Annotated in this window: 63 protein-coding genes and 1 pseudogene (1 of these 64 running past the window's edge); 25 read left to right on the top strand and 39 right to left on the bottom strand. The window is 70.5% G+C overall.

From position 1 onward, the window contains the following. A protein-coding gene (locus tag AD72_RS16040) for a DUF8017 domain-containing protein (RefSeq protein ID WP_031467323.1) crosses the window boundary here: on the top strand, window positions 1-633 show its 3' portion. 204 nt of this gene lie to the left of the window's left edge; 633 of the gene's 837 nt are visible here — the last part of the coding sequence; its start codon lies beyond the left edge, outside the window; it ends in the stop codon at window positions 631-633. 48 nt (window positions 634-681) lie between these two features. Further along, a complete protein-coding gene (locus tag AD72_RS16035; protein ID WP_037346064.1) occupies window positions 682-1071 on the top strand; it encodes a VOC family protein in 390 nt (129 codons plus the stop codon). Here the strand turns inward: AD72_RS16035 and AD72_RS16030 are convergent, their stop codons facing one another. The 4 genes from AD72_RS16030 to AD72_RS16015 are packed head-to-tail and all read right to left on the bottom strand — an operon-like array spanning window position 1072 to window position 4787. Then, the gene (locus tag AD72_RS16030; protein ID WP_031467321.1) at window positions 1072-1647 is read right to left on the bottom strand and encodes a YdcF family protein; all 576 of its coding nucleotides are present in this window, start codon (window positions 1645-1647) and stop codon (window positions 1072-1074) included. A gap of 13 nt (window positions 1648-1660) precedes the next feature. Next, window positions 1661-2365, bottom strand: coding sequence for an APH(3') family aminoglycoside O-phosphotransferase (locus AD72_RS16025; protein WP_031467320.1), 705 nt, complete (start codon window positions 2363-2365; stop codon window positions 1661-1663). Beyond that, on the bottom strand, window positions 2365-3045 hold the full coding sequence (locus AD72_RS16020) for an AraC family transcriptional regulator (protein ID WP_031467319.1): 681 nt from the start codon (window positions 3043-3045) through the stop codon (window positions 2365-2367). The genes AD72_RS16025 and AD72_RS16020 overlap by 1 nt, the downstream gene beginning before the upstream one ends. Beyond that, a complete protein-coding gene (locus AD72_RS16015; RefSeq protein WP_031467318.1) occupies window positions 3042-4787 on the bottom strand; it encodes a proline--tRNA ligase in 1746 nt (581 codons plus the stop codon). Before AD72_RS16015 ends, AD72_RS16020 begins: the two co-directional genes overlap by 4 nt. 77 nt (window positions 4788-4864) lie before the next feature. Between AD72_RS16015 and AD72_RS16010 the strand changes: the two genes are divergently transcribed. The 3 genes from AD72_RS16010 (at window position 4865) to AD72_RS16000 (ending at window position 6399) form a co-directional block, all read left to right on the top strand. Then, a complete protein-coding gene (locus AD72_RS16010) occupies window positions 4865-5209 on the top strand; it encodes a VOC family protein (RefSeq protein WP_031467317.1) in 345 nt (114 codons plus the stop codon). 105 nt (window positions 5210-5314) lie between these two features. Further along, window positions 5315-5773, top strand: a complete 459-nt coding sequence (locus tag AD72_RS16005; RefSeq protein ID WP_055731202.1) for a hypothetical protein — start codon at window positions 5315-5317, stop codon at window positions 5771-5773. Between the two features lie 50 nt (window positions 5774-5823). Next, window positions 5824-6399, top strand: coding sequence for a TIGR03086 family metal-binding protein (locus tag AD72_RS16000; protein WP_051898670.1), 576 nt, complete (start codon window positions 5824-5826; stop codon window positions 6397-6399). Here AD72_RS16000 and AD72_RS15995 read toward each other — a convergent pair whose 3' ends face one another. The 5 genes from AD72_RS15995 to AD72_RS15975 form a co-directional block, all read right to left on the bottom strand. Next, complete coding sequence (locus tag AD72_RS15995) at window positions 6400-7626, bottom strand: RNA polymerase sigma factor (protein WP_031467314.1); 1227 nt, start codon at window positions 7624-7626, stop codon at window positions 6400-6402. It lies immediately after the preceding gene. Continuing rightward, a complete protein-coding gene (locus tag AD72_RS15990) occupies window positions 7623-8018 on the bottom strand; it encodes a YciI family protein (RefSeq protein ID WP_031467313.1) in 396 nt (131 codons plus the stop codon). Before AD72_RS15990 ends, AD72_RS15995 begins: the two co-directional genes overlap by 4 nt. After that, a complete protein-coding gene (locus tag AD72_RS15985; protein ID WP_051898669.1) occupies window positions 8015-8512 on the bottom strand; it encodes an SRPBCC family protein in 498 nt (165 codons plus the stop codon). Before AD72_RS15985 ends, AD72_RS15990 begins: the two co-directional genes overlap by 4 nt. After that, complete coding sequence (locus AD72_RS15980; RefSeq protein ID WP_031467311.1) at window positions 8509-8880, bottom strand: VOC family protein; 372 nt, start codon at window positions 8878-8880, stop codon at window positions 8509-8511. The genes AD72_RS15985 and AD72_RS15980 overlap by 4 nt, the downstream gene beginning before the upstream one ends. Before the next feature lie 78 nt (window positions 8881-8958). Beyond that, on the bottom strand, window positions 8959-9900 hold the full coding sequence (locus AD72_RS15975) for a phosphotransferase family protein (protein ID WP_031467310.1): 942 nt from the start codon (window positions 9898-9900) through the stop codon (window positions 8959-8961). 268 nt (window positions 9901-10168) lie between these two features. Here AD72_RS15975 and AD72_RS15970 point away from each other — a divergent pair, with 268 nt between their 5' ends. After that, entirely contained in the window at window positions 10169-11110 is a 942-nt protein-coding gene (locus tag AD72_RS15970; protein WP_031467309.1) for a serine protein kinase RIO, read from the top strand. Between the two features lie 198 nt (window positions 11111-11308). Here AD72_RS15970 and AD72_RS15965 read toward each other — a convergent pair whose 3' ends face one another. After that, the gene (locus tag AD72_RS15965) at window positions 11309-11815 is read right to left on the bottom strand and encodes a MarR family winged helix-turn-helix transcriptional regulator (RefSeq protein ID WP_037346060.1); all 507 of its coding nucleotides are present in this window, start codon (window positions 11813-11815) and stop codon (window positions 11309-11311) included. Between the two features lie 84 nt (window positions 11816-11899). On the opposite strand from AD72_RS15965, the gene AD72_RS15960 reads away from it, so the two are divergent. Continuing rightward, complete coding sequence (locus AD72_RS15960; RefSeq protein WP_031467307.1) at window positions 11900-13045, top strand: Mrp/NBP35 family ATP-binding protein; 1146 nt, start codon at window positions 11900-11902, stop codon at window positions 13043-13045. 45 nt (window positions 13046-13090) lie between these two features. On the opposite strand, the gene tatB is transcribed toward AD72_RS15960, so the two are convergent. The 4 genes from tatB to sigE form a co-directional block, all read right to left on the bottom strand. Further along, complete coding sequence (gene tatB / locus AD72_RS15955; protein ID WP_031467306.1) at window positions 13091-13534, bottom strand: Sec-independent protein translocase protein TatB; 444 nt, start codon at window positions 13532-13534, stop codon at window positions 13091-13093. A 60-nt stretch (window positions 13535-13594) separates the two neighbouring features. After that, window positions 13595-15076: a S1C family serine protease gene (locus AD72_RS15950; RefSeq protein WP_031467305.1), complete on the bottom strand. Its 1482-nt coding sequence runs from the start codon at window positions 15074-15076 to the stop codon at window positions 13595-13597. Window positions 15077-15245: 169 nt separating this feature from the next. After that, window positions 15246-15893, bottom strand: a complete 648-nt coding sequence (locus AD72_RS15945) for an anti-sigma factor family protein (protein ID WP_037346055.1) — start codon at window positions 15891-15893, stop codon at window positions 15246-15248. 37 nt (window positions 15894-15930) lie between these two features. Then, the gene (gene sigE / locus AD72_RS15940) at window positions 15931-16590 is read right to left on the bottom strand and encodes an RNA polymerase sigma factor SigE (protein WP_082468974.1); all 660 of its coding nucleotides are present in this window, start codon (window positions 16588-16590) and stop codon (window positions 15931-15933) included. Between the two features lie 153 nt (window positions 16591-16743). On the opposite strand from sigE, the gene AD72_RS15935 reads away from it, so the two are divergent. Continuing rightward, on the top strand, window positions 16744-17400 hold the full coding sequence (locus AD72_RS15935) for an O-methyltransferase (RefSeq protein WP_031467302.1): 657 nt from the start codon (window positions 16744-16746) through the stop codon (window positions 17398-17400). 49 nt (window positions 17401-17449) lie between these two features. Here AD72_RS15935 and AD72_RS15930 read toward each other — a convergent pair whose 3' ends face one another. Further along, a complete protein-coding gene (locus AD72_RS15930; RefSeq protein ID WP_231644859.1) occupies window positions 17450-18670 on the bottom strand; it encodes an MFS transporter in 1221 nt (406 codons plus the stop codon). 85 nt (window positions 18671-18755) lie between these two features. Here AD72_RS15930 and AD72_RS15925 point away from each other — a divergent pair, with 85 nt between their 5' ends. Then, a complete protein-coding gene (locus tag AD72_RS15925) occupies window positions 18756-19664 on the top strand; it encodes a LysR family transcriptional regulator (protein ID WP_051898668.1) in 909 nt (302 codons plus the stop codon). A gap of 5 nt (window positions 19665-19669) precedes the next feature. Then, window positions 19670-20110, top strand: a complete 441-nt coding sequence (locus AD72_RS15920; protein ID WP_031467299.1) for a nitroreductase family deazaflavin-dependent oxidoreductase — start codon at window positions 19670-19672, stop codon at window positions 20108-20110. Here the strand turns inward: AD72_RS15920 and AD72_RS15915 are convergent. Both AD72_RS15915 and AD72_RS35650 read right to left on the bottom strand, forming a co-directional pair. Further along, the gene (locus AD72_RS15915) at window positions 20107-21573 is read right to left on the bottom strand and encodes a leucyl aminopeptidase family protein (RefSeq protein WP_051898667.1); all 1467 of its coding nucleotides are present in this window, start codon (window positions 21571-21573) and stop codon (window positions 20107-20109) included. The genes AD72_RS15920 and AD72_RS15915 overlap by 4 nt on opposite strands. A gap of 141 nt (window positions 21574-21714) precedes the next feature. Next, window positions 21715-21885 (bottom strand): DUF3117 domain-containing protein, encoded by a 171-nt coding sequence (locus tag AD72_RS35650; RefSeq protein ID WP_020498441.1) that lies wholly within the window; start codon window positions 21883-21885, stop codon window positions 21715-21717. 121 nt (window positions 21886-22006) lie between these two features. On the opposite strand from AD72_RS35650, the gene AD72_RS15910 reads away from it, so the two are divergent. Then, window positions 22007-22792, top strand: a complete 786-nt coding sequence (locus AD72_RS15910; protein WP_031467297.1) for an enoyl-CoA hydratase-related protein — start codon at window positions 22007-22009, stop codon at window positions 22790-22792. Between the two features lie 23 nt (window positions 22793-22815). On the opposite strand, the gene AD72_RS15905 is transcribed toward AD72_RS15910, so the two are convergent. The 3 genes from AD72_RS15905 to AD72_RS15895 are packed head-to-tail and all read right to left on the bottom strand — an operon-like array spanning window position 22816 to window position 24722. Continuing rightward, window positions 22816-23385, bottom strand: coding sequence for a DNA-3-methyladenine glycosylase I (locus tag AD72_RS15905; RefSeq protein WP_031467296.1), 570 nt, complete (start codon window positions 23383-23385; stop codon window positions 22816-22818). Beyond that, a complete protein-coding gene (locus AD72_RS15900; RefSeq protein WP_031467295.1) occupies window positions 23378-23689 on the bottom strand; it encodes a DivIVA domain-containing protein in 312 nt (103 codons plus the stop codon). Before AD72_RS15900 ends, AD72_RS15905 begins: the two co-directional genes overlap by 8 nt. A 49-nt stretch (window positions 23690-23738) precedes the next feature. Beyond that, window positions 23739-24722, bottom strand: a complete 984-nt coding sequence (locus AD72_RS15895) for a glucosyl-3-phosphoglycerate synthase (RefSeq protein WP_063890761.1) — start codon at window positions 24720-24722, stop codon at window positions 23739-23741. On the opposite strand from AD72_RS15895, the gene AD72_RS15890 reads away from it, so the two are divergent. Continuing rightward, entirely contained in the window at window positions 24699-25361 is a 663-nt protein-coding gene (locus tag AD72_RS15890; protein WP_031467293.1) for a lysophospholipid acyltransferase family protein, read from the top strand. The two genes, AD72_RS15895 and AD72_RS15890, sit on opposite strands and share 24 nt — an antisense overlap. A gap of 6 nt (window positions 25362-25367) precedes the next feature. Here AD72_RS15890 and AD72_RS15885 read toward each other — a convergent pair whose 3' ends face one another. The 3 genes from AD72_RS15885 to dapE all read right to left on the bottom strand — a co-directional run bounded on the left by AD72_RS15885 (window position 25368) and on the right by dapE (window position 27875). Beyond that, window positions 25368-25946: an LOG family protein gene (locus AD72_RS15885; protein ID WP_231644858.1), complete on the bottom strand. Its 579-nt coding sequence runs from the start codon at window positions 25944-25946 to the stop codon at window positions 25368-25370. Beyond that, entirely contained in the window at window positions 25928-26710 is a 783-nt protein-coding gene (locus tag AD72_RS15880) for an LOG family protein (RefSeq protein WP_031467291.1), read from the bottom strand. Before AD72_RS15880 ends, AD72_RS15885 begins: the two co-directional genes overlap by 19 nt. A 91-nt stretch (window positions 26711-26801) precedes the next feature. Next, window positions 26802-27875: a succinyl-diaminopimelate desuccinylase gene (dapE, locus tag AD72_RS15875; protein WP_031467290.1), complete on the bottom strand. Its 1074-nt coding sequence runs from the start codon at window positions 27873-27875 to the stop codon at window positions 26802-26804. 84 nt (window positions 27876-27959) lie between these two features. Here dapE and AD72_RS15870 point away from each other — a divergent pair, with 84 nt between their 5' ends. The 3 genes from AD72_RS15870 (at window position 27960) to AD72_RS15860 (ending at window position 30497) form a co-directional block, all read left to right on the top strand. Next, window positions 27960-28400: a hypothetical protein gene (locus AD72_RS15870; RefSeq protein WP_051898666.1), complete on the top strand. Its 441-nt coding sequence runs from the start codon at window positions 27960-27962 to the stop codon at window positions 28398-28400. A gap of 188 nt (window positions 28401-28588) precedes the next feature. Next, window positions 28589-29560, top strand: coding sequence for a 2,3,4,5-tetrahydropyridine-2,6-dicarboxylate N-succinyltransferase (gene dapD, locus AD72_RS15865; RefSeq protein ID WP_031467288.1), 972 nt, complete (start codon window positions 28589-28591; stop codon window positions 29558-29560). A 10-nt stretch (window positions 29561-29570) separates the two neighbouring features. Then, window positions 29571-30497, top strand: coding sequence for a CHAD domain-containing protein (locus tag AD72_RS15860; protein WP_037346052.1), 927 nt, complete (start codon window positions 29571-29573; stop codon window positions 30495-30497). Window positions 30498-30501: 4 nt separating this feature from the next. Here AD72_RS15860 and AD72_RS15855 read toward each other — a convergent pair whose 3' ends face one another. Together AD72_RS15855 and AD72_RS15850 are read right to left on the bottom strand one after the other, a co-directional pair. Continuing rightward, the gene (locus AD72_RS15855) at window positions 30502-31839 is read right to left on the bottom strand and encodes an FAD-binding oxidoreductase (protein ID WP_031467286.1); all 1338 of its coding nucleotides are present in this window, start codon (window positions 31837-31839) and stop codon (window positions 30502-30504) included. Window positions 31840-31884: 45 nt separating this feature from the next. Further along, a complete protein-coding gene (locus AD72_RS15850; RefSeq protein WP_037346049.1) occupies window positions 31885-33318 on the bottom strand; it encodes an FAD-dependent monooxygenase in 1434 nt (477 codons plus the stop codon). Window positions 33319-33388: 70 nt separating this feature from the next. Between AD72_RS15850 and AD72_RS15845 the strand changes: the two genes are divergently transcribed. Continuing rightward, window positions 33389-34006 carry a TetR/AcrR family transcriptional regulator gene (locus tag AD72_RS15845; protein ID WP_031467284.1) on the top strand — a complete coding sequence of 206 codons (618 nt, stop codon included), beginning with the start codon at window positions 33389-33391 and terminating at the stop codon, window positions 34004-34006. Between the two features lie 11 nt (window positions 34007-34017). After that, window positions 34018-34362, top strand: a complete 345-nt coding sequence (locus AD72_RS15840) for a YidH family protein (RefSeq protein ID WP_031467283.1) — start codon at window positions 34018-34020, stop codon at window positions 34360-34362. Here the strand turns inward: AD72_RS15840 and AD72_RS15835 are convergent. The 3 genes from AD72_RS15835 to fdxA form a co-directional block, all read right to left on the bottom strand. Beyond that, the gene (locus tag AD72_RS15835; protein WP_197284990.1) at window positions 34359-34889 is read right to left on the bottom strand and encodes a nucleotidyltransferase domain-containing protein; all 531 of its coding nucleotides are present in this window, start codon (window positions 34887-34889) and stop codon (window positions 34359-34361) included. The two genes, AD72_RS15840 and AD72_RS15835, sit on opposite strands and share 4 nt — an antisense overlap. A 62-nt stretch (window positions 34890-34951) precedes the next feature. Beyond that, complete coding sequence (dapC, locus tag AD72_RS15830) at window positions 34952-36031, bottom strand: succinyldiaminopimelate transaminase (protein WP_031467281.1); 1080 nt, start codon at window positions 36029-36031, stop codon at window positions 34952-34954. Then, window positions 36028-36354 carry a ferredoxin gene (gene fdxA / locus AD72_RS15825; protein ID WP_020498459.1) on the bottom strand — a complete coding sequence of 109 codons (327 nt, stop codon included), beginning with the start codon at window positions 36352-36354 and terminating at the stop codon, window positions 36028-36030. The genes dapC and fdxA overlap by 4 nt, the downstream gene beginning before the upstream one ends. Window positions 36355-36515: 161 nt before the next feature. On the opposite strand from fdxA, the gene AD72_RS15820 reads away from it, so the two are divergent. Then, entirely contained in the window at window positions 36516-37241 is a 726-nt protein-coding gene (locus AD72_RS15820) for a GNAT family N-acetyltransferase (protein ID WP_031467280.1), read from the top strand. Here the strand turns inward: AD72_RS15820 and AD72_RS36625 are convergent. Genes AD72_RS36625 through AD72_RS15800 form a run of 5 tightly spaced genes read right to left on the bottom strand, consistent with a single transcriptional unit; the run spans window position 37238 to window position 41022 of the window. Beyond that, entirely contained in the window at window positions 37238-37396 is a 159-nt protein-coding gene (locus tag AD72_RS36625) for a hypothetical protein (protein ID WP_156365225.1), read from the bottom strand. The genes AD72_RS15820 and AD72_RS36625 overlap by 4 nt on opposite strands. A gap of 18 nt (window positions 37397-37414) precedes the next feature. Beyond that, a complete protein-coding gene (locus tag AD72_RS15815; protein WP_031467279.1) occupies window positions 37415-38110 on the bottom strand; it encodes a hypothetical protein in 696 nt (231 codons plus the stop codon). Then, the gene (locus tag AD72_RS15810) at window positions 38103-38477 is read right to left on the bottom strand and encodes a hypothetical protein (RefSeq protein ID WP_031467278.1); all 375 of its coding nucleotides are present in this window, start codon (window positions 38475-38477) and stop codon (window positions 38103-38105) included. Before AD72_RS15810 ends, AD72_RS15815 begins: the two co-directional genes overlap by 8 nt. Beyond that, the gene (gene mshB, locus AD72_RS15805; RefSeq protein WP_031467277.1) at window positions 38474-39325 is read right to left on the bottom strand and encodes an N-acetyl-1-D-myo-inositol-2-amino-2-deoxy-alpha-D-glucopyranoside deacetylase; all 852 of its coding nucleotides are present in this window, start codon (window positions 39323-39325) and stop codon (window positions 38474-38476) included. Before mshB ends, AD72_RS15810 begins: the two co-directional genes overlap by 4 nt. A 50-nt stretch (window positions 39326-39375) precedes the next feature. Continuing rightward, entirely contained in the window at window positions 39376-41022 is a 1647-nt protein-coding gene (locus AD72_RS15800) for an ABC transporter family substrate-binding protein (protein ID WP_051898665.1), read from the bottom strand. Window positions 41023-41120: 98 nt separating this feature from the next. Between AD72_RS15800 and AD72_RS15795 the strand changes: the two genes are divergently transcribed. Then, complete coding sequence (locus AD72_RS15795) at window positions 41121-42125, top strand: 1-aminocyclopropane-1-carboxylate deaminase (RefSeq protein ID WP_031467275.1); 1005 nt, start codon at window positions 41121-41123, stop codon at window positions 42123-42125. On the opposite strand, the gene AD72_RS15790 is transcribed toward AD72_RS15795, so the two are convergent. Continuing rightward, entirely contained in the window at window positions 42083-42565 is a 483-nt protein-coding gene (locus AD72_RS15790; protein ID WP_031467274.1) for a DoxX family protein, read from the bottom strand. The two genes, AD72_RS15795 and AD72_RS15790, sit on opposite strands and share 43 nt — an antisense overlap. Before the next feature lie 113 nt (window positions 42566-42678). Continuing rightward, window positions 42679-44592 (bottom strand): translational GTPase TypA, encoded by a 1914-nt coding sequence (gene typA / locus AD72_RS15785; protein ID WP_231644856.1) that lies wholly within the window; start codon window positions 44590-44592, stop codon window positions 42679-42681. Window positions 44593-44784: 192 nt separating this feature from the next. Between typA and AD72_RS37190 the strand changes: the two genes are divergently transcribed. Further along, on the top strand, window positions 44785-44946 hold the full coding sequence (locus AD72_RS37190) for a hypothetical protein (protein WP_197284989.1): 162 nt from the start codon (window positions 44785-44787) through the stop codon (window positions 44944-44946). A 9-nt stretch (window positions 44947-44955) separates the two neighbouring features. On the opposite strand, the gene AD72_RS15775 is transcribed toward AD72_RS37190, so the two are convergent. Continuing rightward, window positions 44956-45726 carry a GGDEF domain-containing protein gene (locus AD72_RS15775; protein WP_231644855.1) on the bottom strand — a complete coding sequence of 257 codons (771 nt, stop codon included), beginning with the start codon at window positions 45724-45726 and terminating at the stop codon, window positions 44956-44958. A 259-nt stretch (window positions 45727-45985) separates the two neighbouring features. Here AD72_RS15775 and AD72_RS38050 point away from each other — a divergent pair, with 259 nt between their 5' ends. Genes AD72_RS38050 through AD72_RS15760 form a run of 3 tightly spaced genes read left to right on the top strand, consistent with a single transcriptional unit; the run spans window position 45986 to window position 49375 of the window. Continuing rightward, complete coding sequence (locus AD72_RS38050; RefSeq protein ID WP_051898664.1) at window positions 45986-48256, top strand: sigma-70 family RNA polymerase sigma factor; 2271 nt, start codon at window positions 45986-45988, stop codon at window positions 48254-48256. Window positions 48257-48304: 48 nt separating this feature from the next. Next, entirely contained in the window at window positions 48305-48868 is a 564-nt protein-coding gene (locus AD72_RS15765) for a GtrA family protein (RefSeq protein ID WP_231644854.1), read from the top strand. A gap of 12 nt (window positions 48869-48880) precedes the next feature. Beyond that, window positions 48881-49375, top strand: coding sequence for a GtrA family protein (locus AD72_RS15760; RefSeq protein WP_031467268.1), 495 nt, complete (start codon window positions 48881-48883; stop codon window positions 49373-49375). Between the two features lie 4 nt (window positions 49376-49379). Here the strand turns inward: AD72_RS15760 and AD72_RS15755 are convergent, their stop codons facing one another. Both AD72_RS15755 and AD72_RS15750 read right to left on the bottom strand, forming a co-directional pair. After that, entirely contained in the window at window positions 49380-50645 is a 1266-nt protein-coding gene (locus AD72_RS15755; protein ID WP_031467267.1) for an ATP-binding protein, read from the bottom strand. Next, on the bottom strand, window positions 50645-51319 hold the full coding sequence (locus AD72_RS15750; RefSeq protein WP_031467266.1) for a response regulator transcription factor: 675 nt from the start codon (window positions 51317-51319) through the stop codon (window positions 50645-50647). The genes AD72_RS15755 and AD72_RS15750 overlap by 1 nt, the downstream gene beginning before the upstream one ends. Window positions 51320-51378: 59 nt before the next feature. On the opposite strand from AD72_RS15750, the gene hisN reads away from it, so the two are divergent. Continuing rightward, complete coding sequence (gene hisN / locus AD72_RS15745) at window positions 51379-52158, top strand: histidinol-phosphatase (RefSeq protein WP_031467265.1); 780 nt, start codon at window positions 51379-51381, stop codon at window positions 52156-52158. 67 nt (window positions 52159-52225) lie between these two features. Then, a complete protein-coding gene (locus AD72_RS15740) occupies window positions 52226-53230 on the top strand; it encodes a DUF8017 domain-containing protein (RefSeq protein ID WP_156365222.1) in 1005 nt (334 codons plus the stop codon). An 82-nt stretch (window positions 53231-53312) separates the two neighbouring features. Here the strand turns inward: AD72_RS15740 and AD72_RS35645 are convergent. After that, window positions 53313-53561, bottom strand: a pseudogene (locus AD72_RS35645) (hypothetical protein); the annotation flags it as partial. Window positions 53562-53891 lie beyond the last annotated feature (330 nt).

The raw sequence follows: 53891 nt of genomic DNA, 5'->3' as shown, positions 1-53891 counted from the left end.
CCCGCATCGGCGAGCCTGCCCGCCCCGCCGAGCGTCAAGACCGACGGCCTGACCGCCAAGGACGTCAGCGTTCCCGCGGTCACCGGGGACAAGGGCTGGCAGGGCGTCAAGGATCTGCGAGAGAAGACCGCCTACGACGTCCCGCCCGGCTGGAAGGTCGAGAAACCCGGCCTGCTCACCGGCTATCAGAGCAAGGACGGCAAACACATCCTCTCCGGGCACGCCGTCTCCACCTACAAGAGCGGGTACTGCCTCGACGATGCGCACGTGTCCCGCGGATTCGTGGCGTGGAAGACGGTGAGCCGTTCGGTGGACAAGGACATGGCGGTGCGCAACCTCGCCACGAACCTGGTCACCCTGGCCGCCTCGGACAAGAACACACTGCCGCACATGCCGACCCCGCAGGTCACCGCGACCACCGTGTACGGGGGCAAACCGGCGCGGATGGCGAAGGTCAGCGCGGTCCCGATCAGCCAGCAGTGCGGGGCGCCGAAACGCACCGCGATCGCGGTCGGGTTCACCGCGAACATCGGCAATGTCGTGGTCCTGATCTGCTACGACGAGGGTGTGCCGGACGCACCCGCGCAGGGCGATATCGACAGGATCATCGCCTCCCTGCGCGATGCCGCATGACCGATTTCGTCAAGACGCCCACCGCGCGCAGCGGCTACCGTCCCCGGCATGACCACACCACGACTGGACATGATCGGCATCGTCACCGCCGACCTCGAAGCTTCGCTCGCCTTCTACCGCACGCTCGGTATCGAAACACCCCGGGAACACGAGGGCCCGCACGTGGAGGCCACGCTGCCCGGTGGGCTGCGGATCGCTTGGGACACCGAGGAAAGCGTGTGCTCCTTCGTTCCCGGCTGGCAGGCACCGAGCGGTCATCCGCGTACCGCGCTCGCCTTCCTGTGCGCCACACCGTCCGAAGTGGACAGTACGTATACGGCACTGACGGCCGCCGGATATCACGGCGAGACGGCACCGTGGGACGCGCCATGGGGACAGCGGTATGCGACGGTGCACGACCCCGACGGGAACCCGGTCGACCTGTTCGCCTGGGCGTGACTACCGCCGCAGCTTGCGCAGCGTCCACAGTCCGTAGACGGCGAGCACCGGCTTGAGCGGCAGCCACTCTCCGGGGCGGTAGTCCTTCGCGGGCACCAGCCGGGTGGCGAGATCGGGTCGCTGCCGCCGCAGGTACACGCGGGCCTTGAACGCGTGGGCCGGTTGCGAAACGATCTTGATGCGGTCGGTGTCCTCGAGCAGCGGGACGACGTTCGTGATGTTCTCCCACGTCGACCTGCTGCGGTCTTCGAGGAGCACCCGGCCCTCGAACGCGAGCACCGACATCGCGTAGTCGGCCATCAGCCGGGCTTCGGCGGGACCGTGACCGGTCGCGCCCCCGCTGAAGATCACCCGGGTGTCCCGCCGATCCGCGGTGACCGAGCGCAGCCCGGCCCGCACTCGCCAGCGGTTGATGACGTTCACCTTGCCCGAGGGGTTCCGGTATCCGAGCACGACCACGGCCTCGGAAACGCCACCACCGGTCCCGACGAGGGAGCGCGACCACCGCCGGTTCAACCATTCGCCCCACGCCAGCGCGGCCGCGGCCCCGGCGACGGCCAATCCTGTTCGGTACATGCGGTGAGCCTCGTCAGAAGAACTCGTCGAGCAGCCGGTAGAACTCCAGCCGCACGGGATCCGGCGCCACGCCGTAGCGGTTCAGGAACCGGCCGCTCGCCGCGGAACCATAGGCAGGATTGAGCAGTTCGTCGGCGAGGCTGCGGGTGGTCAGCGCCAGGTCCGCGTACCGGTCGGCGAGCCCGAGCCGGCCAACGTCCAGGATCCCGGTCACCTCGGCGGTCTCCGGGTCGAGCACCACATTGGGCAGGCACAGATCGCCGTGGGTGAGCACGAGGTCCTCGCTGTCGGGCAGCGTGGCCTCGAGTTCGGCGAGCAGTTCGGCTGTGCTCCAGCCCGACCGGTGCGCGTCCAGATCCTCGAGGTCGATCCGGCCTTCGGTGGCTGCCGCGCGGGCGCGTGGCACGGTCACCTCGAGGCTAGCGTCGAACGGGCATTCGGTGATCGTGTGCAGTGCGCGGGCCAGATCGGCGAGGGCATCCACCACCGCCGCACGCAGGTGCTCGGGCCACCACTGGTCGGCGGTCCGCCCCGCGACCGCGCGCATCTCGAACCACCCCGGCCCGCTGTCGAGCACCTCGGGAGCGGGGAAACCCAAGCCGCGCAACCAGATCAGCCGTTCGACCTCGGCCGCGCAGCCGGGACCGGACTTGCGGTACACCCCGGTTCCGCGCCGCACCCGCGCCCCGGACCTGCCAGTGGTGATCTCCTCCCACATCAGCGCACCAGCCTGCTCGGCGGCAGTCCGGTGAGTGCCCGCGCGTCCCGGGAGAAATGTGCCTGATCGGCGTACCCGGAGCGCACCGCGACCTCAGCCAGCGGTGCGCCCTCGGCGACGAGGGCGAGTCCCCTGCGCAGCCGCAGGATCCGCGCCAGGGTCTTCGCGCCGTAGCCGAAAACCGCGGCGCAGCGCCGGTTCAGTTGGCGGGGCCCGTATCCGGTCTCCGCGGCGATCCGGGCGACCGGCGCGCCACCGGCGGCGAGCTCGAGCACCGCGCCCGCGAACGGGTCGGATCCGGAAAACCGTTGCCGGGCAATGGTTTCCAGCCCACGAGCACCGTGGAGCTGGACGAGCTCGCGCGCCTGGCGCACCGCTTTGTCCGGCCACAGCGCGCCGAGGTCGACCCTCGTGTCCCGCAGTTCGTCCGCCCGGGCGCCGAGCACCCCTGGCGCCTGACCCGGTGCGAACCGCAGCGCGAGGCAACGGTCAGCGGAGCGAACCGGGACCCGGTGCGCGTGCGTGTCCGGACCGGCCACGATCAGCTTTCCGTTGGCATAGATCAGATCCATGCACCCGTCCGGGAGCACGGTCTGCATCCCGTCGACCGGGTTCGAGCCGCACCAGAGCAGCGCGCCGGGCAGGGCGCTCGGCCGCTCGCGGTACGGCTGCGCGGTCATCGCGCGGCGGTGAGCAGTCGTTCGACCGCCTCGCCGACCGGCACATCGGAGCGCTCTTCGGTGAAGCGGTCCCGTACCTCGACCACACCGTCCCGCAGTCCGCGCCCGACCACCAGAATCGTCGGCACCCCGACGAGTTCGGCGTCCGAGAACTTGACCCCGGGACTCACCTGACGGTCGTCGAGCAGCACCTCGATCCCGGCCGTGTCGAGTTCGGCCGCGATGCGCTCGCCCTCGGTCCGGATCTGCTCGTCCTTACCGGCGAGCACGATGTGCACCCCGAACGGGCTGACCTCGCGCGGCCAGATGATGCCCTTGTCGTCGTGCGACTGCTCGGCGATCGCCGCGACCAGCCGGGAGACCCCGATCCCGTAGGACCCCATGGTGATCCGGATCGGTTTCGAGTCCGCGCCGAGCGCGTCGAGTTCGAAGACGTCCGCGTACTTGCGGCCGAGCTGGAAGCAGTGCCCGATCTCGATACCGCGAGCGGCCACCAGTTTGCCCTGCCCGTCCGGCGAGGGATCGCCCGCGCGCACCTCGGCGGCCTCGATCGTGCCGTCCGGGGTGAAATCACGGCCGCACACCAGGTCCACCACGTGGTGATCGGCCTCGTCCGCGCCGGTGACCCAGGCCGTGCCGGACACGATCCGCGGATCGACCAGGTAACGAATCTTGTTGTCCTGCAAGGCTTTCGGGCCGATGTATCCCTTGACGAGGAAGGGGTTCGCCGCGAAGTCCTCCTCGGTGAGCATGGCGACCTCGGCCGGTTCGAGTGCGGCCTCCAGGCGCTTCTCGTCGACCTCGCGATCCCCGGGAACCCCGATCGCGAGCAGTTCCCATTCCGTGCTCCCCGGCTGGCGCAGCTTCAGCAGCACGTTCTTCAGGGTGTCCGCTGCGGTGAAGGTACGGCCCAGGTCCATCCCGTTGAGGTGATCCACGAGGGTCTGGATGGTGGGCGTGTTCGGCGTCAGATGCTTGACCGCGGGCGGCTGATCCTCGATCGGCCGCTCGGCCGGCGGCGGGGTGATCACGGCCTCCACATTGGCGGCATAGTCCGAGGAATCCGATCGGACGAAGGTGTCCTCACCGAATTCGCTCTCCGCGAGGAATTCCTCGGACGCCGAACCACCCATCGCCCCGGAAAGCGCGGCCACGATCACGTAGTTCAGCCGAAGACGGTCGAAGATGCGCACATAGGCTTCGCGATGCCGCTGATAGGACTGCTTCAGTCCCTCGTCGTCGAGATCGAAGGAGTACGAATCCTTCATGACGAATTCGCGGCCACGCAGGATTCCCGCGCGCGGCCGCGCCTCGTCCCGGTATTTCGTCTGGATCTGGTACAGGAAAAGCGGGTAGTCCTTGTACGAGGAGAACTCGCCCTTGACGGTGAGCGCGAACAATTCCTCGTGCGTCGGGCCGAGCAGATAGTCCGCGCCCTTGCGGTCCTTGAGGCGGAACAGCAGCGGGCCATACTCGGTCCACCGGCCGGAGGCCTCGTACGGCTCGCGCGGCAGCAGGGCGGGAAACTCGATCTCCTGGCCGCCGATCGCGTTCATCTCCTCGCGCACCACGCGTTCGATATTGCGCAGCACGCGCAGCCCGAGCGGCAACCAGGTGAACACGCCCGGCGCGGCGCGGCGGACATAGCCGGCGCGCACGAGCAGCTTGTGGCTCGGCAGTTCCGCGTCGGCCGGATCCTCGCGGAGGGTACGAAGGAACAGCGCGGACATCCTGGTAATCACCGGTGCAGAGTAACGCGCGCCGCCGGGCGCGGCTCAACCGGATAAAACTGTCCGACCCCGGCGCTAACCTGCCGCGCATGACACTCAGCATCGGCATGGTGACCATCGACTGCGCGGATCCGGCGAGACTGGCCGGATTCTGGACCGAGGCGCTCGGCGTGCGGGTGCTCGCCGACTACGGCGAGTTCGTCCTGCTCGGCGGGGAACACGTACGACTCGGCCTGCAACGGGTTCCCGAAGTGAAGGCCGGGAAGAACCGGGTGCATCTCGACCTCGGCGGCGAACCCCGGGCCGCGGCCGCCGAACGCCTCACCGGCCTCGGCGCGACCGTGCTCGGCGAGCATTCCGTACCCGGACTCAGCTGGACGGTGTTCGCCGACCCGGAGGGCAACGAGTTCTGCGTCGGCGAGCATCCCGAATAGCGGGGCGGCGGGGAATCGGGGGTGAGCGCGCGGTAACGGCTCCTCGGCCGGTACCGATACCCGGCTCGGGCGGTGACCGCCGTCCAGGACGAACCGGGGAGAACGATGTCCACAGCACCGCAAGCACTCCGCCGTGCGCTGCTCGTCAGCGCGATCGCGGCGACCCTGGCCACCGCGGCGTGCGGTTCGGGGAAGACCGAGGCCCAGTGCGCCGCCCAGCAGAAGGCGGTCACGACCGCGGAACAGGCAAAGAAGCGCACCGATGCGGAGCTGACGGCGGTCGCGGCGAAGGCGGACAAGGCCAAGCAGGCCGCGGACAAGGCGAACGCCGCCGCCGACAGCGCCGACGGGACCGCGAAGAACACCGGTCCCGGGGACAGCGCCGCCGGTTCCGCGGAATCCGCGCACACCCAGGCGGACGCGGCGAACGCACTGGCCGAGGCCGCCCAGCTCAGTGCCGATGCCGCGCAGGCCGGTGCGGAGCGGAAGCAGGCGCAGGAGAGGGCCACGAAGGCGGCCGGTGCGCTGGACAGGGCGCGAAAGGCGAACACCGGCTGCTCGTGACGGCTGTGCCCTGGGATCGTCCCACCCGAATTCGCGAAGGGGCGATCCGCATGCCGGAGCACACGATCACCGATACCTACCGGCACGCGCTCGCCGAGTTCGAGGCGACCCTCGGCGAACTGACCGAGCCGGTGTGGGAACTGGCGCCCCCATGCACCGAGTGGACGGTCCGCGATCTGGTCGGCCACGTGCTCGGCGGGGTGCAGTTCCTGCATTCGGTGATCGGGAACGGTCAGCCGCCGGACGAACGGTTCGCGCACGAGCCGCCGGGCCCGCTCTGCGGCGCCGATCCACTCGCCACCTGGGTGGCTGCCCGCACGGCGGCCGAGACGGACCTGGCGGAAGCGGAGCTCGATCGGGAGCATGCCGGGTTCGGCGGGCTCGCGTTGCGCGAGTTCCTGCGGATCCACACCCTTGATGTGACGACCCATCTGTGGGACCTGCGCACCGCGGCCGGACTCGACCGGGCGCTGCCCGGGGATCTGCTCGAGGCGACCGCGGCATGGGTCGCCGAGAACGCCGAGCAGGTGGCCACCGGTGGCCTGTTCGCCGCGGCGCTGACCCCGCCGGAGGGCGCGGACGCGCAGACCAGGCTGCTCGCCCAGCTCGGCCGCCGCGCCTGGTGATCACCCGAGCCGGTCGGCTCGCCCGGTGAGGTAACGCTGTTCGGGAACGCTCGTGGTCAGGCTGGCCGCTTTCCGGTAGCAGTCCCGGGCCCGCGCGAGATCCCCGGCGAGTTCGAGCAGATGCGCGCGGACGGCGTGCAGCCGGTGGTGCCCCGCGGTACGGGCATCGGAATCGAGCGGCTCGAGCAGGGCGAGCCCGGCATCCGGGCCCTGGTCCATGGCGACCGCCACTGCCTGGTTGAGCGTGACCATCGGATTGGGTTCGAGCGCGGCGAGCAGTTCGTAGAGCCGGACGATCTGGCTCCAGTCGGTGCGCTGCCAGTCCGGCGCCTCGGCGTGCACGGCGGCGATCGCGGCCTGGAGCTGATAAGGGCCGACCGGCGCGCTGGACAGGGCCTCGGTGAGCAGCGCGCTGCCCTCCTCGATCGCGACGCGGTCCCATCGGGAACGGTCCTGTTCGGCGAGCGGGACGAGACCACCATCCGCATCGACCCTCGCGGACCGGCGCGCGTCGAGCAGCAGCATCAGCGCGAGCAGGCCGGTGGCCTCACCGTCTCCGGTGAGCAGTTCCCGCACGAGGCGGGCGAGCCGGATGGCCTCCTCGGTCAGCTCGCCGCGGCGCAACCGGTCACCCGAACTCGCCGTGTAGCCCTCGTTGAAAACGAGATAGAGCACGTGCAGCACACTGCGCAGCCGTTGCGCCCGTTCGGCCCCGCACGGTCGAACGAACCGCGCACCCGCGGCCTTGATGCGTTTCTTGGCGCGGCTGATGCGTTGCCCCATGGTGGTTTCCGGGACCAGGAAGGCCCTGGCGATCTCGGTGGTGCTCAGCCCGCCGACCGCGCGCAGGGTGAGCGCGATCTGCGCGGGCGGATCGAGGCTCTGGTGACAGCACAGCAACAGGAGGGTCAGCGTGTCCTCGGGCTGCGCTGCGTCCGCTGGCTGCGCGGTGACCGGCGTTTCCAGGGCCGTGTAGCGCTGTTCGCGCGCCCGGCTCGCCGCCTCGCTGCGCACTTCGTCGACCAGTCTGCGCGCGGCGACCCGGATCAGCCAGGCTTCGGGCTGCTCGGGCAAGCCGGTGTCCGGCCAGCTGCGCGCCGCGGCGAGCAGCGCCTCCTGCACCGCGTCCTCGGCCGCCTCGAAATCGCCGTAGCGGCGCAGCAGCGCACCGAGGACCCGCGGCGCCAGGGAGCGCAGCAGGTCCCCGGTTTCCCGGCGGCCGGTCACATTTCCTGACCGGAGAATTCCATGATCGGGTGCACCTCGACCCCGCCGAAGCGGGCGTCGGGAAAACGTTCCGCGATCTCCACGGCCCGTTCCATGCTCGCGCAGTCGAGCACGAAATATCCGGCGAGCGCCTCTTTCGACTCCACATAGGGCCCGTCGGTGGTGGCGGGAAGTCCGTCCCGGACCCGCGCGGTCCTGGTGTGCACCGGATCCGCGAGCGGAACCCCGGCCACGAATTCCCCCGACTCGCTCATTTCCCGTTCCAGTTCCGCGTTCTGCTCGAGCAGTTCGGCGCGTTCGGCCTCGGGCATCGCCAGGAATCCGGGCGTGTGCTCGAAGGTGGGATGCGCCCAGTTGCGCGGGTTGCTGTAGATGAGCAACAGGTATTTCATGCGGACACCTCCTGATAGCCGACACCGTGCAGCATCGCGGCGAGCGAGTCTTGCATGTTGGCACGCAGTTCGGCGAGCCTGCGCGCCAGGAAACCGGAATCGTCCGCGGCCATCTCACGCGCCACGGTGTGCCCGGATCCGTGCCGGAATTCGTGCGAGAGCAGGGTTCGCCTGCCTTCCGGGGTGAGCACGTACCGCCACAGCGATCCCGCGTCCCCGTTCTCGTCCAGCACCGCCCAGGCGAACACGTGCGGTTTCCCCACCTCGGTCACCTCGCACAACGCATCGGTGCTGAACCCGTTCCCGAACTCGTTGTGCCCGGTGAACCGGTCACCGGCTTCCGGCGCACCTGCCCCGGGATCGAGCCATTCGGTGCGCACGCACTCCGGGCTCCAGCGGCCGTAGGAGGGCACATCGCTCACCAGTGCCCACAACTGGTCCACCGGCAGATCCACCCGCAGGCGCACCTCGGTGTGCGCTCCGGTCACGGTCATCGCGCACCCGCCAGGCCGATCACGTTGTCCTCCGGATCGGTGAACTGGCCGACGGCGAACCCGTCCCGGCGGATCGGCCCGAACCGGCGCGCACCGCCAAGTTCCTCGGCCCTGCGCAGGGCTTCCCCGACATCCGGAACCGCGACGTAGACCAGGACCCTGCTGCCGTAGCCGGGCCCGCCACCGATCCCGCCGTTGATCCCGCCGGTGCTCTCCCCGTCCACGAAGCCGTATTGCTCCGGGGCGGACACGTGTTCACTCGCGGCGTCACCGAGGCCGAACCGCCAGCCGAACAGTTCCCCGTAGTAGCCGCGCAGCCGCGCCGGATCGGTGCCGATGATCTCGAAGTGCGCGATGGGCTGTCCCATGTCCTTCTCCTCTCTCCGATGGGTCCGCTGAGGTCGGAGCGGACGAGAGGATTTCGACAGGCCGTACTGTGATCTGAGTCACCAACGCGTGCGGTGGCGTACCCAGCGCAGCGCGGCCGCGGCGATCTTGCGCTGCTGTTCGCGCAGACCCGCGGAACCGGGCGGTTCGGGGCAGCGGGAGGCGAACTGCCAGTATCCGCACAGCGCGGCCGCGTAGCCGGTGACCGCCCAGGCGGGCACGGCGCGCAGTTCGGGACGGGAGAGCACGAGCTTTTCCGCGGTGGCGATGGCGTGCCCGGCGACGAGCAGATAGGGCACCAACGGAGTGATGTCCAGCCAGGCCGCACCCCGCAACGGCCGCTGCCAGCCGGTGATCAGCACCTGGCCGGTCCCGGTGCGCACCAGGGTGTCCGGGCGCAAATCGTTGTGCAGCAAGGTATCCCCGTCCGACCAGGGATGCCACGCGGTCTCCACGGCGGCCAGCGAGTCCACATTGGACTCGAGCCAGGGATCGAGTCCGGACGGCAGCGATCCGGGCGTGCGCCAGACACTGAGCAGGCCGTCGAGTTCGGTGAGCGCTTCGGGAGCCCCGGCCACCGGGCACGGGGTCAGGGTCCGCACGGCCCTGCCGATCGCGGTGAACATCGCGCTGCAGTCCGGGGAACCGGGCCGCAGGTTCACTCGCGCCCCGTCCAGGTCGCTGAACACCACGGCGAGCCATTCCCCGTCCACGACACCGAACACCTCGGGCACCGGGGCGGTCCTGGGCAGCAGCGCGGTGGTCTCGGCCTCGGCGCGCAGCCCGCTGGCGCGCGGATGCAGGGCGGGAAGCGCGCGGACGAACGCCCACCGACCGTCGTCGAGCAGCAGCCGCACCGCGACCGAGCCGGGGATCTCGGCGTCCTGGCGCAGCGCCTGCACCACGCCCGCACCGAGTTGGAAAGCCAGCGCCGACCGGGTGTCCACCGGGATGTCCTGCCAGCCGAGCGCCTGCTCTCGCAGCCCGTGGACGACGGTCATGATGCGGCGCTCACCTTCTCCCGGAATCGACTGCCCTCAAGATATCCCCCTGTGTCCGGCTCCGGCCAAGCGCCCGAGTAATTCCGTTGCGCGAACCGGGAACCCGCGCCAGGATCGGGTTCATCGAGACAACCGGCGAAGGAGGTGCGCCATGACGGTCGTTGTGTTCAGCCTGCCCACAGACCGGACCGCACCCGCCGGGGACGCCGCGTAACGCGCTCCCCCGCGATGGGGCGGTAAGCATTCGAACCCATCAGGAGCACAGGAAGTGCGTTACTCCACCGATCCAGCGGATTACGAAGACTACGAGGATTTCACCGAGCGCGAACCCCGTCGGGCGCGCAGGCGCCGATTCGACGACGAGCCGCGGCCGATCCGCTCCGGACGGCTCACCGAGGAAGCCAAGGCGCTGCTCGAGAACAGCAAGGACGACGGCCCAGCCGAAGAGGACGAGCGGTACTCCAGCTACCCGGACGCGGTGCCCGGCCCGGGACCGCTTCCCGGCTGGGTGCTCACCGAGGCCGCGGCGACCGATACCGAGCTCGGTGTGCTCAAGACCGGGAAGGAGGCGGATGTACATCTCATCCGGCGCGCCCTGCCCGGGAACGAGCGCACCAGCCTGCTCGCGGCCAAGCGCTACCGCCCGCCCGAGCACCGGCAGTTCCACCGGGACGCCGGGTACCTGGAAGGTCGCAGGATGCGCAAGTCCCGCGAGCTGCGGGCGGTGCAGAACCGCACCGCCTTCGGCCGCAACCTGATCGCCGAGCAGTGGACGATCGCCGAGTTCGCCGCACTGTCCCGGCTCTGGCAGCTCGGCGCCCCCGTTCCCTACCCGGTGCAGCGCCACGGCACCGAGCTGCTGCTCGAATACCTGGGCGACGAGTCGGGCGCCGCGCCCCGGCTCGCCGAACTGCGCCCGGATCCGGGCGAACTCGACCGGCTCTGGGCCCAGCTGATCGAGGCGCTCACCCTGCTCGCCGAGGCCGGCCTGACCCACGGCGACCTGTCCCCGTACAACGTGCTCGTGCACGAGGGGCGCCCGATGCTCATCGATCTGCCGCAAGTGGTCGAGCTGGTGGTGAACCCGAACGGGCCGGCGATCCTGGAACGGGACGTCACCAACCTCGCGCGGTGGTTCACCGCACGGGGCAGGCACGTGGACATCGAGCAGACCACCGCCCGGCTGCGCGCCGCGGCCGGTATGGACTGAAGGTGACCTCGGGTGTGTCTGATGATCCACTGCCGTCGCGAGCGGGAGGCAGATCAGCGGTGTCTCTGCGGGACACCCGCGCCCGAGATCAGCAAGGCGGAGGATTGAGCCATAGCGGCAGCTATGGTGATTGCGCGCCTTCGCCGCGAGGCGCCGATATGGCCCCGCGCAGCAGGCTACGGGATTGTCAGACGCGCCCTAGTCCACGATCACGCATGGCTCGCCGAGTGCGTCCACCGAGCCCGCCCCGGAGGGCGCCTCGGCGAGCTTGCGGCAGCTGTCCCCGAAGGCACCCAGTTCGGCCCCGGCGAGCACGTCCACGAAATGCTCCTTGACTCCGCTCAGGTGAGTACTGGTCGCTCCGCGTAGCCGCTCGTATCCCTGCTCGGTGAGCACCGCCACAACGCCGCGCCCGTCCCCGTGCACCCGGCTGCGGGTGACCAGCCCGTCCCGCTCCAGCCGGTCGACCACCCTGGTCACCCCGGAACGGGACAGCAGAACGGCCTCGGCCAGCTCGGTCATCCGCAACCGGTAGCCGGGCGCCTCGACCAGCTGCAACAGCACGTCATAGGCGGCCAGCGAGATCCGCTGCCCGGCGATCAGCTCCGCCTCGAGCGCCCTGCTGATCTTGGCGTGCGCCCGCAGGAACGCCCGCCACGCGGCCAGCTCGTCCGGCTCGACCCGGTTGTTGCCACCCTCTCCCACGGACAGGGATGGTACGCCCGCCCATCCCGGGAGGCAGCGCCGTAGCATGGTGGGGAGACCGAGGAAGACAAGGTGGGATTCGCAGTGACGACCAGCCATATCGGGGCGGCGCCGTCCGAGGAACGGGTGCGCGAGGCGCTCGCGGGGGTAGAGGACCCGGAGATCCACAAACCGATCACCGAACTCGGCATGGTCAAGTCGATCGACATCGCCGAGGACGGCAAGGTCGCGGTGGGGATCTTCCTCACCGTCTCCGGCTGCCCGCTGCGCGAGAAGATCGAGCGCGATGTGACCGCGGCCGTCTCCGCGCTCGACGGGGTGCGTGAGGTCACCGTCGAGCTCGACGTGATGAACGACGAGCAGCGCGCCGAGCTGCGCAAATCGCTGCGCGGGGACGCCAAGGAACCGGTGATCCCGTTCGCTCAGCCCGGCTCGCTGACCAGGGTGTACTGCGTGGCCTCCGGCAAGGGCGGGGTCGGCAAGTCCTCGGTGACCGTGAATCTCGCCGCGGCTCTTGCCAAGCGCGGGCTCTCGGTCGGCGTGGTGGACGCGGACATCTACGGGCACTCGGTGCCGCGCATGCTGGGCTCGGATGCCAAGCCGACCAAGGTCGAGCAGATGATCATGCCCCCGCAGGCGCACGGGGTGAAGCTGATCTCCATCGGCATGTTCACCCCGGGCAACACCCCCGTGGTCTGGCGCGGGCCGATGCTGCACCGCGCGCTGCAGCAGTTCCTCGCCGACGTGTGGTGGGGCGATCTGGACGTGCTGCTGCTCGATCTGCCGCCGGGAACCGGTGACGTGGCCATCTCGGTCGCACAGCTGATTCCGAACGCGGAGATCCTGGTGGTGACCACGCCGCAGCAGGCCGCTGCCGAGGTCGCCGAGCGAGCCGGGGCGATCGCGCTGCAGACCCATCAGCGGGTGGCCGGGGTCGTGGAGAACATGTCCTGGATGCAGCTGCCCGACGGTTCCCGGGTGGACGTGTTCGGCACCGGCGGCGGGCAGTCGGTCGCGGATTCGCTCTCCCGCTCGATCGGGGCGAACGTGCCGCTGCTCGGTCAGGTCCCGCTGGAGCCGAAGGTGCGCGAGTACGGCGATTCCGGGGAACCCATCGTGCTCGCCGACCAGGAGGCCCCCGCGGCCGCGGTGCTCACCGAGATCGCGGGCAAGCTGGCGGTGCGGGCCAGGGGGCTCGCCGGTCAGATGCTCAACGTCTCCCCCGCCTGATCCCGGTCCGGGGCCGCCGTCTCCGCGGTGGCGGTCCCGCGATCCTCAGGTCGCGTCCGGATCGAACGGCGGACGCTCACCCTGGCCGAGCGGCTGCTGCACGCGTGGCTGCGCGACCGGTGCCTGGGGCAGCGGAGCACGGCTCTCGCTGCGCACGTCGAAGTCCTGCCGCACGTCGAGGTCGGAGCGCACATCGTACTGCCTGGCATCCTCGACCGGGTCGTAATCGTCCAGCAGATGTTTGGTGATCGCCTTGCGCGGCCCCATGGCCCGTAGCGAACGCACCTGCTCCAGTGGTTCGCGCAACTCCTCGAACTCCGGGCCGAGCTCGCCACGCAGCTGATTGCGCGCACCGGTCGCGTACTCGCGGACCCGCCGGATCGAGGAACCGACCCACCTGATCGCGCCGGGCAGCCGTTCCGGGCCGAGAATGAACAGACCGGCGACGATGATGATGAGGACTTCGCTCCAACCGAGATTCTCGAACATGTCCTACCCTCTTGCCGCCCGCGCCGCCATGCTCAGGGTACCGCTACCGGCACCCACACCCTAGTCCGACTGCAGTGTGACGGTGATCGTCTGGCTCGCCCCGCCGCGCACGATCTGCATGGGGATCGGCTTGCCGATCGGTGAGGTGAGCACATCCACCTGGAGCTGCTCGGCGTTGTCCACCCGGTTGCCCGCGAACCTGGTGACCACGTCGCCCTCCTTGAGCCCGGCCTTCGCGGCGGCCCCGCCCGGGGCGACGTTGGCCAGCTGCGCGCCCTGCGAGGAGGTTGCCGAGACCGAGCGGAAGTTCGCGCCGATGTCAGCGTGCTTGACCGAGCCGTTCCGGATGAGCCCCTGGGCGATCTGGCGGGCCTGGTCCACCGGGATGGCGAAGCCGATACCGATGCTGCCGCCCTGCGGTCCGGAGGACTTGATGGCGGAGTTGATCCCGATCAGCGCACCGGAGGAGTTGAGCAGCGGCCCGCCGGAGTTGCCGTGGTTGATCGCCGCATCGGTCTGGATCGCGTCGTAGGTGACCGGCGGGTCCCCGTTCTCCCCCGCGGCCACGACCGGGCGGTCCAGCCCGGACACGATGCCGGTGGTCACCGAGGACTTGTACTCCAGCGGCGAGCCGATCGCGATGACCGGGTCCCCGACCTGCACATCCGAGGAGCGGCCGAGCTGGATCGCGGTCGGGTTGGTGACGTTCACCTTCACCACCGCGAGGTCGGTCTTCGCGTCCCGGCCGACGATCTGGGCCTTGGTCCGGGTGCCGTCGTTGAACACCGCGGTGATGGTGGCCGATTTGTTCGATGCCGCCTGGGCGACCACGTGGTTGTTGGTGAGGATGTAGCCGTCCGGGGAGATCACCACTCCGGAGCCGAACTGCCCGCCGTTGCCCACGACCACCTCGAGCGAGACCACCGCGGGGGTGGCGCGCTTGACCACCTCGGCGACCGAACCCTTCGGCCGCTCCACGTTCGAGTCGACCTGGGCCAGTGTCGCGCTGCCGTCGGTGAGCGCGGTCCCGGAGCGCCCGATCAGCCAGCCGGTGACCCCGCCGACGGCGCCGATCAGCAGTGCGGCCACCGCGAGTACGACCAGGGCGCCGCGGGCTACTGAGCGGCCGAACAGCAGCCCGGTCAGGGACAGCTTGGCGTCCTTGGGTTCGTTCGCGGCATCGGATTCCCGCTCGGTGACCGCGGGCGCGCCCAGGACCGCCCCGGTGCCCGGGTCCCGCCAGGGATCGGTCTCGGCGTCCGGATCCCAGAACGGGTCCGGTTGCCCCTTTTCCGGTTCACCACCGGACGGTGGCCGCTGCAGTCCCGTTTCCCCATCGCGCCCGCCGAAGGCCTCGGTGAGCGATTCCGGTGGCCGTCCGACCGGTTGCGGCCGGGCAGGCAGCGCGTCCCTGGGCGCGAAAGCACTCGACACTCCGTCGGGGCGGCCGAACACCGCCGCGGATTCGGGATCGACCTGCGGACGGTGCAGTGGGCGCGGCCCGACGCGCGGGGCGCCCTGTCCGTTGGCTTGCTCGCTCATCGCCCTGACTCCTTAGCGGAGCTCGGCGCTTCGCTCAGGCGCTGTACCGATGATTCGCTCGCAGGCTCGCTCATGGATCCCCGTGGTCACGTTTCTACTGTCGCGATGGTGTCCTGACGAGGATGCCTCATCCGGGGTGAAGTGTTCGTGCAGGGGGTTCGGGCGGGGATTACCGCTGCACCGGATGCGCGTGCGACCGCGGCGCGCGCTCGGTGGGGGTCGGCTTCGGCTTGGTGTGCCGGGCGCCGAACGCGGCCCGTGGTGCGTTGTTGTTCAGCTGCGCGGCGGGCTCCTTGGCCGGTGCGGGCGTCTGCGCGCTCCCCCCGGGGATCCCGAAGGCGAGCGCACCGAGCATCAGCCCGGAGACCAGCGCTCCGGCGCCCTGAGCCGCTCTTTTGCGGCCGCGTCGCCCGCCGAGCGGGGCGCGTGCCGCTCCGATCCCTGCCGTGGTGCCCAGTGGTGGCGCCGAACCGAGCGGCGCACCGGCGCCGAAGGCGCGGTCCGGCCGCTGCACGGCGACGAGCTGGCCGTCCTCGGTGACCGCGAGCCCGTCCGGCACGCTGGTGACCTCGGTGTCCTCGGGTATCGCGCGCAGTGCGGCGAGCAGGTTCGCGGGCACTCCCGGGGTGTCCAGGGAGCGCATCCGGTCCCGCGCGGCGCGCTGGGCGTCCGCTTCCTGCGCGCAGTACGGGCACTTCGCCAGATGTGCCCGAGCTCGTTCGGTGGCCGTCGTGGAGAGTTCCTCGTCGACGAATGCCACGATCGCGTCCGGCATCAGGTGGGTCTCGCCGAAGCCGAATCCCCGAGCGATCGTCATTGCGTCACCTCCACGTGCCCTCTCCTCTCACGCCGCCTCATGCCGAGGCGCCCGCGAGCCTCCGTCCCTCGACCGATGCCCGCAGTGCCTGACGCCCCCGATGGATCCGAGAGCGCACGGTACCAAGTTTCACTCCGAGGGTTGCCCCGATCTCCTCGTAGGACAGGCCCTCGACATCGCAGAGCACGACGGCCGCGCGGAACTCGGGCGGCAGCTCGTCGAGCGCGGCCTGCAGGTCCGGGTCCAGGTGCGCGGCGGAGAACGCCTGCTCCGGGGTCGGTTCGTCACCGGCGAGCCGGTCGGTGTCCTCGGGCAGCCCTTCCATGCGCAGCCGCGAGCGGCGCCGGGCCATGTCGAGGAACAGGTTCGTGGTGATCCGGTGCAGCCAGCCCTCGAAGGTCCCTGGCTTGTACGAGGACAGCGAGCGGAACACCCGGATGAACGTCTCCTGGGTGAGGTCCTCCGCGTCGTGCTGGTTCCCGGACAGGCGGTAGGCGAGCCGGTACACCCGGTCACTGTGCTGGCGCACGATCTCTTCCCAGGACGGTGGCGTCCAGGTGACCTCTTCGCCGTCGATGGAGACGGCCTTGACCTCGACGGGCTGCGTCTCGGCCTGCGCCGATGGAGAAACTGTCATCGAGTGTTCGCGCACCTCCGTGTGCTGTGCTCGGTTGTTCAACGGGGCACCCACCTTCATTGTTCCCGCTCCCGCCTTATTGCCCAAGGGGGTTCTTGAGTCCAGCATCGACCACCGCCTTAGGGTTCGCATCAGAGAGCGCTGAGAGCACCCTGAGAACTCGGCCCCGGGTGTCGTGCACGCCCGATGGGGTGACGCATTAATCTGCCCTGCGTGACGGCTGACCCGGTGAAGGCGCACGACTCCGGTATCGAGACGTATGTGCACGACTACTTTGCGGAAGACGACACGCTCGCGAGTGCGCGCGAGCGTGGGGTCGACGCTGGTGCGGACCCGGTCTCGCCCGCGACCGGAGCAGCGCTGCGGTTCCTGACGGCCACGGCGCGAGCACGCGCGGTGGTCGAGGTCGGTACCGGATCCGGGGTCTCCGGGCTGTACCTGCTCGCGGGTATGGCCGAGGGTGGCGTGCTCACCACCATCGACGTGGAACCGGAACATCAGCGCACCGCGCGCCGGGCGTTCACCGAGGCCGGGTACCCCGCGGGGCGGGCGCGGCTGATCATGGGGCGCGGGCTGGACGTGCTGCCGCGGCTCACCGACGCCGGGTACGACCTGGTGTTCGTGGACGCCGCGCGGATCGAGTACCCGCGCTACTACGAGCAGGCTGTCCGGCTGCTGCGTGAGGGCGGGGTGATCGCCTTCGACGGGGTGTTCGCCAACGGCCGGGTCGGCGACCGTTCCCGGCGGGACGCCGAGACGGCCGCGCTGCGTGAACTGGCCGCCCTGGTGCGCGCGGACGAGCGGCTGGCGCCCGCGTTCGTGCCGCTGGCCGACGGTCTGCTGCTGGCCGCGAAGACGGCGACCGGGTGAGCATCGCAGCGGACCCCGGCGAGCGAATCCGCGAAGACCGGGTGAACGGTCAGGACCGGCGCAGTGGCTTGAGCCCGATCAGGGTGAGCCCGAGCAGCACCACGAGCCCGAACAGCACACCGATGTAGCCGGTGACCCCGCCCCAGCCGGAGTCGGCGAACCAGACCCCGCCGAGGGTGCCGCCGATGGAGGATCCGAGGTAGTAACAGAACAGGTAGATGGCCGCACCGGGCACGGCGAGCACCGCGGCACGGGCGCCCACCCAGCCGCTGGCCACGGCGTGCGTGGCGAAGAAACCCCCGGTGAACAGGACGAGCCCGATGATGATCAGGGCGAGGTTGCCGAAGGCGAGCAGCACGACCCCGGCGATCGTGCAGACCGCCATGGACCAGAGCATGCGCGGGCGGCCGAACCGGTCCACCAGCCGACCGGCGATGGTGGAGGCGGCCGAACCGGCGATGTAGACCACGAACAGCAGGCTGACCACGGCGTGCGGCAGGTGGAACGGTGCGCGCAGCAGCCGGAAGCCCAGATAGTTGTACACGGTGACGAAGGCCCCCATGGCCAGGAAGCCGACCAGGTAGAGCCGCAGCAGTCCGTGATCGCGCAACGCGGTGCCGATCGAGCCGATCAGCGGTCGCACCCGCAGCGGTTTCGGCTCGAATCGCTGCGAGGGCAGGATCAGCAGAGCGAACACGATGGTGCAGGCCACCGCGAGCAGTCCGACCGCCCCGATGGCGAGCCGCCAGCTGCCGAAGTCGACGACCACTCCGGCGAGCACCCGGCCGAGCATGCCGCCGATGCCGTTGCCCGCGATGTAGAGCCCCATGCCCGCGCCGAGCGATTCCCGGTGCAGTTCCTCCGACAGGTAGGACATCGCCGTGGCCTGCAGTCCGGCCAGCGCGAAGCCCTGCAGGGCACGCATCACCAGCAGCAGGGTCAGGTTCGGCGCGAACGGCACGAGCACGCCGAGTACGGCGGTCGCGGTGAGCGAGGCGATCATCACCCTGGTGCGGCCGAGGGATTCGGAGAGCGTGGTCAGCGGGATGACGCCGATGGCAAGGGTCAGGGTGGACACCGAGAGCACGAGGCTGACCGTGGCCGGTGAGAGGTGGAAATCGGCGGCGATCGCGGGGAACAGCGCCTGCACGCAGTAGAGCACGGTGAAGGTCGCGAGTCCGCTGGCGAACATCGCGATCGTGATCCTGCGGAACTGCCTGCTTCCCCTGCGGTGTCCCGCGTGTACTGCCTCGTCCATCGTGCTCGTCACGTGCGACCACGCTAGGCGCACGCGCATTCATCCGTCTAATACTGAGATTGCGGCGAATTCATGCAGATTTGCATAAACTGAGCTGGTGGACTCCTCCCCGGAACGGATCGCGGCCGAGCTCACACGGCGATTGGCCCTGCTGGACGCGGTGCGCAGGTACGGCAACCTCACCGCCGCCGCCGCGGACATCGGCATCCCGCAGCCGACCGCCAGCCGCTGGCTCGCCGCCATCGCGCAGACCTGCGGGGTGGACCTGGTGGCGCGCAGCGGCAGGCGCATCGAACTGACCCGCGCGGGGCACGCGCTCGCCGAGGCCGCGTCCACGGCGATCACCGCGATGGGCACCGGTGCCGCGCGCGCGATCGAGGCGGCCGATCCGGAGCAAGGGCACGTGGTGTTCGCCTTCCTGCACACCATGGGTCAGCGCAAGGTGCCCGAGCTGCTGCGGGATTTCCGCGCCGCGCATCCCGGGGTCCGCTTCACGCTCACCCAGGATCCGCACGAGGTGATGCTCGAGGAGGTGCGGACCGGGACCGTGGACCTGGCCCTGACCTCCCCGCTGCCGGGCGCCGATCCGGAGTTCGAGACCGCGCCGCTGTTCAGCGACGAGCTGGTGCTCGTGGTCGGTGAACAGCACCGGTTCGTCGGGCACGAGCGGGTGCGGATGGCGTGGTGCCGTGGCGAGACCTTCGTGTCCACCAAGGCCGGCTACGGCTTGCGCGGCATCACCGACCGGTTGTGCGCGGCCGCCGGATTCACCCTGCGTCCCGCCTTCGAGGGCGAGGAGGTGGACACCGTGCGCGGACTTGTCGCCGCCGGACTGGGCATCGCGGTACTGCCGGCGCGTGAGGACGGACCACTGCCGGGGACCGTGGAGCGCCTGCTCGCCCCGCGGTGCTGGCGCGAGGTCGGCCTGGTTTCCTCCACCCGGCGCCCGCTTTCCCCTGCCGCGCGCCGATTCCGCGACTGGGCCCTGACCCGCCGGGTACCGTGAACCACATGGATCCGCTGGCCATCGTGGACAAGGCCTGGCCGCTCGCCAGACACCTCGCGAACCTGCACGCCTTCGCCTACCGGCTCACCGGAGGGCTGATCGGGCACCGATCCCCCGTCCCGACTCTGCTGCTCGAGCACACCGGCGCGAAAAGCGGGGTGCGCCGCCAGTCCCCACTCGCCTATTTCCGGGATGGAGACGATCTGGTGGTGCTCGCGAGCAAGGGCGGCTACCCGCAGCATCCCGCCTGGTACCACAATCTGCGCGCCAACCCGGAGACCACGGTGCGGGTGAAGGGCCGGACGATCCCGGTGCGCGCCCGCACGGCGAACCCCGGGGAACGACGGCGGCTGTGGCCGGACGCGGTGCGGCACAACCGCTCCTTCGAGCTCTATCAGCGCCGCACCGACCGGGAGATCCCGGTCATCATCCTCGAACCGGTCTAACCGGCCAGCTCCGCCGCGAACTTCACCAGGGTGCGCGCGGCGAACCCGGTCGCGCCGATGTTCACCTCGTCGTAGCCCTTCTCGGCGCGTGCGGCCCCGGCGATGTCCAGGTGCGCCCAGGGCACCCCGCCGGTGAACTCGCGCAGGAACATCGCCGCCGCGATCCCGCCCGGCCCGCCCGGCGCCTGGTTGAGGTCGGCGAGCCCGGCACGCAGGTCGATCTCCTCCTCCTCGACGAACGGGAGCCGCCAGAACCGCTCCCCGACGTACTCGCCCGCGGCGAGCAACCGTTCGGCGAGCTCGTCCTCGCTGGCGAACAGTCCGCCGGTGCGCACCCCGAGGGTGGCCTTCATCGCGCCGGTCAGGGTCGCCACGTCCACGATCAGATCGGCGCGGTGGTGCCGGACGGCGTAGCCGAGCGCATCGGCGAGCACCATCCGCCCCTCGGCGTCGGTGTTCGCCACCGCGGTGGTGGTCCCGTCGTAGTGGCGCACGATGTCGCCCGGCCGGTAGGAGCTTCCGGAGACATGGTTCTCCGCGAGCGGCACCAGGCCGGTCACCCGCAGCGGGATACGCAGCGCCGCGATCGCCCGCATCGCGGCGATCACCGCACCACCGCCGGCCATATCGGTGCGCATCCAGTGCATGCCCTCGGCGGGTTTGAGGGAGATTCCCCCGGTGTCGAAGGTGATCCCCTTACCGACGAGCACCAGGTGTTTCCCGGTGACCCCGCGGGGACGCCAGGCCATCTCCACGAGCCGTGGCGGGGTCGCCGATCCGCCGCCGACGGCGAGCGTCCCGCCGAACCCCTTGGCCTCGAGCCACTGCTCATCGCGCACGGTGACGCGCAGGCCCGGGTTGCCCGCGAGCTCCTGTTCGGCGCGCTCGGCGAGCCACGGCGGATTCTTGATGTTCGCGGGGACGCTGGCGAAGTCCCTGGCGAGCGCGGTCGCCTCGGCGTGCCGGGTGGCCTCGCCGACCGCCGTGGCGAGTTCGGCGGAGGCCTCGGCGGTCGCGGTGACCAGGCGCAGCCGTTCCAGGCTCGGCGGCGGGGTCTCGGTGCGCAGCGTGTACCGGTGCCCGCCGAGCAGGACACCGAGCACGAAGGCGGCCGCCGCCTCGGGTCCCGCGGTCTCGGGCAGCCGCACCTGCAGTCCTCGGGGGACCCGCCGTCCGGCCTCGTCGTCCTCGGCGAGGCGGGTGTTGACCGTGCGTACCAGGGCGGCACCGGCCGCGCGCCAGTCACCGGGCTCACCCGCGCCGACGCCCAGTGTCCAGGCGTAGTCCGGGTCAGCGATGGCCAGCACCTCACCGGTCTTGCCGGTCGGGCGCAGCGCCGTCACCCAGTCCGGCGCGAGTCCCGCACCCGCACCGGAGAGGTCCGCGAGCGGATCCCCGGACCCGAGCACGGCAACGGCCGCGACCACGGGGAGTCTGGACTCGGCGAGCTCGACCTCGATCAACGAAACCTCCTCGGTGCGGGCAACGAGGCACCCCGGTCCTAGAAGGGCGAACCGGGGTGTCTCGTTTCCCGCTGTACTATCTCGGCTCCTCGTGCGGCACCCGCCGGAACAACGGCGAGCACCGGACACCGTCCCGGCGAGCTACTTGTCGACGACGGGGTCGAGTGCTGCCCAGAGCGACGATGCCTCGTCTGCGGTCATTTCGACGACGAGGCGCCCACCGCCCTCCAGCGGTACGCGCATCACGACGCCCCGCCCCTCTTTCGCCACTTCGAGGGGACCGTCACCGGTCCGGGGCTTCATGGCCGCCATAACGTGCTCCCTCCGTCTTATGATCGACACCGGATCGCCGAGGGTGACGATCGATGGTGCGACTATTCTTCCCCATCACCAATGGCCGGTGAAAACCGACTCGACGCTACGGAGGTCAGCAGTGCCGGATCTGCTCATCGACGACACCGAGAACGTCCGCACGCTCACGCTCAACCGCCCCGATTCGCTCAACTCCCTGACCAGCGCGCTCAAGGAGGAATTGCGGGACGCGCTGCGCGCCGCGGCCACCGATGACTCGGTCCGTGCGGTGGTGCTCACCGGCAGTGGCAAGGCGTTCTGCGCGGGCCAGGATCTCAAGGAGCACGTCGAGCTGCTCGGCTCCGGGGACGAGGCACCGTTCCGCACCGTCGAGGAGCACTACAACCCGATCGTCACCGCGATCACCACGATGCCCAAGCCGGTGATCGCGGCGGTGAACGGGACCGCGGCCGGTGCGGGCGCCTCGCTCGCCTACGCCAGCGATCTGCGCATCGCGGCGGCCTCGGCGAAGTTCGTGCTCTCCTTCGGCAACATCGGCCTCTCCGCGGACTCCGGTGCCTCGTTCACCCTGCCGCGGCTGATCGGCTACGGGCGCGCGATGGAGATGATGCTGCTCGGCAAGCCGGTGGACGCGGCCCGTGCGCTGGAGATCGGCATGGTCACCGAGGTCGTCGCGGACGGCTCGCTCGCGCGCACGGCGACCGAACTGGCCGCCCGGCTCGCCGCGGGTCCCACCACCGGCTACGGGCGGATCAAGGAGTCCATGCTCACCGCGGCGGGGGCGGACCTGCAGGCCAGCCTCGAGGTCGAGCACCAGATCCAGAACGAGCTCGGCGAGACCAGCGACCACCGCGAGGCCGTGGAAGCGTTCGTGACCAAGCGGAACCCGAAGTTCACCGGGCACTGAGCGATATCGAGTGATCCGGACGGTCAGGCCGCCGCGCGGTGACAGCCGTGCAGGTGGTCGTCGACCATCCCGGTCGCCTGCATCAGTGCGTAACTGGTCGTCGGCCCCACGAAGGCGAAGCCGCGGCGCTTGAGTTCCCGGGCCATGGCCTTGGACTCCTCGGTGACCGCGGGGACATCGGCGACCCGGCGCGGGCGGCGGCGCCTGCCCGGCGTGAAGGACCACAGCAGGGCGTCGAGTTCCCCGTCCAGTTCGAGCACCGCCCGCGCGTTCCCGATCGCCGCGTCGATCTTGGCCCGGTTGCGGACGATCCCCGCATCGGCGAGCAGGCGCTCCCGATCGGCATCGGTGAACGCGGCCACCCGGTGGGGATCGAATCCGGCGAACGCGGCGCGGAAGGCCTCCCGCTTGCGCAGGATCACGGCCCAGGAAAGCCCGGACTGAAAGGCCTCCAGGCACAACCGCTCGTACAGGGCGTGCTCGCCGTGCAGCGGGCGGCCCCATTCGGTGTCGTGGTACTCGGCCATGTAGCCGCCCTCGCCCGCCCAGCTGCACCGCCGCACCCCGTCCTGGCCGGTCACCAGGTCAGCCATGGTGGGCGTCCTCCCTGCTCTGCTGCCCGGTGTTCTCCAGCTCCGCGCGCAGCTGGTCGATCTCGTCGGCGAGCCTGCTGATCACCCAGTCCACTTCGGACATCCGGTAGCCGCGCAGCGCCTGCTGAAAGCGCACCGCGCGGGCATCGGTCCCGGAGATCCGGTCCACCGGCAGCCTGGTCGGCGAGGAACCGGGCGGCAGCGGGGCGAGCTCCTCTCCCCTGCCGAACACGAACACCGCGATCAGATAGACGACGGCCGCCACGAGCAGCAGCACGAGCAGATAGATCAGCGCGGTGGTCATCGCAGCGGTCCCTTCCCGGATGGCACGGCGGTCATGGCTGGTACGGCGGTCATGGCGTCGATCGTGGCATGTCCGCGCGCAGGCTCGCCATCGGCGGGCGCTCGGCGAGTTCGATCTCGGTGTGCTCGGCCTGCCACTCCCCGCCGAGCTGCACGAACTGCGGAAAGCTGACCGGGTCGACGCCGTGGCCGACCCTGGCCAGCGCGGTGCCGAGGATCTGCCGCGCGGTGACCCCGAGCTGCAGCAGAGTCCGGTGCCTGTGCTTGCGCACTCCGAGGTTGACCTGGGCGATTCCGCTCAGCCCGTAGCGGGAGTGCGCGTCGAGCAGCAGCCCGATCTCCACCCCGTAACCGACCGCGAACGGAACCGCCTCGGCGAAGTCCCTGCGCAGTGCGTACTCCCCGCCGAGCGGTTGCACGATCCCGGCGAGTTCCGGGCGCAGCGCGTGCAGCACCGGCCTGGCCAGCAGCTCGGTGACCCGCCCGCCGCCGGTGTCCTCCTCGTGGGTCTCCAGGCGCAGCGGACGCCGGTAGAAGCCCTTCACCAGGTGCACCTGGTCATCGGTGAACAGCGGGCCGAGCAGCGCGGGCACGAACGCCGGATCCGGATCCACCAGATCGGCGTCGAGGAACACGACGAAGTCTCCACTGGTCGCCGCGAGCGAGCGCCACAGCGCCTCCCCCTTACCGGGGAGCGGTTCCAGCTCGCCGAGCACCTCTTCACGGCGCACCACGCGGGCACCTGCCTGGGCGGCACGGGCCGCGGTCTCGTCCGTGGACCCGGAGTCGAGCACCACGAGCTCGTCCACCAGCGAGCCACACCACGGTGTGACGGCTGCAACAACTCCGGCGACGGTCTCCTGCTCGTCCAGCGCGGGAAGCACCACGCTCACGGTGCGATTTCCCTTGTGGCGCAACAGTTCTTCCGGCGTCCACACCGGCCGCTGCCACGTGTGGGTCGCGAACCACTCGGTGTAGGGCACGGTTGCCGATAGTGCCACACTGGTCGGGTGCTGCAGTGGCTCATCCGTCATACGCTTCGCCCGCTCGCCCATGCCGTGTACCGGCCGGACATCAGCGGGACGATCCCGCCGAAGGGGCCGGTGATCCTCGCCGCCAATCACCGCTCGGCCATCGACACCGCCGTGCTCTCCCTCGCCGTGCGCAGGCCGGTCGCCTTCCTCGGCAAGGCGGAGTACTTCGAGGGCAGCGGGTTGCGCGCCAAGATGCTCGCCGCCTTCCTCGGCGCGCTCGGCTATGTGCCGGTCGACCGGGGCAACGCGCACGCCGCACTCTCGGCGCTGAGCGCGGCACGCACGGTGCTGGACAGCGGCGGGGTGTTCGGGATCTATCCGGAGGGCACCCGCTCGCTGGACGGGAAGCTGCATCGCGGGCACACCGGGGTCGCCTCGCTGGCACTCGCCACGGGTGCGGTGGTCGTGCCGGTCGCGCTCAGCGGAACCGAGAAGGTGCAGCCGATCGGTAAGAAGCTGCCGCGGCTGGCCAGGATCGGTGTGCGGTTCGGCGAACCGCTCGACTTCGCCCGCTACGACGGTCTCGAGCAGTCACCGGCGATCCGGCGCGCGGTGACCGACGAGATCATGTACGCGATCCACGAGCTCTCCGGCCAAGAATACGTGGACTCGTACCACAAGCTGCCCGACGCGGCCTGAGGCCGGTCAGGCGAATTTCCCCTCCGGCGGGGCATAATCGGTGAATTTGTCCACCAGCACCGCCGGATCGGGATCCACGAGCAGCATCTCGCGGTGCTTCTGCCGCAGAAAGCCCTGCTCGACCATGTGATCGGCGAACCGCAGCAAATGCGTGTAGAAACCGTCCACGTCCACCAGGCCGATCGGCTTCTCGTGCAGCCGCAATTGCCCCCAGGTCCACACCTCGAAGAATTCCTCGAGAGTACCGATTCCACCGGGCAGGACCATGAATCCGTCGGAGAGCTCGGCCATGCGCGCCTTGCGCACGTGCATGTCCGGCACCTGCTGCAGTTCACTGAGTCCGGAGTGCGAGATCTCCACGGACACCAGGTGGTCCGGGATCACCCCGATCACCTCACCTCCGCCGGCCAGCGCCCCGTCGGCGACCGCGCCCATGGTGCCGATGGAGGCACCGCCGTAGACGAGGCCGATCCCCTTGGCGGCCAAGGTCTTCCCGAGTTCCGTCGCCACCTCGAGGTACCGCTCGCCGTTCCCGGTCGAGGAACCGCAGAACACACAGATCCGCATCAGTGCGCGTCCTCCCATGCTTGGTATGACTCCTGCACGACGCGCACGGCGTCGTCGATCGAATCGGTAAGATACAGCAGCCGCGCATCCGCGTCACCGATTTTTCCCGCGTCGAGCATGGTCGTGGTTATCCACTCGTAGAGACCGCGCCAGTATTCGCTGCCGAACAGCACGACCGGGAATTTGGTCACCTTTTTGGTCTGCACGAGCGTGAGCGCCTCGAACAATTCGTCGAGGGTTCCGAAACCACCGGGTAGGCAGATGAATGCCTGCGCGTATTTCACGAACATCGTCTTGCGCGTGAAGAAATAGCGGAAATTGACCCCGAGATCGACCCAGGGATTGAGTCCCTGTTCGAAGGGCAGTTCGATACCGAGGCCGATGGAGAAACCGCCCGCTTCCGAGCAGCCCCGGTTCACCGCCTCCATCGCCCCCGGCCCGCCGCCGGTGATCGCGGCGAACCCGGCCTCGGCGAGCGCGGCGCCCAGTTCCCTTCCGGTCTCGTACTCGGGATGCTCGCGCTTGGTGCGCGCCGAACCGAACACGGTGACCGCGGCGGGCACCTCGGCGAGCGCGCCGAAGCCCTCCACGAACTCCGCCTGGATGCGCAGCACCCGCCACGGGTCGGTGTGCACCCAGTCGGTCGGCCCGCGCGAGTCGAGCAGCCGCTGATCGGTGGTCGTCGGCTCGGCGTAGCGCGAACGGCGCAGCGTCACCGGGCCGCGCTGGCGTTCGCGCGGTCGCTCGTCTTCGGATCCGTATCCGTGTACAACTTCAGCCACGCCTGCCGAGTCTATTCTCCCCGGTCGCCGCTACCTTGCGCGCACACGCCGACACGGGAATGCGCGCACGAATTCCCGGTGAACTCAGGCCTCAGCCGAAGCAGTACTCGCGCAGCACCCGGGCGCATTCGGTGATCTGGCTCGCATACGCGTGCTCCTGCTTGGTGTGCGCGAGCGTGGGATCGCCCGGCCCGAAGTTCACCGCGGGCATGCCGAGCGCGGCGAACCGGGCGACATCGGTCCAGCCGAGCTTGGCGCGCGCCCCGCCCGCGGCCTCGACCAGCTCGGCGGCGGCGGGAGCGGTGAGCCCGGGCAGCGCGCCCGGTGAGACGTCCACAAAGGACAGTTCGTGCCCGGCGAACACCTCGCGCAGGTGGTTCTGCGCGTCGTCCACCCCGCGATCGGGCGCGAACCGGAAGTTCACCGCGAGCACGCACTCGTCCGGAACCACGTTGCCCGCGACCCCGCCGCCGATGCGCACCGCCTGCAGCCCTTCCCGGTACTCGCAGCCGTCGATCTCCACGGTGCGCGCCTGGTAGTCACGCAGCGTGGCGAGCACATCCGCGGCGCCGTGGATCGCGTTGCGCCCCATCCAGCCGCGCGCGGTGTGCGCCCGTTCCCCGGTGAGCGTGATCTCGAAGCGCATGGTGCCCTGGCAACCTGCCTCGATCACACCGTTGGAGGGTTCGCCGACCACCGCGAGATCACCCTGCAGCCACTCGGGAAGATCGCGTTCGATGCGGCCGAGGCCATTGCGCGCGGCGTCGACCTCCTCGCAGTCGTAGAACACGAAGGTCAGGTCCCGCAGCGGGGTTCGTTCGGCGGCGAGGGCGGCCAGGTGCAGCAGCACCGCGTCCCCGCCCTTCATGTCCACGGTCCCGCAGCCGTGCAGCACCAGGTCCTCTCCCGAACCGGTGCGGCGAACCGGGAGGTTCTCGTTGACCGGAACGGTGTCCAGGTGCCCGGCGAACACCGTGCGGCTGCCGAGCCCGAACGAGGTCCTGGCCAGTACCGCGTTCCCGCTGCGGCGCACCTCGAAGCCGGGCAGTTGCAGGGCGGCGTGCACCGCATCGGCGATCTCCTCCTCCTCACCGGAGACGCTGCGGATGTCCACCAGTGCGGCGGTCAGGTCGACGGGATCGCTGTGCGGGTCGAGGAAGGCCATATCGGGCAACCGTACTGGCATACCGCGCGCCGGTGCCCGGGCCCCGGTGCGTACCGTGGACGCATCCGAAAGGAGTCCCACCCGATGCGTCGAGCGACCGTCTTCCTCGCGGGCCTCGCCCTGCTGCTCGCCGGTTGCGGCGGCGCGGGCAGCGGCGGCCCCGCACCGCACCAGCAGCACAACACCGATCCGGTCGCGCTGCGCGGCAAACTCGAGGCGATGATGGCCGACGAGTGCTTCACATCCGATCCGCGCAAGGTCTACCCCGCGTGCAACAAGTTCTTCGTCGAACTGGTCGGGACCGCCAACGCGGTCAAGGACGCGCTGCCCGGCAAACCCGGCTCGGTGCGCGCCGCCTCGGACGAACTCGGCAAGGGGATGCGGGAGTACAACGCGAACCAGTGCGGCCCGGCGGACAAGCGGGTCATCCCGAGCAAAACGGATGTCTGCGCCCAGGCGCTGCAGACCACCCGCTCGGGCATGCAGAAGGTCTACGACCAGCTCTACCCGGCGCCGGGCAAGTAGGAGCACGCCTGGCGGCCCGGTATCCTGCTGCGGGGGCCAGATCAGCGCCTCGCGGCGTTGTCGTCAGTCGCCATGGAACCCCGCTATGGCTCCTTCCTCCGCCTTACGACGCATCCGATCTGTCTCCCGCTCGCGACGGATGAGGGCCCCCGGACGCGCTCCATCCTGACCGGCTACCGTTTCCTACCGTGACTGCCGAAACTTCGAGCGCGCACGGCGTCGGCCTGGCCACCATCGCCGACGACGGTTCCGTGCTGGACACCTGGTACCCCGCCCCTGCGATCGGCGCCGGAGCGGACGCGACGGCCGGGACCACCCGGCTCTCCCCTGCCGAGACCGAGAGCGAACTCGGCGCGGCGGGAGCAGGGCTGCTCGGCGAGGACACCTCGCGCGGAGTGTCCGTGGTCGCGGTGCGCACGGTGATCGCGGATCTGGCCGCCGCGCCGGTGGACGCGCACGACGTGTACCTGCGCCTGCACCTGCTCTCGCACCGGCTGGTCGCCCCGCGCACGATCAACATGGACGGCGTGTTCGGCAAACTGTCCAATGTGGTCTGGACGAACCACGGTCCGTGCCCGGTGGACGGTTTCGAGGCGACCCGGCTGCGGCTGCGAGCCAGGGGCACGGTCACCGTCTACGGGGTGGACAAGTTCCCGCGCATGGTCGACTACGTCACCCCGACCGGGGTGCGCATCTGCGATGCGGACCGGGTCCGGCTCGGCGCGCACCTGTCCCCGGGCACCACGGTGATGCACGAGGGCTTCGTCAACTACAACGCGGGCACGCTGGGCGCCTCGATGGTCGAGGGACGCATCTCGGCCGGTGTCGTGGTCGGTGACGGCTCGGATATCGGCGGTGGCGCCTCGATCATGGGCACCCTCTCCGGCGGCGGCAAAGAGGTCATCTCCATCGGGGAGCGCTGCCTCATCGGCGCCAACGGCGGGGTGGGCATCTCGCTCGGCGACGACTGCGTGGTGGAGGCCGGGCTGTACGTCACCGCGGGGACCAAGGTCACCCTCCCGGACGGCACCATCGTCAAGGCCCGTGACCTCTCGGGTAGCAACCTGTTGCTGCGCCGCAATTCCGCGAACGGCGCGGTCGAGGTCGTGCACCGGGAAGGTGCCGTCGTGGAGCTGAACGAGGCCCTGCACGCCAACTAGACTGGCGGCCATGGACCTCCGGACGGTGCGCGAACGGCTGGGCGAACCGGTCGAGCAGACCAGGCAGGCCGGGGTGCCCGGCCAGGTCCACGCCACCCTGGATCGCAGGCTGCGCGATCTGCTCGACCACGACCCGGGTACCAGGGACGGTTCGGATCCCGAGGACCTGCACCAGATGCGGGTCGCGGTGCGCCGGATGCGTTCGGTGCTCGGGGAGAACAAGGCGAGCCTCGATCCGGAGTGGACCGATGAGCTGCGCGCCGAACTGGGCTCGCTGGGCCGCGCGCTCGGGCCGGTCCGTGACCTCGACGTGCTGATCGAACGGTTCCGGGCGCACATCGCCGAGCTCCCCGAACCTGATCAACGGCCCGCGCGCGCCCTGGTGACCAGGCTGACCCGGCGCCGTGGTTCGGCGCGACGGCGGATGCTGGCCGCGCTCGACGCGCCGAGCTACCCCGCCCTGCTCGCGAGGCTGGTGGACACGGTGAACGCCGGGGTTCCCGCGCGCCAGGAAAAGAAGAAGGCCAAACCCGCCAAGCCGGTCACTCCCAAGGATGTGCTCGCCAGGCCGCACCGCAAACTGCGCCGCGCGGTCGAGGCGCTCGGCCCCGAACCGGCGGACGAGGATCTGCACGCGCTGCGCATCAAGGTGAAGAAGCTGCGCTACGGCACCGAGATGATCCGCGCGACGGCGGGCAAACCCGCGAAGCGGGCGGTCCGGGCGGCCGCCGAACTGCAGGACATCCTCGGCGAACACCAGGATGCCTGCGTCGCCGAGGAGGAGATCCGCGCCTTCCTGCCGAACGCGGACCCGGCCGCGGCCTTCGCGGTCGGCCGGATCGCCGAGCGCGAGGAGGCGGGCAGGCGCGCCGCCCGGGACGCCTGGCATCCGGCCTGGCTCAGGCTGGACGAGGCGACCAGGGCCCTGCTGCGCTGACCGCTCAGCGCGCCCGGATGTTGTGGTTGTGCCGGAACAGGTTCTCCGGATCATGGGCCGCCTTGAGCTCCGCGAGCCTCGGGTACCGCGCCCCGTATCCCGCCCGCACCGTGTCCTGGTCGAGCTCGTCGAAGGTGAACCCGAGCGCGGGCCCGAGCGCGGCGGACTCGAACGGGGCGAGCGCGTCCCGGTGCAGCGCGCGCACGAGCTCGACCTGTCCCGGCTCGACCGGGGACAACACGCCGAGCAGGTACTTCGCCTCCCGGTGCGGAACCGCGTTGTCCACCGGCTCGGCGAGTGCCCCGCCGAGATGGCGCAGCTGGGTCACGCACATCACCGGCTGTTCCGCGGAGCTGAGTTCGGCCAGCGAGCGCGCCGCGGCCGGGTCGACCGCGCTCAGCAAGCGGTTCGCCGAACGGTACGCGTGCGGCTGACCGGGCTCGGCGAACACCGCGCCGGATTCGGTGTAGGGCAGCTCGCGCAGCGTGTCGAGCACCTGCCCCGGCAGGGCACGCAATGGCGCCAGGATCCGCTCGGCATCCTCGGGCTCTTCGAGCAGCGCCAGCTGTAGCTGGGCGATCCGCTTGCCGCGCAACGGTTCCGGCACTCCGTCCAAGTCCGGGAAGGGCAGCATCGCCAGCGCGGAGGTGACGGTCCTGGGCACCGTCTCGGTCCAGCGAAGCCACTCCTCGATCACATCCGGGCTGCGTTCCAGATCGAGGTACAGTACCCCGCCATAGAGCCGCCGCACCGGCATCAGACCGATCTCCATCGCGGTGATCACGCCGAAGTTGCCCCCGCCGCCGCGCACCGCCCAGAACAGCTCATCGCCCTCGGTGCGGCGCGACAGTGCGCCGTCCGCGGTGACCAGTTCGACCGCGCGCACGTGATCGGCGGCGAACCCGTAGCGACGGGCCAGCAGGCCGATTCCGCCGTTCGCCGTGTAGGACACCGCGCCGACTCCGGGGAAACTGCCGGACAGCGGGGCGAGCCCGTGCGGGGCGCTCGCCTCGATGACCTGCCGCCAGGTGGCACCCGCCCCGATGCGCGCGGTCCGGGCCACCGGATCGATGCTGACTTCGGTCATCGCCCGGGTGCTGATCAGCACCGCGTCCTGCGCGGCCGAGGTCAGGCCGTGCCCGGTGGCCTGCACGGCGACGCTATGCCCGTGCGCGCGGGCATAGCCGACGGCTTCGCGAACGTCCTGTTCCCCGTGCGCCGTGACGATGAGTTCCGGGTGGTGCGGGTCGAGCAGCTGGAAACCGGTGCGCTCCTCGTCGTAGCCCGGATCTCCGGGACGCAGCACCGGAGCGGTCATTCTGGGTTCTGTTTTCTCGGTCATAAGGCCAAGCTAGGCCACCTTGCGGACAGGGAACGTCCGCAAGGATCAGGAATTCGGCGCGATCGAACGCCGGTACTCCGCCGCCTCGGCCACCGAGGTACCCACATAACCGAGGTAACCGTCCGGGCGGAGCACCAGCACGGTGCCACTGCCCGCCGCGTAGTGCGGGAGTTCGCCGTCCACCCGGTAGGCGTGTTGACCGAGCGCGTCCACATCCACCCCGAAGCCGAGCCCGAGCGGATGCGGCCCGCGCAACGCGTCGAACAACCGCTCCCCGTGTTTGGTCACCAGCAGGCCATCCGGTGCCCGGTCCCCCGCGCGCAGTTCGCCGAGCGGAACACCGTGCTGCACCGACAGGGCGCTGTCCCGGTAGCCGAGCCCGAGCTGCTGCACATCCTCGCCGCGTTCGAGGGCGTCGTCCTCGCCGTTCTCGTACTTCGCCATGATCCCGGTGGACAGTTCGAGGACCTGGCGCGCGATCGGCAACCGCTCGGCCTCGTAGCTGTCCAGCAGGACCGGATCCGCACCGGAGAGCACGGCGGCCAGTTTCCAGCCCAGGTTGTACCCGTCCTGCACCCCGGTGTTCAGGCCCTGGCCGCCGGTCGGCGGGTGCACGTGCGCGGCGTCCCCGGCCAGGAACACCCGCCCGTCCCGGAACCGCTCCGCCATCCGGATGTTCGGCCGCCATACGGTGCTCCAGGTCAGCCCGGACAGTTCGGCCGTGCCGCCAGCTGCGGCGAGCGCGTCGCGCAGCTGCTCGAGGCCCGGTTCGTCGACCTGGCGATCGAGCGGGGCGCCGAACTGGAACAGCTCGGTGCCCGGCAACGGGGTGAGCGCGACCCCGCTCATCGGGTCCTCGGACGGGGCGAACCAGTACGCCGCCGAACGGTCCAGCCCTTCGGCGCGCACATCGCCGAGCAGCATCCGGAAATCCTCCCGGGTCGTGCCCGCGAACCCGATGCCGAGCTGTTTGCGGACCGCACTGCGCCCGCCGTCCGCGCCGATGAGGTAGTCGGCCTCGAATTCCTCGCGCTGTCCATTGTGGACGAGAACGGCCGAGACACCGTGCGGTGACTGGGAGAACTCCGTCAGCGCGGTACCGAACTCGACTCGCACCCCGAACTCGGCGAGCCGCTCGCGCAGGATCAGCTCGGTGTGGAACTGCGGGCAGAACCACCCGGTCGGATAGGGCAGCGCGGCGGTGGGCTCACGCATCGGAAACAGCTCCTGCTCCCCGGTCAGCACGCCGCCGACGTAGACGCGGGTGGGCAGCGGCGGCCCGCCCTCGGCCAGCACCCGCGGCGCCACCCCCAGATCGTCAAAGACCTCCAGAGTCCGCGGCTGCAGCCCGTCCCCGCGCGAACCGTTGAACGGGCGCTCGGCCGCGTCCACGATCCGCACCGAACATCCGGCCCTGGCAAGGGAAATCGCCGCGGTGAGCCCGGTCGGGCCCGCACCGGCGATGAGCACCTGGGACATCGACACTCCTAGTGAATCATTATTCAGTGAATTGAGATTCAGTATGCCGGACTGCTAGGCTCAGCGTCAAATGGAAAGCCGGAAGATTCGGGCCGAACAGACCGAGGCCGCACTGAAACAGGCCGCGCGGCGGGTGTTCGCCGAGCGCGGCTACCTCAACACCAAGATCACCGACATCACCGCGGCGGCCGGCCGCGCGGCCGGTTCCTTCTACAACCACTTCCGCGGCAAGGAAGACGTGCTCTCGGCGCTGCTCACCGATCTGTTCGAGGCAGGCGACGACCAGGTCCTCGATCCGGAATCCGGGCACAGCTCGGACTTCACCGATCCGGAGCCCATCCGCTGGCATATCGCGATGTGGTGGCAGTTCAGCGAGAACAACGCGGACGTGCTCGCCGCGCTCGAACAGGCCGCGCTGGTCAACGAGGAGTTCGGGGACCGGCTGCGGAAACTCGTCACCGAGCAGCAGAGCGATCTGTTCAGCCACCTGGACGCGGTCACCAAGGCAGGCGGCACACTCCCCGGCGAACCGGTCGCGGTGATCAGCGCGATCTACGACCTGTGCACGAAGTTCACCGACAGCTGGCAGCGCAGTGCGGGATTCGGCGGCACGGTATCCCGCGCCGAGGCGATCGACCTGCTCACCACGTTCGTCCACCGCGCCCTGAACGCCCGCGACACCGGCTAGGCTTTCCCGCCATGGGCCAGCCGAATCCGCAGCAGGGCAACCCGTACGACAACAACGCGCCGAACCCGTACCGGCAGGCACCGCCGCAGCAGGGCACACCGGCCGGGCAGAACCCGTACGAGGCGCAGTACGGCGGCCGGGAGATGACCCCGGTCCGGCCGCGTCATCCAGCCCGGGCCGTGCTCAGCAGTTTGCTGCCGATCGCCATCGGGATCGCCGCACTCGTTTTCCTGGCCAAGGGGCAGGTCACCGGCGGCACGGAGGCCGAGTACGGCGTCGGCGTGTTCGGTGGCCTGTTCATCCTGATCGGCGTCGTGCTGATCGTCGTGGCCACCGTGCGGTACCGGCGCCGCTAGAGTCGCGCGAGCCAGGGATGGCCCGCGCCGTAGTTCACCGCGATCGCACCGGCCAGCCAGTCCCGAGCGGCGGGGCCGAGCAGCCCCGCGGCCGCGGCGAAGTCGGTCTCGTCCCGCGCCCGTGGCCGTTGCGCCTTGTAGAACAACCCGATCTCCGGGGCCAGGTAGGGAATGCCCTGCGCGGTCCGCGCGCCGAGTCCGGCACTGTTCCTGCGCAGCCGGGGATCCCGGCGGGAAACCCAGTCGGCGCCATCCGACTCGTCGAACAGGACCTGGATTCGCCACGGCCCGCCCGGGGAGCGGCACCAGATGTCGTGCACCCGCGGGCCGAGCCACTCCCCTTCCCGCCATGGACGCAGGGTCCCCGGCGGGTCAGCGGCGTAGAGCTCCCAGTCAGCGAGCAGCCGCTGGAGTTCACCCTGGTCGCGGCGCAGCAGGAGCACGTCGATGTCCCCGTGCGCGCGCAGCGGACGGCCCACGGCGAGCTCGATGCCGTGACCGCCCGCGATCCACCACGGCGCCCGCAGCGGCTCCAGGATCCCGGCGAGTTCCTCCGGGGTACACGGTTCCCAGGGACCGAAGGGATCGCTCAGGACAACCGTCCGGCCGCCGCCTCGATGCGCTCATCGCTCGCGGTCAGGCTCACCCGCACGTGCCGGTCCCCGCTCGGCCCGTAGAAGGTGCCGGGCGCGACCAGAATACCCAGTCCGGCCAGGCGTTCCACGGTCTGCCAGGCGTCCTCGCCCGCGCTCGCCCACAGGTACAGGCCCGCGGCCGAGTGCGTGATCTCGAAGCCCGCCGAGGTGAGTGCCTTCCACAGCTGCTCGCGGCGGGCCCGGTAGCGCTCCCGCTGTTCCGCGATGTGCTCATCGTCGCGCAGCGCGGCGAGCACGGCGTGCTGCACCGGATGCGGCATGATCAGCCCGGCGTGTTTGCGGATCTCCAGCAGCCGGGCGACCAGTTCCGGGTCCCCGGTGACGAACCCGGCCCGGTATCCGGCGAGGTTCGAGGTCTTGGACAGCGAGTGGACGGCGAGCAGGCCGGTGTGGTCGCCGCCGCACACCTCGGGATGCAGCACCGAGACCGGTTCGGACTCCCAGGGCAGGCCGAGGTAGCACTCGTCGGAGGCCACGACCGCGCCGCGTTCCCGCGCCCAGTCCACGGCCGCCCGTAGTTCCTCGACGCCCGCGACCCTTCCGGTCGGGTTCGCCGGGGAGTTCAGCCACACCAGCGCGGGCCGTACCGCACCGAGCGCGGTGACGTCCTCGGCGCGCAGCACGTCCGCTCCGGCCAGGCAGGCTCCCACCTCGTAGGTCGGGTAGGCCAGGCCCGGGATCACCACGGCGTCGTCCGCGCCGAGCCCCAGCTGGGCGGGCAACCCGGCGACGAGCTCCTTCGAGCCGACCGTCGGGAGCACCGCGTCCTGTTCGAGGCCGGTGATGCCGAACCGGCGCTCCAGCGCGGCCACCGCGGCCTCACGCAGCTCACGGGTGCCGTGCGTGGCCGGGTAACCGGGCAGGTTCGCCCCGGCCTGCAGGCCTTGCCGGAGCACCGCGGGCACCTCGTCGACGGGAGCGCCGACCGAGAGGTCGACGATCCCGTCCGGGTGCGCGGCCGCGGTGCGCTTGTGCGGGACGAGGCTGTCCCAGGGAAAGTCCGGCAGCCTCATTCGTCGTGTTCTTGCGGCGGGAGGCTCGTCACCGGCTCGACGTCCTTGTCCACCTTGCCGACCTTCGACGCGCCACCCGGGGAGCCGAGTTCGTCGAAGAAGTCCACGTTCGCCTTGGTGTACGCGGCCCACTGGTCGGGCACGTCGTCCTCGTAGTAGATCGCCTCGACGGGACACACCGGCTCGCAGGCGCCGCAGTCGACGCACTCGTCCGGGTGGATGTAGAGCATCCGGGCGCCTTCGTAGATGCAGTCGACCGGGCATTCCTCGATGCAGGCCTTGTCGAGGAGGTCAACGCAGGGCTCGGCGATCACGTACGTCACTTGAACTCTCCTGCTTGTCGGGTTCGCACAGATGCGAGACTACGCGTCCGGTGCGAAGTCATACTCTCGTGGCTACCGCCTATTCAACTACGGTGCCCTGGCTCACAGTCGGTAAGGACCCCCTTCCAGGGCCGGACAACCGATCAGGAGCAGGACGAAGAGTGCACACCGAAGCCATCGAATCCGCCTGTGCCGACATGTGGCCCGCCGTTCAGGAATGCCCGCTCGGCCGGTGGCGGCTGCGCGCGGCGGGCGGGTTCACCGGCCGGGCGAACACCGCGCTCGTCCTCGGGGATCCCGGGATGCCCACCGAGGCGGCGCTGGACCGAGTGCGCGCGTTCTACTCCGGGCACGGCCTCACCCCGAAGCTGCAGGTGATCGAGGGCGCAGCGGCCGAACCCGAGCTGCGCGCCCACGGCTGGCGCACCGATCCGGACAACTGCGGGGACTCCGGGGTCGCGGTACTACTCGGCCCGCTCGCCTCCGATGCGGTCCTCGGCGGGGTGTACCCGGAACCGCCACGATCCTGGTGGCCGCTCACGATCGGCGCCACCGGACCGGATCCCGCGCAACGGCAGGTGCTCACCGGCTATCCGCGCACCGGGTACGGGCTCATCGAGGACGGGGACGCGGCGCTGGCCGTGGGGCGTGCCGCGGTACACGGCGAACTGCTGCACATCGCCCGGCTCGCGGTGGCTCCGGAGCAGCGCCGCCGCGGACTGGCCAAGGGCCTGCTCGGCGCGCTGTTCCGGTGGGGAGCCGAGCAGGGCGCGCGGCACTGCGTGCTCCAGGTGGACACGGCGAACACCGCGGCGCTGCGGCTCTACGGCGGTCTCGGCTACCGCGAGCACCACCGCTACCGGTACTGGATACCGGCTGTCGCCTAGTCGCGCGGTTTCCTGGGCGGCGTGCGCAGGTCCCCGACGATGCGCATCCGCGGCGCGCCGGTCTTCCCCTCTTCGGTCTCCTCGTTGTCGAAGAGTTCCTTGAGCTCCTTGACGGTGTCTCCGTTGTGCCGCTCGTCCTGCCGTTTGATGGACATAGGCCAACACTAACCCGATCAGGCGTGGTCGCGCTCGATCCAGCGCAGCGCCTTCCGGGAGGCCCGCTTGAGCCCGGAACGCTCCCCGAGGTAACCGCCGAGCACCCCCACGACGGGAATGAGCCCGACCGCGCGGTGATACCAGCGGCCACGCGGGCGGCGTTCGAGTTCGGCACCCGCGGCGAGCAGGGCGCGGCCCAGCCGGTAGACCGCGCGGGCCGCGGTGCGCACCGGGGCACGGTGCTCGGTCCCCTCCCGCAGCTCCGCGGTGCGCTCCTCCTCGTCGTGCCGCTGCCCGCTGGCCAGTTCCGCACTGATCTCGCGGCCGAACAGCACCGAGGCGAGCAGCCGCACCCTGGTCGGGGTGTCGGTGATGCCGTGTTCCCCGGCGATCGCGCACAACAGCAGTCCCTGCGAGGCAGCACCGACCGCGTCGGCGACCGGGAAGCGCTGCGCGAGCGCGCCGCCGAGGCCCGGGATCGCCGCCACGATCGTGGTGAACCGGCCGACCCGGTTGACCCACCAGTCGGTGCGCCGCTGCGGGGTCATCACCCGCCAGGCCTCAGTGCCCGGCATGCGCACCCGCGCCAGCCGGTCGGCCAGCCGGGTCCCGAACGGGTCGGCCTCGCGCAGCCGGTCGATCAGCGGGGCGCAGGCGCGCACGAACGGGCGCAGTACCCCCACGATCGCGGCGTCCGGGATCGCCTCAGCCACGAGCACGCACCGCGTTCCCGAGCGCCCCGCCGAGCGCGACGGCGGCGGGCAGCAGCCCCAGGGCCAGCAGCGCGAGAGCGCGCCAGTCCGGGATGAGCACCTGGTCCCCGCCCGGACCCGCGAGCCCGACACCGAGCACCACGACCAGCCACACCAGCAGCGGGGCGGAGGCGCCGACCGTGGTCGGCACCAGGGCGGCGGCCCTGCGCACCAGCAACGGCAGGGTGACCGCGGCGAGCACCGCGGTCACCGGAACCGGGACCACCCCGGCGCGCAGCGGCAGGAAGAACAGTTCGAGCAGGGCGAGCAGCACGGAGTCGAGCAGCAGCAGGCCGAATTCGAACCGGCCGGCGAGCTTCCCGCTCATGACAGGCCACCGAACAGGTCGCCGTCCAGTCCCGCGCGGTCTCCCTTGGCGAGCACGTAGAACTCCGAACCGAGCACCGGGGCGGCGATCCCGTTGGACAGGGCGTAGCTGCACTCCCCTGCCCCGCTGCCCTGCCACACCGAGACCTGGGTGGCGTGCGCCCGCAGCGCGGACAGCTTGGCCGGAATGTGGTTGGTGACGTCCACCGCCACGTCGATCCGCTCGTCCTCGGTCAGGTGCAGTTCGTCCTCGGCCGGCATCCGGTACGGCAGTCCGTCCAGTTCGCGGAGCCCGCGCAGGCCCGCCTCGGTCTCCGCGCGGGAGTTCACCGTGTGGAACACCCGGGCCACCCCGGAATCCTCCCCGGTCGCGGCCATCGCGATCTCGCTGGCGCGGATGTGGTCCGGGTGCCCGTAACCGCCGAACGCGTCGTAGCCGATCACCACCTGCGGGCGCAGTTCGGCGATCACCTCGGCGAGCGCGGCGACCTGTTCGTCGAAGGAACCGCGCACGAAACACCGCGGATGCTCGTTCGCCGGATCCCCCACCATGCCCGAATCCCGCCAGCGCCCGATGCCGCCGAGGTAGCGATGCTCGGTGACACGCAGCGCGGCACAGGCCGAGCGCAGTTCGCCCATGCGGTAACCGCCGAGCTGATCGGCCCGGTCCGCGGCCAGACCGGCGAGCGCGTCCGGGATGATCTCGCCCTCCTCACCGAGCGTGCAGGTCACCACGGTGACGTGCGCACCCTCGGCGGCGTACTTGGCGATCGTGCCTCCCGTCCAGATGCTCTCGTCATCCGGGTGCGCGTGCACCAGCAGCAGTCGTCTTGGATCGGTCAAGGTCACGCCGCAAGCCTACTGCCCGTGACCATTCCGGTGTCGCCACGCCCGCGATCTCAGCGCCGGGTGCGCTTCCACTCCGGGGCGCTCGGGAACGGCGCGACCGCGGCCGGATCGGTTCCCACGTTCTCGATCCCGGACCGGATCGCGAGCAGATCGGTCACCTGGAACAGCGGGATCGCCAGGGCCCGCTGCCAGATCCCCTTCTCGATCCCGGGCAGGGCACCGGCGAGCAGTTCGTCCCCGCGCACCACCTTGTCGATCCGCGGCTGCAGATCACGCAGGCAGACCTGCCCGGGGTTGTCCGGATACGGCGTGTTCGTTCCCGGCTGGTTCCCCGGGCAGCCGTACCAGCTGGCCAGTGCGCTCGCCGGGTCATCACCGGTGGTGCGCGGGGCGACGAGCAGCTGTGCCTGATCCTTCTCGTCGGCGGCCTGCAGCGAACCGTAGAGCTGCTCGGCGCTCGGGGTGCTGAGCTTCGCCGGGATACCCGCTTTCTCGAGCTCGCTGACGGCTTCCTTGGCGATGCTCAGATACGGCTCGGTACCGGCGGCGGCGACCACGGTGATCGTGGGCAGCGACCAGGTGCCGGAACGTTCCCGGTACCCGGCCGAGCTCAGCTTGCTGCGTACCGTCGAATGCTCGGGCCGTGCTCCGGGGGCGTCCTCGGGCATGGTCGGGGTGTATCCGGGCTGCGAAGGGGCGAGGGTGAGCGCATCGGCACGCGCCGAACGGTCCCCGCCGCCCGCCTTGATCAGCTCCGTCCGGTCGAGTGCCGCGGCCACGGCGGTGCGCACCCGCTCATCGGAGAGCGGGCCGACCGGGCGCAGATCGACCTGGGCGACCGCGTCCCTGGGCAGCGCCACGGTGCGGGCCGTGGATCCGAGTCCGGCCAGTGCCTTCGCGGTTCCGCTGTCTGAGCTCACCGCGGCCAGCTGCGAGTCGTCGGTGCGCAGCGCGCTCACCGCGTCCTCGATGCCCGAGCGGCGGATCATGATGTGCCCGATCCCGGACGGACGGGCCCAGTAGCGATCATTGCGGTCCAGCATGATCTCGCCGCGGCCCCGATCCAGGCTGCCCAGCATGTACGGGCCCGCCGATGCCGGATACCCGTCGCTGAGCGCGGAATCCCAGCCGCCCGGCGCGTCCTTGAGGATGTGCCCGGGCAACAGGTTGTCGAACAGCGAACGCCAGCCGGGATAGGGCTTGGCGAACCGCACCCGTACCACCCGGCCGCCGTCCTCGGTGCCGATATCGGTGATCAGCCGGTACCCCTCGGGGTTGACCACACCGGGCTGGCTGACCATCTGGTCCCGCAGATAGAGGAAGTCCTCGGCACGCACCGGAACCCCGTCGGACCAGGCGGCGTCGGTGCGGATCGTGTAGGAGACGGTGAACGGATCGGCCGAGGTCACCTCCGCCGACTCCATGACCGTGCGGTCCAGCTGCGGGCTGCCGTCCGCGGCCGGGCGGAACACCGAGGGCAGCATTCCGGTGGCCAGCGCAGTGGTCAGCGTGGACTGATCGGCGATCCGGTGCGGGTTGAATCCCTTGCCGAACCGGTCCACCCCGAAGACCACCTGGTCCAGATCGGTCGGTTTGGCCGCGCTGTGCTGTTTGGGCGGAGCGGAGACCAAGGGTGGCGGCGGGTAGTTCGTGCACGCGGCGACCAGGCCGAGCACGGCGAACAACACGCACGCCACGCGTAGCCTCGATCTGCGGTGCCCGGTTCTCATCGTGTTCGAAGCCTGCCAGAGCGCGTGTGCGGCCGGCGCCTCGGCCCGTGCGTAGCCTGCACGGCATGCGAATCGACGAGTTTCCCCGCCACCCGCTGTTGTTCGGACCGTCCCCGGTGCACCGGCTCGACCGGCTCGGCGAACATCTCGGCGGGGCCCGGATCTGGGCCAAGCGGGAGGACTGCAATTCCGGGATCGCCTACGGCGGCAACAAGACCCGCAAACTCGAGTACCTGCTCGCGGACGCGCTCGCCAAGGGTTGCGACACACTCGTCTCGATCGGCGGGGTCCAGTCCAACCACACCCGCCAGGTCGCCGCGGTGGCCGCGCACGCCGGGCTGAACTGCGTTCTGGTGCAGGAGCAGTGGGTGGACTGGCCGGACGCGGTCTACGACAAGGTCGGCAACATCCTGATCAGCCGGATCGCCGGGGCGGATGTGCGGCTGGTGCGGGCCGGTTTCGACATCGGCATCCGGGAGAGCTGGCAGCAGGCGCTGCGTGAGGTGGAGGACTCCGGCGGGGTCCCCTACGCCATCCCGGCCGGTGCCTCGGACCACCCGCTCGGCGGTCTCGGATTCGCCAGCTGGGCGGCCGAACTCGCCGAACAGGAACGTGAACTCGGCGTCTTCTTCGACACGATCGTGGTGTGCTCGGTGACCGGCAGCACCCAGGCCGGAATGCTCGCCGGGTTCGCCGCGCTCGACGGGCCACCGCGCCGGGTGATCGGCATCGACGGCTCGGCCAAACCGGAGCAGACCCGCGCGCAGATCACCCGGATCGCCGAGGACACCGCCGCGCTGCTGGACACCCGTCTCGAGCAGGAGCCCGTCCTGGACGAGCGCTACCACGCGGGCACCTACGGCATCCCGGACGAGACCACCCTGGAGGCGATCCGGCTCGCGGCCCGCACCGAGGGGATGCTCACCGACCCGGTGTACGAGGGGAAATCCATGGCCGGGCTGATCGATCTGGTCCGCCGTGGCGAGATCGGGCCGGACAGCACGGTGCTGTACGCCCACCTCGGTGGTCAGCCGGCGCTCAACGGGTACTCCGGGCTGTTCGACCGCTGAGCCTCCGCCCGGTCGCCGCCGCGCGCACGCAGCCACCCGCCGAGTGCGGCGGCGCCCGGGCCGAACACCGCGAGCAGCAGGAAACACCAGGAGTACAGCGCCGCGGGTTCCCCCATGTTCTGCAACGGGGCGAGTCCCACCGGCTGGTGCACGGTGAAATAGGCGTAGGCCATCATGCCCGAGCACAGCACCGCCGCCGGGCGGGTCGCCAGGCCGAGTCCCACGAGGACCGCGGTGACCAGCTGCACGAGGGTCACCCACCAGTCGAAGGTGAATGCCTCGATGGCGCCGCCACGGCCGTCCACCCCGCCGAACAGACCGAACAGGCCGAGCAGCGCGTGCAACAGGTACAGCAGTGCGATGACCACGCGGAACGCGGCGAGCACCCAGCTCCGCGCAGCCGGTCCGGTCGCTTTCTCCCGCAGAGTCGAGATATCCATCCTCATGCTCCGTTCATCCGGTTCCGGTCACTGATACCGGTGCGTCGAACGGAGCGGCAGAGGATCGACACCCTGCGTGGGGGAGTTTCGCGCGTTGACCGTTGACCCTGCTGCTAGCCCTGCTTCGAGCGGGAGCGGGCCTTCGCGCGCTCGGTCGCGGGCAGGATCACTTTGCGCACCCGGATCACGTCCGGGCCGACCTCGACACATTCGTCGCCGGAGCAGAACTCCAGGGCCTCCTCGAGCCCGAGCTTGCGCGGCCGGGCGAGACGCTCGAGCTCATCGGCGTTCGAGGAGCGCATGTTCGTGAGCTTCTTCTCCCGCGCGATGTTGATGTCCAGGTCCTCGGCCCGCGGGTTCTCCCCGACCACCATGCCCTCGTAGGCCTGCCAGCCGGGTTCCACGAAGAAGGAACCGCGGTCGGCGAGCTGCATCATCGCGTAGGCGGTGATCTGGCCCGCCCGGTCGGCGACCAGCGAGCCCGACTGCCGGGTGCGGAACTCGCCCGCCCACTCCCGGTAGGAGTCGAACACGTGGTTGGCGATCCCCGCGCCACGGGTCTCGGTGAGGAACTCGGTGCGGAACCCGATCAGCCCGCGTGCCGGGATCACGTACTCGACCCGCACCCGCCCGGACTCGTGCCCGCCCATGGTCTCCAGCTGTCCCTTGCGCGCGGCGACGAGCTGGGTGATCGCGCCCAGGTGCTCCTCCGGGGCGTCGATGGTCAGGTACTCGTAGGGCTCGTGCCGTTTGCCGTCCACGATCCGCTCGACCACCTGCGGTTTCCCGACGGTGAGCTCGAAACCCTCCCGGCGCATCTGCTCCACGAGCACCGCGAGCGCCAGCTCACCACGCCCGCGCACCTCCCAGCAGTCCGGGCGCTCGGTGGGCAGCACCTGCACGCTGACGTTACCGATCAGTTCCTGGTCCAGCCGGGCCTTGACCATGCGCGCGGTCAGCTTCTTGCCGCCGCCCTTACCGGCGAGCGGCGAGGTGTTCACGCCGATGGTCATCGAGATCGCCGGCTCGTCCACGGTGATGCGCGGCAGCGGCTTCGGGTCCTCCGGGTCCACGAGGGAGTCGCCGATGGTGATGTCCGGGATCCCCGCGATGGCCACCAGGTCACCCGCGCTGGCCTCCTCGGCGGGCACCCGGTCCAGCGCCTCGGTGACCAGCAGCTCGGCGATGCGCACCCGCTGGTTGGAGCCGTCCTCGCGGGACCAGGCCACCGACTCGCCCTTGCGCAGGGTGCCCGCGTAGATCCGGCACAGCGCGATCCGGCCGAGGAAGTTCGACGCGTCCAGGTTGGTGACCAGCGCCTGCAGCGGCGCGTTCGCGTTCCCGCGCGGCGCGGGAACGTGCTCGAGCAGCACGTCGAACAGCGGATCGAGGTTCTCGTTGTCCGGCACCTTGCCGTCCTCGGGCGCCTCGAGGCTCGCCCTGCCCGCCCGGGCCGAGGCGTAGATCACCGGGAGGTCGAGCACCGAGTCGTCTGCCCCCTCGACCTCGGCGGCCAGTTCGAGCAGCAGGTCGTGGGTCTCCTCGACGACCTCGGCGATGCGCGCGTCCGCGCGGTCCACCTTGTTCACCACGAGCACCACGGGAAGGTTCGCGGCCAGCGCCTTGCGCAGCACGAACCTGGTCTGCGGGAGCGGCCCCTCGGAGGCGTCCACGAGCAGCAGCACCCCGTCCACCATGGACAGTCCGCGCTCCACCTCACCGCCGAAGTCGGCGTGACCCGGGGTGTCGATGACATTTATCACCACATCACCCTGCTCGGTGACGCGCCGGACCGCGGTGTTCTTGGCGAGGATCGTGATCCCCTTCTCCCGCTCGAGCTCGCCGGAGTCCATGACCCGGTCGATCGGCTCGGTGCGCGCGGAGAAGGCACCGGACTGGCGCAGCATCGCGTCGACGAGCGTGGTCTTGCCATGGTCGACGTGCGCGACGATGGCGACATTGCGCAGGTCGGTGCGGATGTCGGCATCCGCTGCCTGGTGCGCGGTGGACACGGTTGCTGTGGACACGCGAGTACTCCCCGGTGAATTCGCTGGCTTACTCAGAAATTCGGACGACGGCCTGCCCCCACGGGGGTGGCCCAGCTCAGTATACGTGCCGATCACCACTCATCTCCGGCCACACTGGCCAGGTTAGCCTTACCTATGTCACTCTCGCGGTGGAACACGACCTGTCGCCCGAGGAATTGAGGAGTCGAGCCGATGGGCAAGAAGAAGCTCGGCGCCACGCCACAGGAGACGGTGAAGCTCTGGACCAAGGCCGGCAAGGTCAAGAAGAAGTGCTGCCGGTCCAAGTCACGCTGCAAGAAGTGCCCGGTGCTCGCGCTGAAGAAGGCACGCAAGGAGCTCGCCAAGGCAGCCTGAGCAGCGGAATCACCCCCTGCCGAGCTGGCGGAGCAGCGCACAGGCCGCCTCGTGGGTCCGCGGCAGGCGTTCCTGCCACACCCGCGGCTGCTGGTCCCGCAGCTGCGGATCCACCCCGAACCGGTCCGCGGCCAGCCAGCGCACGCTCGCCGCGTTCAGCGAAAGCCGCTCGTCCCGTCTGGCCAGGGCGGCCACCGTGCACGGGCCGAGCACCGCGAGGGTCTCCCCGCCGTCGAACACCCCGCGCAGCACATCGGCGAGCAGGATCAGCGCGGCGAACCGGGACCAGCCCTCGGTGCCGTCCAGTTCCACCCCGACGAGCACCAGCACGTAGTCCCCGGTCACCGTGCTCCCGTGCAGCTCGCACTCGGCGTACACCTCGCGCAGCCTGGTGCGCAGATAGGCCGGGGTGGCCAGGCCGGTGAGCCCGTCGCACACCTCGATGCTGGTCGCCTCGCGCACCGCCACATCCGCCCAGGCCACCGCGGTCGCCCGGAGCAGCGGAGTGGGCAGCTCGTCCGGATCGACCTCGCGATCCACTTCGAGCCCGCCAGGGGCACGCAGCACCGTGTGCAGTGCCGCGAGGTCGGAGAGCGTCTCGGCGAGTCCGGCCCCCGTGTTCGCCCGCGCCCGAGCGAACTCGGCAGCCGGGCCGAGCAGATCCTCGTCCTTGCTCGCCGCGACACAAAGCTTGTCGACCTCGGGGAGCGCCCATTCACTGGGAAACGGCCAGCCCGCCGCGAGGCTGGTCGTGCGCCAGTGCGAACGCAATGTGCGCACGATTGCGGCCAGGCCGTCGCGTGAAGGCCGCGGGCCTGCTTCGCGCAATCCCACTTGTGTTCTGCCCCTCCCCATCGTGTCCACGGAGCTCCGTGGCCGTTGTCGTTCGCGAAAGGGTGACGCACGACGGTGTTGATCATGACGCGGGTCCGGTAAAAAGAATGCCCGCCCGTTCGGGAGAACTTTGCGAGGTGGCGTGACGGAGCACGAACTCGTCCGTCACACTGTTCCCCACAGTGGAACGCAGTAGAGGAGAACCGTGTCGACCGTTCCGGCCCAGGCCAGCGGCCCGAGCGATGCCGAGCTGATCAACTCGGTTCGCCATGGGTCCACCACGGCCTATGGCGAGTTGTACCAGCGGCACGTCGCTGCCGCCTACAACCTGGCCAGGCAGGTTTCCCGCTCCCCGGCGGAGGCCGACGACCTGGTGTCCGAGGCCTTCGCGAAGGTGCTCGACACGCTGCGCGCGGGCAACGGCCCGGACACGGCGTTCCGCGCCTACCTGCTGACCTCACTGCGGCACACCGCGTACGACAAGACCAGGCGGGACCGCAAGGTCGAGTACACCGACGACGTCACCACCAGCGGGGCGCCCGCGGACTCGATCAGCGTGCCCTTCTCGGACACTGCGGTCGCCGGGCTGGACCGCTCGCTCGCGGCGCGGGCCTTCGCGCGGCTGCCCGAACGGTGGCAGACGGTGCTCTGGCACATGGAGGTCGAGGGTTCCTCGGCCTCCGAGGTGGCCACCATCCTCGGTATTTCCCCGAACGGCGTCTCCGCGCTCGCCTACCGCGCCCGGGAGGGCCTGCGGCAGGCCTACCTGCAGGTGCACCTCGCCGAGACCGGTGAGGACCGCTGCCGCGCCACCGTGGACCGGCTCGGCGCCTGGACCAGGGGCGGGCTCGCGAAGCGGGAGACCGCCCAGGTCGAGGCGCATCTCGACGAATGCGAGCAGTGCCGGGCGCTCGCCGCCGAACTCGCCGATGTCAACGGGGCGCTGCGCGCGGTGCTGGCCCCGCTCGTGCTCGGCGGAGCGGCCGCGGGTTACCTGGCCGTCGCGGGCAGCACGACCGCCCATGCCGCGACCGCGGTCGGCGCGGCCTCCAGCGCGGGCGGAGCCGCCGGTGCCGCGGCCGCCATGCCGCGCCAGTTCATCGGGGTCGGCGTGGGCACCGCCGCGGTGGCCGCCGCCGTCGCGGTGGCCATGACCGCGGGCTCGGGTCCGCAGCAGATCCCCACAGCGGCACCGGCCCAGCAGCAGCCCGCGCCGGCGGCACCGAAACCACCCGCGCCACCGGCACCGCCCGCGGCCCCTCCGGCGCAGCCACCGGCCGCTCCCCCCGCTGCCCCGCCGCCCGCGCAACCACCGCAGGCGCCACCGCCGCCCGCGGCGCAACCACCCGCGCAGCCGCCGCCACAGCAGCCCGCGCCACCGGCGCAGCCGCCGAAACCGGGCGAGCCGAAGGTCACCGCGGCGGGCCCGGGCGCGGACATCTCACTCGAACCGGGCGGTCCCGCCGTGGACGTGCCGATCACCGTGACCAACACCGGGGCGGGCAAGTCCGAACCGGTGGACACGAAGCTGAACCTGCCGCCCGGGGTCCGCGCGATCGGCGGCGGCCAGGGAGCGGGCGGCCCCAAGGCCTTCGCGCTCGACGCGCCCGCCAAGGACGATTCGACCGTGCACTGCCCCGGCGGCACGGGCACGGTCGAGTGCACCACCCAGCGCGGGCTCGAGCCCGGCGAAAAGGTGACCATGCTGTTCCGGCTCGCCGCGGACCGCGACGCCAAGGGCGGCGTGGTGACCGGAACGGTGAACTCGGGCACCACGGTCCCGGTCAAGGTGCGGGTCCCGGTCAAGGTCAAACCGCTGCCCGAGGACGGCGTCGAGCTGCGCATGCGCCAGCTCGATCTGGACCCGCTGCGGCTGCCGATCGTCGCGATGCGGGTGACCAACACCGGGCAGACCACCAAGCACGGGTACCTCCGCTACGACAAGGGCACCCTGCGCCCGCTGCAGCTCGGCTCGATGCACTGCGATTCCGGGCTCACCAAGACCGTCTGCGTGACCAGGGACGAGCTGCGTCCCGGCGAGTCCGCCCGGATGACCGTGCTGGTGCCGTTCGCGGTGCTGCAGACCGTGGTGATCAACGGCAAGGCACGGATCGGCGAGGCGACCGACACCGCACGGGTCTACGTGCACCGGCCGCTGGATCCGCCGGTGTGGCCGATCCCGGATGAGCCTGCCCAGCCCCCGGGGCAGACCCCGGATCCCACCCCGGGACCGTCCTCGAGCACCGAGCCGACCCCGCCGAGCACCACCCGGCCCGGCAAGCCGAGCCCAACCCGGCCCTCGGAGAGCTCCGCGCAGCGGCCACAGCATCCATCGCACCCGTCGCATCCGTCGCAGCCGACACACCCGGCGGCTCCCCCGTCGAGCACCCCGGCGCGCCCGACGCCGACCCCGGGCACGAGCAGCGCGCCGAACGCCGGCGGGAACTACGTGACGGTCCCCGGACACACCGGATAACCGGAGGTGCGTGCGCGCCCGGATTCGATGGCGGATACGCTGTCCGGCGTGGCTTTCGTGGAAACCGTTCTCGCCAAGACGCCGCAACCGCTGCGCTCACTGCTCATCAAGCACCGTGAGCTGCTGAAATTCGCCGTTGTCGGCGGGATCTGCTGGGTCATCACCATGGTCGTGTGGTACGGCCTGAAGTGGACGATCCTGGCGACCAAGCCGGTCACCGCGCAGGTGATCGCCGTGATCGTGGCCACGATCGTGTCCTATGTGCTCTCCCGCGAATGGTCCTTCCGCACCAGGGGCGGCCGGGACCGGCACCACGAGGCGGCCCTGTTCTTCATCATCGCGGGCTTCGCCGTCGCCCTCACCGTGGTTCCGACGCTGTTCTCCCGGTACGTGCTGCAGCTCGAGACGCCGTACGTGTCCATGCCGACCCAGGAAGTGGCCGACTTCATCTTCGGCGGCATCCTCGGCACGATCATCCAGACGATCTTCCGCTTCTGGGCCTTCCGCAAGTGGGTGTTCCCGCAGGAGGGCGCCCGCGCCCGCAAGGGCAATGTCTCCGCGCTGCGTCCGGAGGACTCCCCGCACGTGCGCGCCGACGACGAGGTCGCCTGACACCGTATCGCCGTGTCGCTGGTTTCCGCGCTGCTGCGGCGAGTACCCCAGCCGTTGCGCGGGGTACTGCTCAAACACCGTGAACTGCTGAAGTTCGGTGTGGTCGGCGCGACCACGTTCCTCATCGACACCGCGATCTTCTATTTCCTCAAGACCACGGTACTGGCGCCGAAACCGGTGACCGCGAAGATCGTGGCCACGCTGATCGCCACCATCACCTCCTATGTGCTCAACCGGGAATGGTCCTTCCGCACCAGGGGCGGCCGGGAACGCCACCACGAAGCCTTCCTGTTCTTCCTGGTCAGCGGGCTCGCACTGGCCCTGAACACGGCGCCGCTCTGGATCTCCCGTTACCTGCTCGACCTGCAGGTGCCCGATACGAGCCGGGTCGCCCAGGAACTCGGCGACTTCATCTCCGCACAGGTGATCGGCACCCTGATCGCCATGGTGTTCCGGTACTGGGCGATGCGCCGGTTCGTGTTCCCCGAGCCGGAAGCGCGGAACTAGCGGGTCACCGCGGTGCGGTCCGCCAGGCCTGTGGTTCCTGCGGTGGCGGCGGGGCGAGCAGGAACAGCGAAAAGGTGGCCGGCCTGCGCACGGACAGCTCCAGGCGCCCGCCATCGGCGTCCACCAGTGCCCTGGCCAGCGCCAGCCCGACCCCGCTCGATCCGCCTCCGGAGACCCCGCGCTCGAACATGTGCCTGGCGAACTCGTCCGGCACCCCGGAGCCGCCATCGCTGACCTGGATCACCACGGTGGACTCCTCCTGACGAACGGAGAGCCGCACCTTTCCCCCGCCGTGCTTGACCGCGTTGTCCAGCAGCACCCCGATCGCCTCACGCAGCCGCGAGGGGGTGGCCACCGCACGCAGCCCGTCGGGGATCCGCAGTTCGAGCGAGCCGCCGGAGGCGCGCACCACGGGCCGCCATTCCTCGGCGATCGCGCGCAGCTGTTCGGAGAGCTCGACCGGGCGCGCCTCGTTCGCCCGTGCCGCGCGGGATTCGGCGAGCAGATCGTCGAGCACCTTGCCGAGCTTGTCGGCCTGTTCCATGGCCGCGCCCGCCTCCGCCGCGGTGTCCTCGTCCGGGGAGTCGACGAGTCCCTCGATCCGCAGCTGCAGCGCGGTCAGCCTGCTGCGCAGCTGGTGCGAGACATCCCCGACGAGGTTGCGCTCGCGCTGCACGAGGCGGTTCAGCGCGGTCGCGGCGGTGTCCAGGGCACCGGCGACCATGTCCAGCTCGGCGACCCCGTAGCGCTGGTTCTCCGGCCGGAAATCCCCCGCGCCGAGCCGGTCCGCGCGTTCGGCGACATCCCGCAGCGGGCGGGAGAGGCGCCGCGCGGTCACGGTGGCCACCAGGGTGCCGATGGCCAGCGAACCGAGCAGCACGAGGACCACGAACAGACCCATCCGCACCTGCTCGTCCCGCGTCGGCTCGGACGGCGCGATCAACCGCACCGAGCCGCCGCGCACCAAGGGCACCTGCTCCTCGATCGGATCGGCCCCGGGATCGGCACCGAACTCGAGCGTGCGCGCCTGCGTACGGACCACGATCCGCCCCCGGTCCGGCGCGCCGTACTGGAACTTGGCCAAATTGAGCGGACGCCCGTCGGCGAGGTCGTCGTCCAAGGTGGTGGCGATCTGCTGCGCCTTGCCGGCCAGCTGCTGCCGGGAGATCGTCTCCACGACGGTGACCATGCTCAGGGTGAGCGGAATACCGAGTGCCAGCCCGGTCACCGCGACCGTGAACAGGGTGGCGAGCAGGATCCTTCGGCGCATCAGTCCGCGTTGAACCGGAATCCGACGCCGCGGACGGTCGCGATCCGCCGCTCGGCCGAACGCGGGTGCCCGTCCCCGAGCTTGCGGCGCAGCCAGGACATGTGCATGTCCAGCGTCTTGGAGCCTTTGAGTTCGGGTGCGTGCCACACCTCGGTGAGGATGTCCTCGCGCGGGACGACCTGGCCGGCGTGCGTGAGCAGCACCCGCAACAGCTCGAACTCCTTGTTCGCGAGGTTGATCTCCTCCCCGTCCACAGTGACCCGGCGCGCGGAGAGGTCCATGCGCACCCCGTTGGCCTCGACCGTCTCCGGGGCCCTGCGGCGCAGCAGCGCCCGGATGCGCGCCATCAGTTCGGCCAGCCGGAAGGGTTTGGCCACGTAGTCGTCCGCCCCGGCGTCCAGGCCGACCACGAAGTCCACCTCGTCGGCGCGCGCGGTCAGCATCAGCACCGGGATCCCCACCCCCGCCGAGCGCAGGCTGCGGCACACCTCGAGGCCGTCCACGCCCGGCAGCCCGAGGTCGAGGATGAGCAGGTCGATCCCGCCGCCGGAGGCGCGGTCGAGCGCCACGTCTCCCTCGGTGACCACCTCCGGCTGGTACCCCTCCCTGCGCAGCGCGCGGGCCAGGGGCTCGGCGATCGCCGGATCGTCCTCGGCGAGCAGTACGACACTCATGACGTCGTTCCCGGATGTGCACTCACGCCTGCGATCGTAGCCCTGCGAGGATTGCCCTCATGTCAACCGCTGACCTGACTCTCGCCCTGGAGCTCGCCGAGGCCGCGGACGAGCACACCCTCGCCCGGTTCTCCGCCGTCGACCTGCGTGTCGAGACCAAGCCGGACCGGACCCCGGTCACCGATGCGGATATCGCGGTCGAGGACCTGATCCGGGCGCGGATCGCCGAGCGCAGGCCCGGCGACGAGGTGGCGGGCGAGGAACGCGGTGGCACCGTCGGCAGCGGCCGCTGCTGGCTGCTCGACCCGATCGACGGAACCAAGAACTTCTCCCGCGGCGTCGGCGTGTGGGCGACCCTGATCGCGCTGCTCGAGGACGGCGAACCGACCGTCGGCGTGGCCAGCGCACCCGCGCTCGGCCGCCGCTGGTGGGCCGCGAAGGGACACGGCGCCTTCGTGCGCGATCACCGGGGCACCCGGCGGATCACCGTGTCCGGGGTCGGCGCGCTCGCCGATGCCTACCTGTCCACCACCGAGTTCACCACCTGGCGTGAACATCACAGCCTCGCCGCCTACGAACGGCTCTCCGGGGCGTGCTGGCAGAGCAGGGCGCTCGGGGACTTCTGGTCGCACTGCCTCGTCGCGGAAGGTGCCATCGACCTCGCCGCGGAACCCATCGTGAGCCCCTGGGACATCGCCGCGCTGTTCGTGATCGTCACCGAGGCCGGTGGCCGGTTCACCGATCTTTCCGGGCAGCCGCGCTACGACAACGGCTCGGTACTGTCCAGCAACGGCCTGCTGCACGAAGCCGCGCTCGGTGAGCTCGACCGGCAGGATTGAGGGCCGGAATCGACCGAATCGCCGGGTTCGCCGCATGCGCCCGGACTCGGCACCCTATGCTGCGATCATGACGTGGGGTGACCAACAGGGAAATCAGCAGCAGGGCGGCTACGGGGGCGCGTACTCGGATCCGATCACCGGGGAACCGAGGGGGTACCCGGAGCAACCCGGCACACCGCAGCCCTATCTGCAACAGCCCTACCCGCAGCAGCCGTATCAGCAGCAGCCCTACCCCCAGTCCGGTTTCCCGCAGCCCGGGTATCCCCAGCCCGAGTTCCCCCAGCCGCAGCCGGGTTTCGCGCCCCCGCGGCGCGGGATCCGTCCCGGCGTGCTCGTCTCGGTCGTCGCGGTGGTCGTGGTCGCCGCGATTGTGGTCGGTGTGGTGTTCCTGATGCGCGGATCGACGGGGCAGGACGAACGGCAGCGGGCACTCCCGGCGCCGAGCTCCTCCGCTACTCCCCCACCGTCCTCGTCCTCCGCCGCGCCCGCGAACGTGGCACCGGTGGTGCCCGGCTGGCAGGTGGTCGCCTCGACCAAGAAGGGGCTCGCCTACGACGTCCCGCCGGGCTGGAAGGTGGAGAGCCCCAGCACGATCATCGGCTACGAGCAGCCGGACCCGAAGACGCCGTACGGGGCGAAGCCCTACGTGGCCGGTTCCGGGGCGGCGCAGTTCGCCGGGGACTGCACGGCCAAGGACGGGCACCGCGCGCAGGCGGCCATCCTCTCCGCGGGCGATGCCAAACCGGATGTCGGAGCGCGGGGCGGCGTCGCGCTCTGGCTACAGGGTGCGGGGATGGACAAGAAGGGCAGCATCCCCAAGGTCAAGCCGGAGCCGGTGACCGAGCGCCGGATCGCGGACGGCTCGGCCGCCTCGAGTTCCGCGGCGAGCGTGGATCTGCCCGCCGATCAGCAGGGCGGCCCCTGCGCGGCGAAGAAGGTGCACGCGATCTCGGTCGCGGTCAGCGTGGCGGGCAAGACCAGGGTGTTGATCATCGAGGCCGATCAGGCGGGCAAGACGGTGGACAAGGCCACCATGGACAAGATCGCCGCTAGCCTTCGTCCGCTTTCCTAGCCGCATCTGCCTCAGCCGCATCGACACCCGCAGCCTCGATACCGGAGACATCGATCCGGTGCCGACCGGTGTCCTCGGCGTCGACGAGGCCGACCGCGCCACGTGTCACCTGCGCCCAGGCCAGCCGCCCGAACAGGTAGTGACAGGCCACGGCTTCCTCTTCGAAACTGCTCCAGTCGTAGCGGCTGCCCCGTTCCCGCCAGAACACATCCCAGTGCCCGGATTCGTCGGTGACCAGGCACCACGCCTCGTCCCGCTCGGCCCCGATGCTCACCAGTTCGGCGGGGATACCGAGGGTGGTGAGGCAGCCGGAAAGCGATTCGGCCTTCACTGGGGCTCCTTCCCATGTCGTCGGGGTCTCGGGAACCGGAAGCTGGCGGCCGGGCCGCGCGCACGGGCGGGGCATGTGCCCGATCGGGAACAGGTGACTGCGGAACAGTGCGACCGAAGCCGCCGCCGAATGCGGGGGTTTCCCCGAGGAGACCGCTTTCGTCCGGTCGGTGCGCGGATCCCGGCGCGGCAGCGGACCGGTTTCCGGCTCACCCGCGGGATCGCGCGCGTACTTCGGCAAACGCAGCGGCGTGGTGTGCGGATCCTGTGCCAAGTCCCCTCGTCCCTACGTCGTTTCCAGTCCTGCGCGGATCGCGCGGTACACCGCACG

The organism is Sciscionella sediminilitoris, assembly GCF_000737195.2.
GTDB classification, from domain to species: Bacteria; Actinomycetota; Actinomycetes; order Mycobacteriales; family Pseudonocardiaceae; genus Sciscionella; species Sciscionella sediminilitoris.
Note: the sequence above shows the minus strand (reverse complement) of the source record. Positions and strands in the feature narration are given on the sequence as shown.

What these genes read in the sequence shown, in the direction of transcription:
- AD72_RS15905 (WP_031467296.1), bottom strand. Translation starts at nt 23,385, where the DNA reads ATGGCTGACCTGGTGACCGGCCAGGACGGGGTGCGGCGGTGCAGCTGG.
- AD72_RS15985 (WP_051898669.1), bottom strand. Translation starts at nt 8,512, where the DNA reads ATGACCGTGACCGGAGCGCACACCGAGGTGCGCCTGCGGGTGGATCTG.
- AD72_RS15885 (WP_231644858.1), bottom strand. Translation starts at nt 25,946, where the DNA reads ATGGGAGGACGCGCACTGATGCGGATCTGTGTGTTCTGCGGTTCCTCG.
- dapC (WP_031467281.1), bottom strand. Translation starts at nt 36,031, where the DNA reads ATGAGGCTGCCGGACTTTCCCTGGGACAGCCTCGTCCCGCACAAGCGC.
- AD72_RS15840 (WP_031467283.1), top strand. Translation starts at nt 34,018, where the DNA reads ATGGGCCAGCCGAATCCGCAGCAGGGCAACCCGTACGACAACAACGCG.
- AD72_RS35650 (WP_020498441.1), bottom strand. Translation starts at nt 21,885, where the DNA reads ATGGCGGCCATGAAGCCCCGGACCGGTGACGGTCCCCTCGAAGTGGCG.
- AD72_RS16035 (WP_037346064.1), top strand. Translation starts at nt 682, where the DNA reads ATGACCACACCACGACTGGACATGATCGGCATCGTCACCGCCGACCTC.
- tatB (WP_031467306.1), bottom strand. Translation starts at nt 13,534, where the DNA reads ATGTTCGAGAATCTCGGTTGGAGCGAAGTCCTCATCATCATCGTCGCC.
- AD72_RS16030 (WP_031467321.1), bottom strand. Translation starts at nt 1,647, where the DNA reads ATGTACCGAACAGGATTGGCCGTCGCCGGGGCCGCGGCCGCGCTGGCG.
- AD72_RS15845 (WP_031467284.1), top strand. Translation starts at nt 33,389, where the DNA reads ATGGAAAGCCGGAAGATTCGGGCCGAACAGACCGAGGCCGCACTGAAA.
- AD72_RS15990 (WP_031467313.1), bottom strand. Translation starts at nt 8,018, where the DNA reads ATGAAATACCTGTTGCTCATCTACAGCAACCCGCGCAACTGGGCGCAT.
- AD72_RS16000 (WP_051898670.1), top strand. Translation starts at nt 5,824, where the DNA reads ATGCCGGAGCACACGATCACCGATACCTACCGGCACGCGCTCGCCGAG.
- AD72_RS15945 (WP_037346055.1), bottom strand. Translation starts at nt 15,893, where the DNA reads ATGACGATCGCTCGGGGATTCGGCTTCGGCGAGACCCACCTGATGCCG.
- AD72_RS15795 (WP_031467275.1), top strand. Translation starts at nt 41,121, where the DNA reads ATGCGAATCGACGAGTTTCCCCGCCACCCGCTGTTGTTCGGACCGTCC.
- AD72_RS15860 (WP_037346052.1), top strand. Translation starts at nt 29,571, where the DNA reads ATGGACCTCCGGACGGTGCGCGAACGGCTGGGCGAACCGGTCGAGCAG.
- AD72_RS37190 (WP_197284989.1), top strand. Translation starts at nt 44,785, where the DNA reads ATGGGCAAGAAGAAGCTCGGCGCCACGCCACAGGAGACGGTGAAGCTC.
- sigE (WP_082468974.1), bottom strand. Translation starts at nt 16,590, where the DNA reads ATGAAGGTGGGTGCCCCGTTGAACAACCGAGCACAGCACACGGAGGTG.
- AD72_RS15950 (WP_031467305.1), bottom strand. Translation starts at nt 15,076, where the DNA reads ATGAGCGAGCAAGCCAACGGACAGGGCGCCCCGCGCGTCGGGCCGCGC.
- AD72_RS15810 (WP_031467278.1), bottom strand. Translation starts at nt 38,477, where the DNA reads ATGAGCGGGAAGCTCGCCGGCCGGTTCGAATTCGGCCTGCTGCTGCTC.
- dapE (WP_031467290.1), bottom strand. Translation starts at nt 27,875, where the DNA reads ATGGCCTTCCTCGACCCGCACAGCGATCCCGTCGACCTGACCGCCGCA.
- AD72_RS15980 (WP_031467311.1), bottom strand. Translation starts at nt 8,880, where the DNA reads ATGGGACAGCCCATCGCGCACTTCGAGATCATCGGCACCGATCCGGCG.
- AD72_RS15975 (WP_031467310.1), bottom strand. Translation starts at nt 9,900, where the DNA reads ATGACCGTCGTCCACGGGCTGCGAGAGCAGGCGCTCGGCTGGCAGGAC.
- AD72_RS15755 (WP_031467267.1), bottom strand. Translation starts at nt 50,645, where the DNA reads ATGCGCCGAAGGATCCTGCTCGCCACCCTGTTCACGGTCGCGGTGACC.
- AD72_RS15920 (WP_031467299.1), top strand. Translation starts at nt 19,670, where the DNA reads ATGGATCCGCTGGCCATCGTGGACAAGGCCTGGCCGCTCGCCAGACAC.
- AD72_RS15740 (WP_156365222.1), top strand. Translation starts at nt 52,226, where the DNA reads ATGACGTGGGGTGACCAACAGGGAAATCAGCAGCAGGGCGGCTACGGG.
- AD72_RS15855 (WP_031467286.1), bottom strand. Translation starts at nt 31,839, where the DNA reads ATGACCGAGAAAACAGAACCCAGAATGACCGCTCCGGTGCTGCGTCCC.
- AD72_RS15900 (WP_031467295.1), bottom strand. Translation starts at nt 23,689, where the DNA reads ATGACCACCGCGCTGATCTATCTGCTCGTGCTGCTGCTCGTGGCGGCC.
- AD72_RS16025 (WP_031467320.1), bottom strand. Translation starts at nt 2,365, where the DNA reads ATGTGGGAGGAGATCACCACTGGCAGGTCCGGGGCGCGGGTGCGGCGC.
- AD72_RS15790 (WP_031467274.1), bottom strand. Translation starts at nt 42,565, where the DNA reads ATGGATATCTCGACTCTGCGGGAGAAAGCGACCGGACCGGCTGCGCGG.
- AD72_RS15850 (WP_037346049.1), bottom strand. Translation starts at nt 33,318, where the DNA reads ATGTCCCAGGTGCTCATCGCCGGTGCGGGCCCGACCGGGCTCACCGCG.
- AD72_RS16010 (WP_031467317.1), top strand. Translation starts at nt 4,865, where the DNA reads ATGACACTCAGCATCGGCATGGTGACCATCGACTGCGCGGATCCGGCG.
- AD72_RS15895 (WP_063890761.1), bottom strand. Translation starts at nt 24,722, where the DNA reads ATGACGGATGAGCCACTGCAGCACCCGACCAGTGTGGCACTATCGGCA.
- AD72_RS16005 (WP_055731202.1), top strand. Translation starts at nt 5,315, where the DNA reads ATGTCCACAGCACCGCAAGCACTCCGCCGTGCGCTGCTCGTCAGCGCG.
- AD72_RS15870 (WP_051898666.1), top strand. Translation starts at nt 27,960, where the DNA reads ATGCGTCGAGCGACCGTCTTCCTCGCGGGCCTCGCCCTGCTGCTCGCC.
- AD72_RS15750 (WP_031467266.1), bottom strand. Translation starts at nt 51,319, where the DNA reads ATGAGTGTCGTACTGCTCGCCGAGGACGATCCGGCGATCGCCGAGCCC.
- hisN (WP_031467265.1), top strand. Translation starts at nt 51,379, where the DNA reads ATGTCAACCGCTGACCTGACTCTCGCCCTGGAGCTCGCCGAGGCCGCG.
- AD72_RS16020 (WP_031467319.1), bottom strand. Translation starts at nt 3,045, where the DNA reads ATGACCGCGCAGCCGTACCGCGAGCGGCCGAGCGCCCTGCCCGGCGCG.
- AD72_RS36625 (WP_156365225.1), bottom strand. Translation starts at nt 37,396, where the DNA reads ATGTCCATCAAACGGCAGGACGAGCGGCACAACGGAGACACCGTCAAG.